Origin of the sequence: Actinocorallia sp. B10E7, assembly GCF_039871655.1 — a bacterium.
Classification (GTDB): Bacteria; Actinomycetota; Actinomycetes; order Streptosporangiales; family Streptosporangiaceae; genus Actinocorallia.
This window is the reverse complement of record NZ_JBDPLZ010000007.1, coordinates 109,396-165,965: the sequence shown is the minus strand read 5'-3', so window position 1 is coordinate 165,965 and position 56,570 is coordinate 109,396. Positions and strand designations below refer to the sequence as shown.

Here is a 56,570-nt window from a genome sequence, read left to right as displayed (position 1 = left end):
AAGGCCGGACCGCTCTGGCCGGTCATCGAGGGCCTGCTGGACAAGAACCCCGAAACCCGGCTGACCGCCCTGGAGGCGGGCCGCATGCTGGACGAGATCGCGCAGAACGGCACCGTCACACTGCCCGCCTCCAGCACCCGCACCCTGGTCGAGCCGCGCCCCGAGGAGGTCTCCGAACTCCCGCAGACCGGCCAGGTCGCGCGGCCGGAGCGGACCGGGGAGTCCGGGAAGCCGGAGAAGAAGGACGGCGGGCTCGGCCTGTTCGACGCGCAGACCACCCAGGCGGGCGCGGGCAACCGGGGCGGGCGCGCCACCGCGATGGTCGTCGCCGCCATCACGCTGGTGACCGCGCTGATCGTCGGAGGGCTGATCTGGGCGCAGAGCGACAACGGCGGAGCCGAGGAGAAGAAGGACCCCGCCACGACGCCGACGAGTCAGAGCACCTCCCAGGGGACGTCCACGCCCACTCAGACGGCGAGCGCGACCCCGACGGTCTCCGGGCCGCCCAAGGGCTTCCACCAGTACACCGACCCGAGCGGCTACTCGCTGTGGATCCCGGACGGCTTCACCGGCCCCGAGTACCAGGACCCTCAGAACCACTTCTTCCGCGAATCGGGCACCGGCGTCGTGATCCAGATCGGCCAGACCGACAAGCCGGGAGACAACGCGCTGGCGGACTGGCAGCAGCAGTCGCAGTCCACCGGATTCAAGAACTACAAGACGGTCGAGATAAGGCCGACCGGGAACAACCCTCCCGTGCCCGACACCGGGGACGGCTCGAAGTCCGCGGACTGGGAGTTCACCTTCACCGGTGACAGCGGCGGCAGGATGCACGCGCTGAACCGGGGTTTCGTGACGGACAACGACATGGGATACGCCATCCTCATCATGGCGCCGGAGAGCTCGTGGGCCGAGACCTGGGAGAGGCTCCAGCCCGTCCTGAGGGGTTTCCAGGGCCGAAGCTGATCATCTTTATGGTTCCGTGAACAACTCTCGATAGGGTCCGCCCATGACACAGGGGGAGGAGCGGCTGCTGGGAGGCCGCTACCGGCTTGACAGGATGCTCGGCCGCGGGGGCATGGGGACCGTCTGGCACGCCGTCGACGAGGTGCTGAGCAGGTCCGTCGCGGTCAAGGAGGTGACCACTCCACCAGGGCTGGACGACGAGGCCCGCGCGGTCATGCACGAGCGCATGCTGCGCGAGGCGCGGGCCGCGGCCCGGCTGACCCACCCGGGCATCGTCACCGTCCACGACGTGGTGGAGGAGGACGGGGTCCCGTGGATCGTCATGGAGTTCGTGCAGGCGCGCACGCTCCAGGACGTCATCGACGCCGAGGGGCCGCTGCCGGCCGCCAGGACCGCCGAGATCGGACGCCAGCTGCTGGGGGCGCTGCGGGCCGCGCACACGGCCGGGATCCTGCACCGCGACGTCAAGCCGGCGAACGTCATGCTCAGCGAGGACCGCGCCGTCCTCACCGACTTCGGCATCGCCCAGATGGAGGGCGACGTCTCCCTCACCCAGACGGGCATCGTCATGGGCTCGCCCGCCTACATGTCGCCGGAGCGGGCGCAGGGCCTCAAGCCGGGCCCGCCGGCGGACCTGTGGGCGCTGGGCGCGACGCTGTTCACCGCGACCGAGGGGTACGCGGCGTTCGAGCGGCCCGAGGTGCTCTCGACGCTGGCCGCGGTGATGATGGAGCCGGTGCCGCCGATGCAGCGCAGCGGTCCGCTGAGCCAGGTGATCCTGGGCCTGCTGGAGAAGGACCCCGACGTCCGGCTCAACGCGGCGGCGGCCGCCGAGCTGCTGCACCGGGCCGACGCGGGGGCCGCGGCCCCGCTGCTGTCCACCGCGCCCGACCGCTCCCACCAGGAGTTCATGGCCACGGCGGCGATCGCGGAGGAGCGCCGGCCCGTCGGCGAGGTGTTCGACTCCCTGTACCGGCAGCCGCCGCCTCCCGCCCGTCCGTCCTGGCAGGAGGCGGCGACGTTCCACACCTCGTCGCTCCCGCCCGTCAGGGAGGTGCCCCCGCCCGCGCAGCCGGTCTCCTACGAGCCGCCTCCGCCGGTCTACGACCCTCCCCCGCCGGTCTACGATCCGCCTCCGCCGGTCTCCTATGAGCCGCCCGCGCGGCACCAGGCTCCCGCGTCCCGGCACATGGCGTCGCCTCCGCCGGCGCACCAGTCCCACCCGGCCCATCCGGTCCAGGCGCCTCACCGGTCCTCCGACGAGCAGTGGATCCAGGACCTCGACAGGGGACGCCCGCCCAGGTCCCGCGCGAGCGGGCGGGGACTGGGGTTCTCCGCGCTGGTCGGCTCGTTGGCGGGGATCCTGGCGATCATCGCGCTGGTCTTCGTGCTGAAGCCCCAGGTCTTGTTCGGAGAGTTCGATGAGGACTCCGGGGAGGGCTTCAGCATCGAGGTCCCCCGGGAGTGGAACAAGCGGACGGACGGCAACTCCACTTACTGGAACGACCCGGACTCCGAGGCCTATGTCCAGGTCGACAGCACGGACTGGAGCGTCGACGGCAGTGCCCAGCAGTCACTCAGAGTGCTGAAGACGTTGAAGGGGTTCGAGCAGGTCGAGTTGAAGAGGCTCGGTCCGCTCCACGGGCAGCCCGCGGCGGAGATGGAGTACCGGTTCCTCAGTAAGGGCGGGGAGCCCCGGCACGGGATCAACCGCCGACTGAAACTCGACGGCCAGACGTGGGCGGTGAACGTGGTCTTCCCCGAGGACGATTGGTCTGAGAACGAGGAGGACGCCCTGCGTATTCTCGATTCATTCGGGCCATGAGATGCTTTGAGCCTGCGGGGGGACTCACGCGTCCCCTCTAGGACCAGCGGGACCGAGACATAGGGGAGTTCCGGTCCCGACGAGTTCTCCACAGTTCGGGGGAGAAACCGGATCATGGGACAGTCGGCTGGGCGTCCGCTCGGTGGCCGCTACCGGTTGCGGACCGAGATCGGACGCGGCGGGATGGGCGCGGTGTGGAGCGCCCTGGACACCATGCTCGACCGCGAGGTGGCGGTCAAGGAGGTGACGTTCGGGCCCGGCCTGAGCGCCCGCGAGAAGGACGTCCTCAAGCAGCGCACCCTCCGCGAGGCGCGGGCCTCCGCCCGGCTCAACCACCCCAACGTGGTGACCGTCCACGACGTGGTCGAGGAGGAGGGCCGCCCGTGGATCGTCATGGAGCTGGTCAAGGCCCGCTCCCTGCAGCAGATCCTCGACGCCGAGCGCACGATCCAGCCGTGGCGCGCCGCCGACATCGGGCGGCAGGTGCTGGACGCGCTGCGCGCCGCCCACTCGCGCGGCATCCTGCACCGCGACGTCAAGCCCAGCAACATCCTGATCACCGAGGACGAGCCGGCCCGGGTGGTGCTCACCGACTTCGGCATCGCCCAGATGGAGGGCGACGTCACCCTCACCCAGACCGGTCTGGTGATGGGCTCGCCCGCCTACATCCCGCCGGAGCGGGTGCAGGGCGAGAAGGCGACGGCCGCCTCGGACCTGTGGTCGCTGGGCGCGACGCTCTTCGCCGCGGTCGAGGGGTACGCCCCCTACGAGCGGCAGGACGCGATGGCGGCGCTTTCGGCGGCGCTTTCGGAGCCGGTGCCCCGGCCGCGGAACGCCGGGCAGCTCACCCGGGTGCTGGAGGGGCTGCTGTCGCGGGAGCCCGCCACCCGGATGACGGGCGAGCAGGCGATGCCGCTGCTGGCGGACGTCGCGTCGTCCCGGCCCAACCCGATCCTGGCCGCGGCCACCCAGTTCGACGAGACGGTCCTGGACCGGCCCCGCGAGGACCCGATGGAGACCGTCCTGGACCCGGACCGGCTCGGCCAGGTGTCGCGGCAGATCCAGCGGCAGCCGCCCGTCTCGCAGCCTCCGCCGGTGGAGCCGGAGGCCAAGACCCTGCTGGAGCCCCAGATCTGGTCTTCCGGCGGGGACTACCAGGGCTATCAGCAGCAACTGCCCTACCAGTACGACTACGGGCAGCAGCACTACCAGCAGCAGCCTCCGCCGGTCCAGAGCGGCCAGGGCGGTGCGGGCGGCTCGACCGACCGGACCATGATGATCACCGTCCTGTCGGTGGTGATCGCGGTGATCGCTCTGGTGCTGCTGGTGTCGCTGCTGTGGTGACAGCCTCCCGGCCGCGCCCCGGAGGGGGGCGGCCGATGGCGGTCACTCCCGTACCCTGTGTCACACGGGTCCGGGCAGGCGGGACGGGCCGTCGGCGCGTCGGGGCGCCGGTCTGTGTGTATTGAGACCTCTCCTTGGCCGTCTTCTCCCTATGAATGCGGGAGAATCATGGACAAATACCAGGAGGTGTCCCTTGAGCGGCGATGTACGGATCACCGTCACGCGCACTCTGAGCAAGGAGCAGCAGGCGCGGCGGGCACGGTTGGTCCAGGCCGCGAGGGAACTCGCGAGCGAGGGCGGCTACGCCGCGGTGACCATGCACGACGTGGCCGACCGTGCGGGGGTGGCGAGGGCGACGGTGTACCGCTACTTCTCGTCCAAGGACCATCTGCTCACCGAGGTCGCCGCCGACTGGGCCCAGCTGATCGCCGACGTGACGGTGCCGGAGGCGGACCCGGCCGAGCGGCTGGGCGTGCTGCTGGAGGCGCTGATCGACCTGGCCGCCGACAATCTCCCGCTTACCTCGGCGATCGTCCAGGCGACGACCTCCCAGGACGCGGGGGTGGACGAGCCGCGCAACGAGCTGTTCCGCTACGTCCGCGACCGGTTCAGCGGCGCGATCGACCCGGACGGGACGCTCGGCTCGGTGGCCGGGGTCTGTCTGGAGGACGTGGAGGCGGTCGTGGGGCAGCTGGTGCTGTCCGCGCTGATCAGCCTGACCGCGCTGGCCCTTCCCCGGGAGGAGGTCCGCTCCCTGATGCGCACCGCGTCGCGCCTGATCGTCGGCGCACGTTGAGTTGTTATCACGTTCGTAACAAATAAACCGGTGCTTTTGTCGTCCTCCTAGAAGCACCGGTATGAACGTGCGGGTAACTTGCGAGTTCCACGCAGTATCGATCCAGGGAGGTCAGCCATGTCCGTCGCTTTGGACGGCTCCTCGGCTCGGGCCTTCCCTCAGCTGCCCGGCGAGTGGACCGGTTTCCTTGAGTCCTTCCTGACCAGCGTGGCCGACGAGATGATCGCCGAGATCCAGGCCAAGGTCCCCGAGTACTCCCGGCTCGACCCGACGTACGAGGCGAACATCCGCGCCGCGGTCGAGGGCGCGCTGCAGCACTTCCTCGAGCTGGTCGCCGACCCCGAGGCCTCTTTGGAGAAGCTCACCGAGGTCTACCGGTTCATCGGCTGGGGTGAGGCCCGCGAGGGCCGCAGTCTGGACAACCTGCAGATCGCCATGCGGCTGGGGGCGCGGGTCGCGCTCCGCCGCATCACCGCCGAGTCCGAGCGCTACGACCTGCCGCGCTCGGCGCTGGGCGAGATGGCCGAGGCGATCCTGCTCTTCCTCGACGAGCTGGCCGCCGCCGCTGCCGCCGGGTACCACGCCGCCAGCGAGCAGGTCGCCGGCGAGCAGAGCAGGCGCCGCCGCAGGCTGCTCGACCTGCTGCTGGCCGAGCCCCCGGCCTCCGCCGTCGCCGTCGCCGAGGCCGCGCGCAGCGCCGAGTGGCGCGTCCCCCGGTCGGTGGCGGCCGTGGCGCTGCGGGAGCGGCGGGCCGAGGAGTTCCTGCAGCCCGCGCTGCCCCCGGACGTCCTGATGGACCTCAACCGGCACGAGCCGTGCCTGATCGTGCCGGACCCGGACGGGCCGGGCCGCAGGCAGATGCTGGAGGGCGCGCTGCGGGACTGGACGGCGGCGATCGGGCCGACGGTCGACACCGCTGAGCTGGGCCGGTCGCTGCGCTGGGCCAGGGACGTGCTGGCGCTGGCCGAGCGGGGCGTGGTGCCCGACGAGGGGCTGATCCGCTGCGTCGACCACATGCCGAGCCTGGTGGTCTTCCAGGATGAGGAGCTGGTCTGGACGGTCGCCAAGACGAGGCTGGCGCCGCTGCTGGGCATCCGCGCCCGGCACCGCGACCGGCTGGCGCGCACCCTGCTGGCCTGCCTGCAGAGCGGCTTCAACGCCACCGAGGTCGCCAACCGGCTGCACGTCCACCCGCAGACCGTCAGGTACCGGCTGCACCAGCTGGAGGAGCTGTTCGGCGACCAGCTCTACGACCCCGAGGCGCGGATGGCGTTCGAGATGTCGCTGCGGGTCTGGCTGACGCTGGTCGCCGAGGGCCGCGAGGTCTGAGGGCCTCGGCGGGTCAGGGGACCTCGACGACCCGCAGGTCGTCGTCGAGGAAGACCAGATCGGCACGCGCGCCCGGAGTGAGCGTGCCGCGGTCGGTGAGGCCGAGCACCCGGGCGGGGACGGCGGAGGCGTAGCGGGAGGCCGTCTCGATCGGCATTCCGACGTTCTTGACGGCGCGGCGCACGGCGGCGTCCATGGTCAGCGTGCTTCCCGCCAGGGAGCCGTTCTCGATGAGGCGGGCCTGGCCGTCCTCGACGCGTACGCGCATCGCGCCCAGCAGGTAGTCGCCGTCGCCGATGCCGGTGGCGTCGATGGCGTCGGTGATGAGGGCGAGCCTGCGGGGCGCCAGCCGGTCGAGCATGCGGACGACGGCGTCGTCCAGGTGCACGCCGTCGTTGATGACCTCCAGCACGACCTCGGGGTGCTCGGCGGCGGCGAGGAGGGGCCCGGGCTCGCGGTGGTGGAGGCCGCGCATCCCGTTGAAGACGTGCGTGACGAGGCGGGCTCCGGCCTCGATGCCCGCTCGCGCCTGCTCGTACGTGGCGTCGGTGTGGCCGATGGCGGCGATGACGCCGCGTGCCGTCAGGTCGCGGATCAGGTCGAGGCCGGTGTCGCCGTTGTCGTTGACCAGCTCGGGGGCGACGGTGACCTGGCGGATCGTGCCGCGCCCGGCGTCCAGGAGCCGCCGGAGCTGCGCGCGGTCGGGGGCTTGGAGCGCGTCCGGGTCCTGCGCGCCGCACCGGGGGCGGGCCAGGAACGGGCCTTCGAGGTGGCCGCCGAGGACCAGGCCCTCCTCGGCCAGGTCGGCGATCCACCCGGCGGCCTCGGCCATCCGCTCCAGCGGGGCGGTGACCAGGCTGACCAGCGTCGAGGTGGTGCCGTGGGAGCGGTGGAAGGCGACGGCCTCGCGGATCGCGTCCCGGGAGCGCATGGCCGAGTGGCCGCCGCCTCCGTGGACGTGCAGGTCGATGAAGCCGGGCAGCACCCAGGCGCCGCCCAGGTCGCGGCCTTCGCCGGGCCCTTCGCCCAGAGCGTCGACGCGGCCGTCGGCGACGCGCAGCCAGCCGTTCTCGATGACCCCCGACGGGGTGACGAGCCGGGCGTTCGTGTAGGTCGTGGAATCGGCCATCGGTCAGGTGAGGACGATCGAGCGGGTGAGGTTGCGGGGCTCGTCGGGGTTCAGGCCCTTGCGTTCGGCGAGGGCCACGGCCAGCCGCTGGGCGCGGATGAGGTCGGCCACCGGGTCGAGGCCGGAGACCGAGACGACGGCTCCGGTCGCGGCCGCCTCGTCCGCCAGCCCTTCGGGAGGGGCGCCGAAGAACCACGTGACGCTGCGTTCGTCCGTCACGCTGATGGGGCCGTGCCGGTATTCCATGGCCGGGTACGACTCGGTCCAGGAACCGGACGCCTCCCGTACCTTCAACGCGGCCTCGTGCGCGAGGCCGTTCGTCCAGCCCGCGCCCAGGAACGTGAACTGCGTACGTTCGACCGCGCCTTCGGGAAGCGGCGCGTCCACCGCCTCGGCGGCCTGCGCGATGAGGTCCGCGGGCAGCAGGGACGGCTCGGAGAGCGCCAGGTGTGCGCGGAGCAGGGTGAGCGCGGTGGTGGCGAAGCGCGTCTGGACGACCGACTTCTCGTCTGCGAACTCCAGGGGGATCACGGCGTCGGCCGCCCGCACGATGGGCGTGTCCGGGTCGCCGATGACGGCGACGCTGGGCGCCCCGGTACGGCCCAGGAGCTCCAGGACTTCCGTCGTCGTGCCGGATCGGCAGATCGCCACCACGCGGTCGTATGTACGCGCGTACGGGAACTCGGAGGCGGGGAAGGCGTCCGTCTCGCCGAGCCCGGCGGACTCGCGGAGAGCCGCGTACGCCTGCGCGATGAACAGCGATGTCCCGCAGCCGACGACCGCCGTCCGCTCGCCCGTCGCGGGCAGCCCTTCGACGTCCGCCGCCAGGGTGACGGCCCGTTGCCAGCACTCCGGCTGGCTGCCTATCTCTTCGGCTACGAACGTCAACGCGACCCCCGGTTGCTCAAAGTCGTTCTGATCTCTTGCTGAACGTACAAGAACCGGATGAACATCGCGCCCGAGCCCACCGTCCTCGTCACCGGCTCCGCCGCCGGGCGGGAGCCGCTCGCGCCCATCCGGGGGGAGGGTCTGGAGATCGTGCTGGCCTGACCTCGGCTGGTCCGATATAGCCCGATAAAAGGCGCATTTTCTCTGGTTACCTGTGCTGACTTGCTGTGTTAATGGGGAAATCGGAGGCGGCTGAGGCACGATGGGGCGGGGCGGGCGCGTATCGGGTGGGGGAGGTGTCGAATATCCGTGACGAAAGTACGGATCGTTGAGGGCGATCCGGTGCTCCGGCTGGGGGTGGAGGCGCTGCTGCGGGAAGCCGGAGGCTTCTCCGTCGTTGGCGGGGACGCCGAGGCGCTGGTCTTCGGGCTGGCCGACGCCGGAGGCGTCCGGGAGATCGAACGGCTGGCCCGGCAGGCCCCGGTGGTGGTGCTGACCTCGCTGGAGAGCCCTTCCGTGCTGGTCGGGGCGCTGGCGGCGGGCGCCTACGGGATGTTGCGCCACGGCTGCTTCGACGTCGCGGACCTGGCGGGGGCGATCAGGGCGGCGACGCGGGGCCGCGCCTTCCTCTCGCCCCCGGTGGCGACGGCGCTGGTGGAGTGGCTGCACTTCCGGGCGCCGGCCGGACCGGGGCGGCTGCGGTCGCTGGAGCACGAGCTCACTCCCCGCGAGGCGGAGATCATGGAGCTCATCGCCCAGGGCCAGGACAACCGGAGCATCGCCGCCCGGCTCTTCATCTCCGAGAAAACGGTGAAGAACCACGTCCACCATATTTACCGGAGGCTCAAAGCCGACAATCGACAGCACGCCGTGGCTCGATGGCGCGCTATTAGTACTTTTTAGCTGGCATATCCGTTTTTCTTGTGGCCTGGTGGGCCGGTCCTAGGACCGGCCCATTCTTTGGTTTGAACCTGCGTTTACCACTCCATGACCTCCGTGATACCGGACCCTACAGAGGGCAACCAGTCGATCACAGGGAGAGTCGTAGTGAAAGGTCCGATACGCAGGACCCTGTCGGTGCTCGCGCTCACGGCGGGTCTCGTGGCCCCGCCCCAGGCCGCGCACGCGGCGGGCCCGAGAATCGATCTCAAGGTCCTCGTCGTCAGCGACGGAGGCCCGTCCGTCCGGGCCGTGGTCGAGCAGCTCGCGTCCGAAGGCGTCCCCCACAGGGTCGTGAACCTGGACGACGGCTCACGCCCCGTCATCGACACCGCCTTCCTGCAGGACACGGTGGGCGGCGCGCCCCGCGCGAAGTTCCAGGCCGTCGTCCTGCCCAACAGCGACCCGTTCGAGAACAAGGCCGAAATGGAGGCGCTCGTCGCCTTCGAACAGCAGTTCGGCATCCGCCAGCTCAGCGCGTACGTCTACCCGAACGCCGGCGTCGGACTCAACCCGCCGAGCCAGGCGGGCCCGCTGGACGGCTCCTCCACGGAACTGACGCCCGCCGCCAAGGCCGGCGCCTTCCGCTACCTCAAGGGCCCCGTGCCCTTCGAGGACATCGCGCCGGACGTCACGGAGACCTACGGCTACCCGTCCACCCCGCTCCCGGACGGGGAAGGCACCCGCTTCGAGCCCTACCTGACCAAGGACGGGGCCACGCTCGCCGGCGTCTACACGCACGACGACCGCAGCGAGATGGTGCTGACGTTCAGCGCCAACACCCACCAGACGCAGTTCCGCACCCTCGCCCACGGCCTCGTCACCTGGCTGACCAAGGGCGTCCACCTGGGCCTCAACCGGCAGTACTTCAGCGTGCACGTGGACGACGTGTTCGCCTCCGACTCCCGCTGGAGCACCGCCGAGAACTGCACACCCGGCGAGGACTGCGGCGACCCGTCCGTCACGACGCAGCCCATCCGGATGACGCCCGCCGACGTGACGTACGCGGTCGGCTGGCAGAACCAGCGCGACTTCAAGCTCGACATGTACTTCAACGGAGGCGGCAGCAAGGACGTCGTCCAGCAGAACGGCTCGGACCCGTTGCTGAAGGCCTTCCAGCAGAACAAGTCGCAGTTCCGCTTCTCCAACCACACCCTGGACCACACGTACCTGGGCTGCGAGCAGGACTACACGGTCAGGCCGTGGGTCTGCAAGAAGAACGCACAGGGCGAGACGGTGTGGGCGACCCGCTCCTACATCCGCTCCCAGTTCGCCGACAACCGCAACTGGGCGCTGCTGAAGGGCTTCTCCTCCCAGTGGGACGAGGTCGTCACCGGCGAGCACTCCGGACTGAAACTGCTGCCGCAGCAGCCCCAGGACAACCCCAACCTCAGCGGCGCGGTGGCCGACACCGGAGTCAAGTGGCTGGGCTCCGACGCCTCCCGCGACTTCGACCAGCGCCCCGTCGGCCAGGCGCTCACCGTCCCCCGGTACCCGATGGCCAACTACTTCAACGTCGGCACCGCCGCCGAGATGGTCGACGAGTACAACTGGATCTACAACAGCCGCGCGGACGGCGGCAGCGGCGTCTGCGAGGACAACCCGCAGACCGTCACCTGCATCGAGCCCCTCGACCCCGCCACCGGGTACGAGCAGCACATCGTTCCCCTGGACGCGCGGATCACCCTCACGCACATCCTGCGCAACGACCCCCGCCCGCACTACGTGCACCAGTCGAACCTCGCCGAAGGGCGGATCCTGTACCCGCTGCTGGACAGGGTCCTGAACGACTACCGGACGGTGTTCGCCGCCAACAGCCCCCTGATCGGCCAGCGGATGCGTGACAACGGCGCCGAACTCAAGCGCCGTGCGGCCTGGAACGGCGTGAAGAACGACGTCACCGCCTACTGGCAGGACGGCAAGGTCCACATCTCCGGCGGAGGCGGCAACCCGGTGCCGATCACGATGCCCGAAGGCACCAAGGACAGCTCCGGCGGACTGCTCGGAGGAATCCTGACCGGGCTGCTCGGCACCGACACGTTCGGCGCCCAGTACGGCGGTGAGAGGTCGGACTACAAGACCGGAATCATCACTTTGACGGTCGGTGCGACGACGGTATGAACATCACTCTGGTCACCGAAGGCACCTATCCCCACGGGCATGGTGGAGTGAGCGTCTGGTGCGACCAGCTCGTCCGGGGCATGCCCGAGCACACGTTCCAGGTGGTGGCGTTGACCGCGACCGGCACCGAACCGCTCGTGTGGGACCCGCCTCCGTACGCCGCGGTGGACACCGTCCCGCTGTGGGGCGCCCTTCCCGCCGGGCGCCTCCCGGCGGGAGCAGCGGCCCGGGAGTTCACCTGGCTCTGCCGGGCGCTGTTCGAACTCGTCCTGGACGGCGGGCCCTCCCGGTTGTTCTCCGCCGTACTGCGCTCCCTCCACGAGTTCGCGCAACGAGAGTCGCTGCCGGCCGCGCTCAACGGCGAAGAACCGGTGGACACACTGCTCAAGGCATGGGAGGAACGGCCGCTGCCGGAAGGCGTGGCACCGACCGTGCACGACGCCCTGACCGCGGTCTCGCTCCTGGAACACGCGCTGCGCCCGCTGAGCCGTCCAGCGGTGAAAGGAGACGTGACGCACGCCGTCTCCAACGGGATGGCGGTGCTTCCCGCGCTGGCGGCCAAATGGACGTACGGGACTCCGTTCTGTCTCACCGAACACGGCATCTACCTGCGCGAACGTTATCTCGGCTACGGAAAGGACTACCCCTGGCCGGTCAAGGCGTTCATCCTCGGGTTCTTCCGGATGCTGTGCGAGGCCGGATACCGGGCCGCCGACCTGGTGACCCCGGGAAACCGCTACAACCACCGCTGGGAGACGCGCTGCGGGGCCCGTCCCGAGACGATCAGGACGGTCTACAACGGCGTCGACCCCGAAGGGTTCCCGCCCGCGGGAGAGGAACCGGCCCGCCCCACCCTGAGCTGGGCCGGCCGAGTGGACCCGATCAAGGACCTGGAGACCCTGATCCGGGCGTTCGCGATCGTCCGGGAACACCTGCCGGAGACGCGGTTGCGCCTCTTCGGCGGGGGAGACACCGGCTACCGCAAGCGGTGCGAACGGCTGGCCGCCGACCTGGGCGTCGCGGAACACGTCACCTTCGAAGGGCGAGTCGCGAACATCCGCGACGCGTACGTGGCGGGGAGCGTCGTGATGCTTTCGAGCATCTCCGAAGGTTTCCCGTACACGCTCATCGAGGCCATGGCGTGCGGACGGCCCACCGTCTCGACCGACGTGGGCGGGGTCGGCGAGGCCGTGGCGGCCGCACCGGGACGGCAGACGCAGGAGTGCGGGCTGGTCGTTCCACCGCGAGACCCGCAGGCGATGGCCGCGGCGGCCCTACGGCTGCTGCACGACCCGGAACTGCGCCGACGGATGGGAGAAGCCGCCCGCCACAAGGCGTTGGAGTTCTTCACCGTCGACCAGGCGGTCTCCTCCTTCCGCGGCATCTACCGCGAACTGGCAGGGGCGGGAACGCCATGACCGGGGTGCTGGTCCGGCCATTCCCGAGGGCGGAGCACGACTTCACGGAGCTCGCCGACGAGATGAAGGAACTGCTCGCCGGAGCCGTGGACGCACTGGAAGTGGCCGCGGGGCTGGAAGCCAAAGGCATAGGCGACAAGGCAGCCCGCCGTTACGGGCATCCGGACGTCTTCGCGCTCGCCGCCCGTCTCTATGAACACACGGTACGCCGCCCCGCCCTCACCGGGCACGCGGCCAACCCCTGGCTTCCCGACGGGCCCGCGTGGCGGAGAGGCGGACGTCATGCGCTGCGCGGACTGCTGTTCGGACTGCCCGGGATGGGTTACGTGGCGGCCTCTCCGCTGCTCGGCGGACCGGCGACGGGCCTGGTGCTCACCCTGGCGCTGGTGTCGTGCTGGCCGCTCGGCCAGGGCCTGGCCGCCGTGGCCTGCTCCCGTACGTCCCCCGCGGCGGCCCGCCGGGTGCTCCGCCGCGGAGTCCTGGCAGGGACCGCGGCGATGGTCCCGGTCTGCGCGGCCCTGGGGGCGCTCCTCGGGGCGGGCCCTGCTGTGGTGGCGGTGGCCTGCGCGCAGAGCCTCTACCTGCTGGCCGCGACCGCCGCACTGGTGACGGGCGGGGAGGCCTGGCTGCTGCTGATCCTCCTGCCGGGCCTGTCGGTCTCGTTCGCCGGACCGCCCTGGCAGCTCGTCGTCGCCGGCTGGGCCGTCACCGGAATGGGCGTCACGGCACTCGCCTACGAACGTACGCGCGGCGGTACGGCCACCGGGATCTCGTGGTCGAGCCTGCGCATGGCATTGCCGTACGCGCTGTTCGGGCTGCTCGCAGCCGGGCTTCTCACCTTCACGCTCGTCGCGGCGTACACGGGATACGGAGCTCCGCCAGAGGCCACCAGCGCCGCGATGGTGGCCTTGTCGACGGCGATGGGGCCCGCCGAGTGGGTGCTCTACGACTTCCGGGCACGCGGCCACGAACTGCTGCGGGAGACCCGCAGCCTGCGGGAGTTCGCGATGCACGTCCGGGTGACCCTGCTCGAACTGGTCGCCCGCTTCCTGGCCGTCCTGGCCGTCCTGCTGGGACTGGCGTTCCTGGCCGCGGAGACGTCACCGGGACTCGTCCGGACGGCGGTCTGCTCCCTGCTGCTCGGCGGAGCGCTGTTCGTCGCGCTGATGCTGCAGTCCTGCGGGTGTACCACGGCCCCCCTGGTCTGCTGCGGCGCCGCGCTCGCCGCGGAGACGGCCGTCCTGGTAGCGGCCGCGCCCCCGCCCGCGGAGGTGCAGCTCTACGGGTCCGCCGCACTGTTCACCGTTCTGCTCGCCTACGCCGTGGTCGCACTGGGCCGTGCCACGGCACACCGTTGAAAGAAGGAGACACATGAGTGAGACCACCCACCTGGCGGCGGTCACGGGAGCCGACGGGTTCATCGGCTCCCACCTCGTGGAACTGCTCGTCACACGAGGCCACCGGGTGCGCGCGCTCGCGCAGTACAACTCGTTCGGATCGTGGGGATGGCTCGACACGCTGCCGCCGGACGTCCTGGCACAGGTGGAGGTCCACCTGGGGGACGTGCGCGACGCGGGCTCCGTCAACGCCCTCGTGAAAGGCGCCGAGACGGTCTACCACCTGGCGGCGCTGATCGCGATCCCGTACTCCTACCACGCGCCGCGTTCTTACGTGGAGACGAACGTCATCGGGACGATGAACGTGCTGGAAGCCGTCCGGGCCCACGGCGTACGCCGCATGGTGCACACCTCCACCAGCGAGACGTACGGGACGGCGCAGAGCGTCCCGATCAACGAATCGCACCCGTTGCAGGCGCAGTCCCCGTACGCGGCGTCCAAAGCGGCGGCGGACAAGCTCGCCGAAAGCTACTACGCGAGCTTCGAGACGCCGGTGATCACGCTCCGCCCGTTCAACACCTTCGGGCCGCGCCAGTCCGCCCGGGCGTTCATCCCCACGATCATCTCGCAGCTCGCGGCGGGCGCCACCGCCATCAAAGTCGGCTCGCTCACGCCGACCCGCGACTTCACCTACGTGAAGGACACCGCCGCCGCGTTCGTCGCCGCGGCCACCGCCCCAGGCCTGGAAGGACACCTGTTCAACGCGGGCACCGGACACGAGGTGTCCATGGGGGACCTCGCACGGACGATCGCCGTGCTGATGGGCCGCCCCGACGCGCGGTTCGTCACCGAGGCCACCCGGCGCCGCCCCGACAGGTCCGAGGTGATGAGGCTCGTCTGCGACAGTTCCCGGCTCCGCGCGGCCACCGGATGGGCCCCCCGCCACAGCCTCGAAGAGGGGCTCGCCGAGACCGTCCGCTGGCTCACCGGCAACCTCGACCGCTACCGGCCCGGCGTCTACGCCGTCTGAAGGAGGACTCCGATGCACGCAGTGATCCTGGCGGGCGGCAAAGGCGTCCGGCTCCGCCCCTACACCAGCACCCTGCCCAAACCACTGGTGCCGATCGGCGACCGGTACTCGATCCTGGAGATCGTGCTGCGCCAGCTCGCCTCCCAGGGGTTCGGCTCCGTCACCTTGGCCATCGGCCACCTGGGGCACCTCATCCGCTCCTACGTCGGCGACGGCGAACGCTGGGGGCTCGAGGTGAGCTACACCGACGAGGAGTCGCCGCTGGGCACCGTCGGGCCGCTGCTGGGGCTGCGGGAGCTGCCGGCGGAGTTCCTGGTCATGAACGGGGACATCCTCACCGACCTGTCCTTCGCCGGGCTGCTGAAGGCACACCGCGAGGCCGGCGCGCGGCTCACCGTCGCCACCTACCGCCGCCAGGTGAAGATCGACTTCGGGGTGCTGACCGCGTCGGACGGCCGGATCACCCGGTTCGCCGAGAAGCCGGTCTTCGACTACCGGGTGAGCATGGGCGTCTACGGGCTCAGCCGCGAAGTCCTCGAGCGCTACACGCCCGGGCTGCCCCTGGGGTTCGACGAACTGGTACTGGACCTCCTGGCGGAGGGCTACAGCCCGCTGGACCACTCCTTCGACGGCTACTGGCTCGACATCGGCCGTCCGGACGACTACGACCGCGCGAACGCGGAGTTCAGTACGCTGCGGCCGACGCTTCTGGGCGGTGCGGAATGAGGCTGCTGCTGCTCGGCGCGACGGGCTTCCTCGGCCGTCACGTCGCGGCGAGGGCCGCCGGACACGACGTGGTGACCGCGTCGCGGCGGCCCGGCGCGGCGGACCTCTGGCTGGACCCGGGTTCGGAGCCGGCCGGCCTGGCGGAGGCGCTGCGCGCAGTCCGTCCCGAAGCCGTGGTGAACTGCGGCGGCGCCGTCGACGGCACGCCCGCCGAACTCGTGGACGGCAACGTCACGGCGGTCTCCCGCCTGGTGGAGGCCGTCCGCGACCGGGGTTGCCGCCTCGTGCACGTGGGTTCGGCCGCCGAGTACGGGACGGTGTCCGTCGGCGTTCCCGTCGCCGAGACCGCTCGTCCACAGCCTGTGGGCGCCTACGGAGTGACGAAACTGGCGGGCACCTCGCTGGTCCTGACCCTCCAGGATTCCGTGGTCCTGAGGGTCTTCAACCCGATAGGCCCCGGCGCGCCGCCTTCCTCCCTGCTCGGGAGGGTCGTCGCCCAGGTGGCCCGAGGCTCCTCCGAAATCCGCACAGGCCCCCTGGACGCCACCCGCGACTACGTGGACGTCCGCGACGTCGCCGACGCGATCCTCGCCGCCGCGGCCTCCGACGCCCGGGGCGTCCTCAACGCGGGCAGCGGCACCCCCACCCTCTCCCGCGACCTCGTCCACGCCCTCCTCGCCCTGACACCCGGCCGCGTCCTGGCCGAAGAGGGCGGCGGCTCCTCCCACTCCCCGGCGGTCCCGTGGCAGCAGGCCGACCTGACGGCCGCCACCGTGGCCCTCGCCTGGAAACCCGCCTTCCCCCTGCGGACGTCCCTGCTGGACCTCCTCCAGGAGGCGGGGTGTTGAGCCGCAGGAAAATCCTTCAGATCATGTCGACCGCCGCCGTGGTCCCCGCCGCCGCGGCCCGCCCCCGTCCCGTCCCCGACAGCGCCTTGGTCCCCGCCTATTTCCACCCGGAGGTCGCCCCCGAGGACTGGCGGCGCCTGGCCGACCCCCGGCTCTACGCCGTCGTCCTGAACATCGACAGCGGCCCCGGCCGCGCCCCCGACCCGGCCTTCCGGAGCGTCGTCCGCCGCATCGAGGAGAACGGCGGGACGGTGGCCGCCTACGTGGACGTCGGCTATGCCCGCAGGGACCCCGCCCTGGTCGTCGAGGACCTCCGCCGCTACCGCGACTGGTACGAGATCGCCGACGTCTTCTTCGACCAGGCCCCCGCCGCCCCCGACGCCCTGCCCTACATGCGCGCCGTCACCGCCACGGCCCGCGCCCAGGGCGCCGACCTGGTCGTCCTCAACCACGGCGTCTACCCCGACCCCGCCTACGCGGCCCTGGCCGACGTCCTCGTCACCTTCGAGGGCCCCGCCGAGACCTACCTGACCCTCACCCCTCCGTCCTGGCCCCGCTCCCACCCCCGCCACGGCTTCTGCCACCTGGTCCACACCTGCCCGCCCGACCTGCTCGACCAGGTCCTCGCCCTCGCCCGCCGCCACCACACCGGCCTCGTCTACGCCACCGACCGCTCCACGCCCAACCCCTACGACCGCCTCCCGCCCTACCACCCCCGCCTCCTCACCCTCGCCTCCCCCTGACCCGCGGGCGCCCTACCGGGAGCGGGCGCGAAGCGAAAACCGCGGCGGCGCCCGGCACGCCGACTCACGGAACGCTGACGGAAACAGTGAGGCCCGGGCGGAAGTGAAGGAACGCGGGTGGAGGCGGTCAGGTGCGGGTGGAGGCGGTGAAAGCTCAGGTGTAAGTGACGAACGCGGGCAGAGGCAGCGGAATACGGGCAGAGACGGTGAAGCGTGTGCGGAGGCGCGGGGCGGTGGTCGTCGAGGGTCAGCGGAGGGAGACGGGGAGGCGGTCGGGGCTGCGGAGCATGGTGCCGGGGGAGCGGTAGACGGGAGGGCCGGCGGCGCGCAGGGCCGGGAATCGGCGGAGGAGGCCAGGGAAGAGGACCTCTGCCTGGAGGCGGGCCAGGGGGGCTCCCAGGCAGTAGTGGGGGCCGGCGCCGAAGGCGAGAGCGGGGACCGGCGGGCGGGTGATGTCGAAACGGTCGGGGGAGGAAACCGCCTCGGGGTCGCGGTTGGCGGAGGCCAGGAGGCCGAAGACGACTCCGCCTCGGGGGACGGGGACGCCCGCCAGTTCGGTGTCCTCATGAGCGGTGCGGACGACCAGTTGGACGGGGGGATCATGGCGGAGGAGCTCCTCGGCGGCGGAAGAGGCCAGGGAAGGGGTGGCGCGCAGCAGATCGGCCTGGTCGGGGTGCTCCAGGAGAAGGCGGGTGCCCAGGCCGACCAGGCTGGCGGGGGAGTCGGCGCCGGCGATGAGCAGCATGGCGGCGGTGCCCAGGGCGGCCCGCTCGGCCTCGCGGGGATCGCCGGGGAAGGGATGACGGGCCAGCCGGGAGAGGAGGTCGTCGCGGGGCTCGCGGCGGCGGTCGGCCAGCAGCCCGCCCAGAAGGTCGAGGACCCGGCCGCCGGACTCGTGCTGGACGGCGCGCTGGGCGGCGGTGGCCAGGGGCTCGAAGACGGCTCCGGCGAAGCGGAGCAGCGGGGCCAGCTCCAGGGCCCGGGCGTCCGGGACGCCCAGGACGCGGCTGATGGCCAGGACCCCGAACGGCAGGGCGAGGGACTCCATCAGGTCGACCTCGTCGTCGCCCCGCTCCAGGGCGTCCAGGAGCTCTTCGACGAGCCCGGTGATCATCGCACGGTGGGAGAGGACGGCGCGGCCGCCGAAGTCGGCGTTGACCAGGCCGCGGCTCGCACGGTGGGCGGAACCGTGCTGGAAGGCCATCGCCTGGTACAGGCAGGAGGTGAACGGATGCCTCCTCCAGCCGGGCGACAGCCCGTCCAGGTGGATCTGGGACAGCGGGCCGAACGCGCGGTGGCGCAGCAGCCGCGTCACCGAGGCGTGGGAGACGGCGGTCCAGGCCGTGCCCAGGCCGGGCAACCGGACGGTGTGGAGGGGCGCGAGCCCGCGCAGCCGCCGGTACTGCGGGTACGGGTCGGCGAGCGGGCGGGGGCGGACCAGCCGCAGGAAGATCCGTGTCGCCTCCGCGACCGAGGCGGGCTCCAGGGCGAGGGAGGTCACCGGCAGACCTCCTGCGACTTCTCCAGCAGGCCGAGCATCGTCATGACCGTGGCCTCGGGCCGCTCCGTGACGGGGCTGTGCGCGGTCCCGGGAAGCATGACCTCGGTGGCGCCGAGCCGCATCGCCATGTCGTGGTAGGTCTCGCGGGTCCACAGCCTCCGGTCGCGGGAGCCGTACAGGACCAGCACCGGAACTCCGCTCCGCGCCAGCTCCCCGGTGAGGTCGGGGGTGACGCGCATGGAGTCGGCGGTGCCCTGCACGTAGGCGTGGTTCATCGTCTGGAGCTTGTGCCGCCAGAAGCCGATGATCGCCTCGTCGTCTTCGGGGAGCAGGCGCCGGATGGTCGGCCACACGCCCATCAGCCCGCTGGCCGCCAGCATGGCGTCCAGCCCGGTCCACATGGCCCGGTGCCGCATGTCGTGCAGGTGCGGGCCGCAGCACATCAGCGTCAGGCTCCGCGCCAGGGCCGGCCGGTCGAGCACGGCGCGGCGCGCGACCAGCCCGCCCATGCAGTGCCCCAGGTAGTGCACGCGCCGGTTCCCGACGAGTTCGACGAGGTCGGCGGCGAGCAGTTCCAGGGTGTAGTCGTTGTAGGAGTCCAGGCCGGTCGCGCTGAACTGGTCGGTGTAGTCGTAGGCCCAGCAGTCGTATCCGGCGGCGGCCAGCAGCGGCATGACCAGGCGGAAGTCCTCCTTGGAGCCGAAGTGGCCGGGGACCATCACCACCGTCTCCTCCCGGACCGCCGCCGGGGCGGTCGGTGAGGCCGGGTGGCGGATCGCCTCGACGGTTCCGCGCCGTAGGCGCAGGACATGCCTTTCGAAGCCCTCGGGGAGCGGCAGGATCACAACTTCACCATCGTTTCCGGTGATTCGGGGAATTCGGGCATGCCGGGCAGGGTGTGCTGGACGGGGCCGGTGGACAGGCCGAGCAGCCGCAGCGCCTCGCCCGTGCCGTCCTCGGACCGCACCCGCCGTCCCAGCTCCTCGGCCCGGTAGATCAGCTCCAGGTCGTGCAGCGCGAGGTCGAGGGCGGGCGCCAGCCCGCGCACCGACAGGTCGCGCAGCCGCGGCGAGGGCGGAGCCACGCCCAGCCGCCGCGTCCGCCGGGCCCAGAACGGCTGGTCGAACCCGATCGGGCAGACGATCTGCGGGACTCCCGCCGTGATGGCGGTGCCCGTCGTGCCGGCCCCGCCGTGGTGCACCACCGCGGCGCACCGGGGGAACAGCCAGTCGTGCGGGACGTGCCGGATCACGTGCACGCGGTCGGAGTTGGTGACCCCGCGCAGCCCCCGGTAGCCGCCCGCGACGATGACCCGGCCGCCGACCTGCTCCACGGCCTCGACGACGATCCGGGCGATCCGCTGGGGATCGCCCAGCGGAAGGCTGCCGAACCCCACGTACACCGGAGGGTCGTCCTCGGCGAGGAACTCCCGCAGCCGCCGTCCGGGGGCGAAGGGGAGTTCGGGCAGCCGCCAGTAGCCGGTGAGGTGCGCGGCGGCGGGCCAGTCGGACGGCCGGGGCAGCACCTGCGGGCTGAGCGCGTGCAGCACCGTCGCCTCCTCGCCGTCCGGCCGCACCAAAGGGTCGCGCCAGCCGGGGCGCCGGCGCAGGCCCAGCGTGTGGTGTCGCCAGTGGTCGAGCTCCCGCTTCCAGGGCCGGAGCATCATCCGGCGGGCGGCGGCGTAGGAGGCGCGGGGGAAGGGGGAGCGCACCCCCCACATCGGTGAGGTGAACGCGCGGGTCGGCTGGAGTATCGGGGTGGGCGCCGCGGCCACCGACCGCGCCCCCGCCCAGTCGGCGAGGTGGTGGCCAAGGGGCACCATCGGGTGGTGGACGACGAGGTCGAAGTCGCCTTCGGCGGCCCGCACCACGCTCTCCAGCGCCTCGGGCGTCGACTCGCCCAGCGCCCGGGCGAACCGGAGGAACTGCCGCAGACCGTGGGTCTCGGCCAGGGCGTCGGAGACCCGCAGCATGTCGAGGTCCAGCGGGGCGAACGGGAGCCGGTGGGCGTCGGCCAGGCCCTGGAACAGCCGGGGGGCGACGAGCAGGGGCTGGTGGCCCTCCCGGTGCAGCCGGTGGGCCAGCGCGACGAAGGGCAGGACGTCCCCCTGCGACCCGATGGTCAGCAACAGCGCTCTCATGTCACTCGATCCCCCCTGGAGTGTCACCGAAAGTAACCATAGGGGATCTGATCAGAGAAGACGCGCCGTTGCGGGAACGCCTGTGGAAGAAGTGTCAGCCGCCGGTCCGGCGCCGCGGCGGCAGCGGGATCCGGTCCAGGTCGCGGGCGAGCACCGCGCCGGGGAAGTCCGCCTGCTCCAGGAAGAGCGGCTCGTCGGCCTCGGCGTACCGCTCGGAGATGTGGGTGAGCACCAGCGTGCGCACCCCGCACTCGCGGGCGACCCGGCCGGCCTGGCGCGCGGTGAGATGCCCGTGCTCGGCGGCCTGGCGTTCCTCGGAGTCGAGGAACGTCGACTCGATGACCAGCAGGTCCGCTCCTTCGGCGAGAGCGAAGACGTTGTCGCAAAGCCGCGTGTCCATGACGAAGGCCATTTTCTGCCCAGGCCGCGCCACACTGCACTCCTCGAGCAGCGGGCCGCTGAGCCGTGCGATCTCCGGGCCCCGGATGCCGTGCTCGCGTAGTTTCTCCGGCAGCATCGTCCGCCCGTCGGGTTCGGCCAGCCGGTACCCGTACGCCTCGATCCCGTGGTCGAGGCGCAGTGCGGTGAGAGTGAAACCCTCCCCCCGCAACTCCGCGCCGCCGTCTTCGACGGGGTGCTCGGTGATGTCGGCGGTGTCGTAGAAGGACGCGGCGTGACGCAGGCGCCGCCAGTACGTCTCACCGCTCGCGGGGTAGACGGCGTGCACCGGATGGGTGACGCCGTCCCTGGAGATCCGCTGGACGATGCCCGGCACGCCCAGGCAGTGGTCGCCGTGGAAGTGCGTGACGCACAGCCAGTTCAGGTCGTTCGCGGCCAGCCCGGCGTGGGACATCTGCCGCTGGGTGCCCTCGCCCGGGTCGAAGAGCAGACCTTGCCCGTCCCAACGCAGCAGGTAGCCGTTGTGGTTGCGGTGCCGGGTGGGCACGGCGCTGGCGGTGCCGAGCACGAACAGCTCCCTGTTGGACATCCCTTCATCCTCGCGCATGACCCGTACCGGGATGGTCCAGGCGGGTATCGTCACGTTCGTGCCCCCCGAAAAGATCATCGCGGACCGCTACCTGCTGGTCGAGCTGCTCGGACGGGGCGGGATGGGCGCCGTCTGGCGCGCCCACGACCGGCTCCTGGGCCGGGAGGTGGCGCTCAAGGAGGTCAGCCCGCCGCCCGGAGTGAACCCCGCGCCGCTGTACGCGCGGATCATCCGAGAGGCCAGAGCGGCGGCCAGGCTCGACCACCCCGGCATCGTGACCGTCCACGACGTCGTGGAGGAGGAGGGCCGGCCCTGGATCGTCATGCGTTACGTGCGGGCCGACTCGCTGGACAGGGTCCTGGCGGAGCGAGGCCCCCTCTCCCCGGAGGAGGCGGCCTCGCTCGGACTGCAGCTGCTCGACGCGCTGCGGGCCGCACACGCCGCCGGGGTGGTGCACCGCGACGTCAAGCCCGCCAACGTCCTGATGGAGGGCGGCCGCGCGGTGCTGACCGACTTCGGGATCGCCAGCCTCGCCGGAGACCCCGAGCTCACCCGGGCCGGGGCGCTCCTCGGCTCTCCGGCGTACCTGTCGCCGGAGCAGGCCAGACGGCGGCCCGCCACCCCCATGTCGGACCTGTGGTCGCTCGGCGCCACCCTCTACACCGCGGTGGAGGGCCGCCCGCCGTTCGACCGCGACGACCTCGTCGGCGTCCTGTCCGCCCTGCTGACGGAGGAGCCCGACCCGCCGCGCCGCGCCGGACCGCTCGCTCCCGTCCTCGCCGGTCTGCTGCGCAAGGACGCCGACACGCGCATGCGCGCGGACGACGCCGCGCACCTGCTGGCGGCGGTGGCCGGATCACCGAACCCGGTCCGGTCGGCGGACACCGATCCGGGTGTGCTCCCGCAGAACGGCTCCACGCGCCGGGGCGGCCGAGACCGGCGTCCTGTCATGATCGCCGCCGGTGCCGCGCTGGTCCTGGTCGTCGGCGTGGCCGTCGCGCTCTCGCCCTGGAAGGACGGGAAGCCCCTTACCCCCACGTCCACGTCATCGGTCTCCGCCCCGATTTCCGTGCCCACGCCGGGACCGGACGAGCGGGAGTACAAGGGCCCTCTCTACACGGTCATCGTCCCCGCCGACTGGACCGACGACGGCAAGGGCACGTTCCTCGCCCCGGCGGCGAAGGACGGCGGGAGGATCGGCATCGTCGTCGACTCCCCGAGCACGAGCGTCGGCCTGAAACAGGAGTTGGAGGCCGCCGCAGCGATGCTCGACTACCCCGACTACAAGCGGGTGGGCGACATCATGAGCGTCTCCTACCGTGGCCAGACCGCCTACGAACTGGAGTTCACGTTCACGCAGAACGGCCGTCCGGCCCACGCGAAGACGCGGATCTTCGAGTTCCTCGGGGAGAACCTCCAGGTGATCCTGCTGGCCGATCAGGAACGCTGGGAGGAGGGACTACCCGCCTACGCGCGTTTCCTGGAGACGATCCGGCCGAGCTGACGGCCGCCGCACCGCGCATGTGCCGCGACACGCGAGGCGGTGCCGCTAACCGGCCGGGACGAGGGCGAGCCGCGGGGCGACGACGGTGCCGTCCGTCAGGGGGACGATCCACTGGTCCCGGTAGAGGGTGAGGAGGGCCAGATGGAGGTCGTCCAGGCCGGCGAATCGGCACACGTGGCTCTCGTGCACGAAGCTCGCCTCCCGGTCGGCGGTCTCCAGGCCCTGGAAGTCGAGCGCGGCCGCCTCGAGTACGGCGAGATCGGCCGGGATGAAGTCGCCATACCGGGTGACGACCGTCTCGCAGTAGCGTTCGCCCTCCTCCCAGCCGGACATCCAGTCCGACACCCAGGGCAGGTCGAGGAACTCCGCGCGCCCCCAGATCAGCCCGGTGGCGGGCAGCCACGCAGGCGAACCGGCGGGGTCCACGGCGGCGGCCAGTTGTGCCAGGGTCAGCGGAGGCTCGGCGGGCACCAGCCGGTACAGGTCCGGATCGTAGGGGTCGTCCGGGGCAAAGGGGCGGGAGACGTTGGCCGTGCAGCGCCAACGGACGTGGCGGACCTGACGCCCGGCCCGGGATCGGACCATCGCAACCCTCCGTACTCTCGCGAGCCGTTCAGGACGCTGCGATCCTAGACAGGACGAACCGATCACGCCTCCCCTGTCCAGCTGTTAAGACGAACCGGCACCTTACCTTTACCGAAATCCCGAGCCTCCCGAAGGCCTCGTCGGACCCGCCCCGGTGACCCGTCCCTGAAGGATCCATTGCCCGGATCGGAGTTTCGCGCGTGAACCGGAGGGCCAGACTCGAGATCATGGTCGAAGCTGCGAGCAGACTGCTCAGAGACATCGCGTGCTGGTACCTGGGGGAGGCGGGCCGGGAAAGGCTGAAGCCCCTTCCCGACCAGGAGAAGATCCGGGAGTGGGAGAGCCTCTGCGATTTCGTCCTGCTGGAGCGCGAGCTACTGGACGTGGCGCGCCCCGACGAGCTGGAGCGCATCATCGCGCACTACGGCGGGGTGCTGTCCCGGCTGATCGAGGAGTACCGCGCCGACCGCCGCTGAGCGGGTCAGCGCGTCCACGGGCCCAGCGCCCAGGCGGGGCAGCCGAGCAGCGGCAGCAGCAGCCCGCGGCACTCTGCGGTGTCCCGGGGGGCGGGCGCGGGCTCCGGTTCGGGCGTGGGGTACGTCCGGTGCCCCTCGGCCGGAGGAGCCGCGGATGAGGGTTCCGCGGCCGCGGCGGCGCGGGTCTCGGAGGGGGCGGGGTGTCCCGTGCTCTGCGGTCTCGTACCGCGTTCGGAGGACGGAGGGCGCGCCGCGGTGTCCGTCGCGGCCGAGGGCCCCGCGGTGGAGGACGGCCGGGGCGTCTTGTCGGTCTCCTCGCCCTTCTGCGCGCCCGGCCCGGAGGGCGCGGGGGGCGACGGCGCCGTCCACGCCGGGACGGGACGTGATGTGGCCGCCGGCGTCCAGTGGGGCGCGGGAGCGCGGTCGGAGGCCTGGACGTCCGATGTCCCCCGGGGGGCGGGCATCGGGTTCCACGGCGACCGGGTGGCCGACTGGGCGATCTCCTCGGGCGGTTGCGGGCGGGGCCCGGCGTTCTCGGCGCCGGTGACGTCTCCCCGGAACGGCGCGGACACGGGCGGCTGGTGCAGCAGCCCGGCGAACGCCCAGGAGAGGACGGCCAGCACGGGCAGCCCCGCGGCCGTGAACCTCCTGATCCGGTGCTCGCTGCGAGCGGCGTGCAACGCTGGGTATCTGCTCACGTTCGGGACCGTTGCACACCGTGGCGGGCGGCACCTGGAGTTATTCGGTTTTCGTTATCGATCATTTGGTGATCGCGTGGTGACCGGCCGTGGTGGGATCCGGTCGAACCGGAAAAAGATCAGAAAGCCCCGCCGCGGCAAGCCGCGGCGGGGCCCGTTCTCGGCGCGGATCAGCCGCCGATCTCGGCCAGCAGCTTGGCGCGCTGCTGCTCGCCGAGGCCGCCGACCCGGCGGTTCTCGTCGATGCCCAGCTTCTCGATGAGCGCGGCCACCTTGGCCGGCCCATAGCCCGGCAGGGCCTTCAGCACCTGGGTGACCTTGGTCTTCTTGGCCACGGCGTCCTCACGGGAAAGCACGTCGCCCAGGCTGAGCGTCCCGGCCTTGAGGGCGGCCAGCAGCTCGCTGCGCGCCTTGCGGGCCTCCTGGGCCTTGGCGAGAGCTTCGGCCCGCTGCTCGGGGGTCAGCGTCGGCAGAGCCATCGTTTCTCCTCGTCGTCGTCGAACCGCCCATGCGATCAGCCTGGGCGTTACGACCCATCATGGCGAACCGCATGGCCCAACGCCCACTTGAGCAGCGGATTAGTTCGATTCGACGTGGTCCGGTGACCGAACGTGATCACGCTCGGCCCGCTGTTCGAGCCGCGCGGCGACCGCGAGGGCCCGCAGGGACCGGGATCGGATGGGGGAATCAGTCGTTTGTTCGCTCCGTCGGATGACGGTGTCCAAAAACTCCTCCTGCATGGCTTGTAGGGGATTGAGTAGTACACCGAGTACAACAAGAAGAACTGGTTGTTATTCCCGTGAAATAAGGGGAATCAGCGCAATCCGAGCAGCTGCCGGGCCTGCTGGTAGTCCTTCTTGCTCTCGGATGAGTACAGCCAGGCCAGCGCCAGGTCCTTCGAGGGGTGCGCCATCGACAGGTGGTGGCGCGCCATCGTGAGGTCCCGCAGGTGGTAGAAGGCGGCGCCGAAGTACTGGTGGGCCTCCTGGGCCTTCGGGTGGTTCTGCGGCGCGGCCAGGAACTTCGCCGACGCGGCGGCCAGTCGTCCGTGGATGTCGGGACGGCTCAGGTGGAGACGGGCCTCGGCGTCGGAGGCCACGGCGGTCTCCAGGCAGACGGCGGCCACGATGGCGTTCAGCGGATGGCCGGGCGGGGCCCGGTGGAAGGTCTCGTCGGCGAACTCAAGGCTCTCGGCGTCCGAGCCCTGCCACTTGGCGGCCAGGACCTGGGCGCGGCTCTCGTACGCCCCGTACAGGTACGGGTCGCGCCGCGTGATCTCGGCCCAGTAACGGTCGAGTTCCGGGCGGGGGAGCTGCATGCCGAGCCCGTAGAACTGCAGGGTGTCCCACGGGGTGGGGTCGTCGGGCAGGAGGGCCGCCGCGCGCAGCAGCGCGTCGCCCGCCTGGGAGAGCACCAGCCAGAACCGCTGGAACTGATCCTGAGCCACGTACTCGGCCCGCGAATCGCTGCGGATGCGCCAGGCCTCCTTGATGCGCACGGAACCGGCCCACAGCAGCAGGTCGGGGTCGTCGGGCCGGGCGGCGCGCAGAGGGGCGAGACCGAAGAGCGTGCAGGAATCGGAGAGGTGGGCCAGACGGCGGTCCCGCAGCTCGTGGTAACCCCGGCTGGCCGCGAGCACCTCAAGGCCGGCCTCGGGCCGGCCCGCCCGCACCGCGGTGAGAGCCTCGGTGAGCTGCGGATCGGGATCGTCCTGGCGCCTGCGCTTGAACAGGCTCCGGCGCTCCTGCTCCAGAGGAGGAGCTTCCAGCGACAGCGGCGGCCCTCCGTCCTGGGGCTGGGGGACGTTCTCACGCGGCGGCATCCGGACGAAGACGTCGGGCCGGACGGACCGGTCGATGGCGTGGATGAGCGGGGCGGCGTCCCGGAACAGCCCCGGCTCGACCCGGACGGCGATGCCGTCGGGCGAGAAGAGCTGCCGCGCGCCGTCCGGCCAGGCCAGGACCGCGGTGCACTCGGCGTACCGGATGGTGGCCATGGACCTCCCGGTCACCTTGCTCAGCCCGGCGGGGGCGGCGATCAGGTGGCTGGGACCGCTCCAGGGGTGCAGGACGTGCCCTTCCAGCGCGTACGACGAGTCGCCGGGCGCGGGCCGGTAACGCCGGTCGGAGGGCTCCACTTCCGGTGGGAGCGCGAGCAGCGCCGAGTCCCGCGCCTGGACGCCGGTCCGCAGGACGTCCTGCGGCGTCACCTCCAGCAGCCGGTCGAGTTGCTCGCGGGGAGTGCGGATGGCGGCGCCCATCAGCTCGTCCCAGGCGATGGACATGACCCACGCCGTGGCGGCGTCCCGGTGCTCGAGGTCCTCCCGCGCCTGTTTCTTGGCCTCCTCCAGCTCCGCCTCGTCGACGGGGTGCGAGGCCAGGTCGTCGAACACCTCCAGGAAGGCGGAGGTGAGCTCGCCGGAGACCGACTGGAGGCCGTCGGCGAAGGCGACGATCTCCGCGGTGCGCGCCTCGTCGGGCCGGTACTCGACCGAGGTGGTGTAGCTCAGCGCGCGTTCGCGGCGCAGCACGTCGTGCAGCCTGCGCTGCAGGACGCGCCGGTAGAGGGAGGAGGCGGGACTGCGCTCGACCTCGGCGTGCAGCATGACGCCGTCCAGCTGCATCGGGAAGTGGGCGGGGAAGTAGGGGAGGACCGGCGCGGACGGCGCGCAGGGGCGGCGCGGACCGTCGGGGAGGTCGAGCACGAGGTCCTCGGGCGGCGGGCCGCCGGTGAAGGCGAGCACCGCGTTCCCCCGGGTGAACCAGTACCTCGTCCAGGACGTGATCAGCTCGGGGGAGATCTCGGGCAGTCCGAGTTCGGGGTAGCCCAGCAGGCCGCGCCCCCGGGAGCCGTACCGCCACAGCAGCAGGTCGCCGAGGGCGCGTCCGCCCTGGCCGGCCTCCTCGGTGCGCAGGACCTGCTTTTCGGCCTCCAAGCGCTCCATGGGCGGGCGGGCCAGCCCGGCGCAGACGCCCTTGAAGTAACGGGCGACCTCCTCGGGGGAACCCTGCTTGACGAACGTGGTGGTGCGGGCGTCGACCACGCCGTTGAAGTGCCGTTCGGCGCCGCCGAGCTCATGCAGGGCCAGGTGCTCGATGAGATGGGTGATCCCGCTGCGGGCCAGCGTCTCGTCGGACCGTCCCACCCGGAATATGAGCGCCGCCTGATACTCGGGTCCGTCCGTCCAGTAGGCGGGGACGCCGCCGACGATGGTGCGTGTGATCTCCACCGGTCCTCCACGTTCGCGGATGGGAGATCATAAAGGGAAACCGGATGTCGTTATATGCCTAGAAGACGGAAGTCGGCGGGTGGACGGCCGAGACCTGGATCGGGCCGGGGCACGGGCTCCAGGCCTTGGCGAGCTTCACCGGGGCGCTCCCCGCGTCCCCGGGGGCGAGGAAGGCCAGTCCGGCCGCCTCGGGACAGGACTTCCCCGAGGCGCTGTTGTCGTTGATCACCACATAGAGGACGGCCTTGCCGCCCTTCTCCAGGGTGACCTTCCCCGGAGATCCGCCGATGGATCCGAAGTCGGAGGGGACGGACGTGGTCTTGAACCCCTTCATCCGGTTCCCCGCGGCGTCGTAGGGGTAGACCTCGGGCCTCCCCTCGAGGGTGCACAGCCCCCCGCCGTTGGTGATCTCCAGCCGCTGGATGTGGGTGCCCGCGCCGCCCTGCCCTCCGGCGGGCGCCAGCGCCAGCTGGGCGTTCCCGCACCCCGGTGTGCCCTTCGGGGCCGGCGGGGCGGTGGTCGCGGCGGGCGTCGGCCTGGTCTCGGCCTCCTGCGGCGCGGTGGGAGCGGCCTGCTCGGAGCGTTCGGGAGCGCTCTGGGAGGCGGCGTTCTCGTCCCCTCCGCCCCCGCAGGCGGTCAGCGTCAGTCCGGCGAACGCGGCGACGGCGGTGAGGATGAGGGGGGATCGTCCTGAACGCATGTGTCTCCTCGGGGAGCCCTGGAACGGGGAACGTGTTGGAGTCTGCCCCAAATGCCGCGATAGGTGGGAAAGGAAGGGGGAAAGGGGAAGGCGAAGAAGCCCGCGGAAAGACGAAAGGCCTCGTAGGTGATCACCTACGAGGCCTTTCGTTCGATGCGCTCCCGGCAGGATTCGAACCTGCGCTTTTGCCTCCGGAGGGCAACGCTCTATCCCCTGAGCTACGGGAGCCCGCAACGAGAAGAAGATTACCAGGCTTCTGGAGGAGGCGCGCACGGGTTTCCGCGCCGCGACTCCGTCGCGCCGACCCCGTCCGTTTCCGTGCGGAGGGGCGGGAGGAGGGTTAGCCTCGGCGGATGGCTGAGAGTCTCGGGCGGGTGCTGGTCGTCGACGACGACGAGGTGATTCGGCAGCTGATCGCGGTCAACCTGCAGCTCGAGGGGTTCGAGGTGCACACCGCGGTGGACGGGCGGGACTGCCTGGACCGGGTGCGGCAGGTCGCCCCCGACGTGATCACGCTCGACGTGATGATGCCGCGGCTGGACGGGTGGGTGACCGCCGTCCGGCTGCGGGAGGATCCGGAGACGGCGGGCATCGGGGTGGTGATGATCACCGCGCGGGCGCAGGAGCGGGACGTCGAGCGGGGGCTGGGGATCGGGGTCGACGCCTATGTGACCAAGCCCTTCGATCCGGCGGAGCTGATCAGGACGGTCCGGGCGCTGGCCGCCCGCGCGTCCGGCCCGGCGGGGCGGCGGGAGTCCGGGTCGTGCTCCGGCGGGCGAAACGGGGCGTGAAACCTGTCGTTTGTCCAGATGGTGGTCGGCTACCCTCGGTGCCGTGACTCCCGGGGACGCGAACGAGGCGGTGCTGGCCGCGGTGGACGCCGTGTACGGCGTCCGGCCGACCGACGCGTCGATCACCTGGGAGGACACCTACGTCTCGCCGGTCGCCCCGCGGCACCGGCTGGAGGCGGCGCCGCTCGCGGAACGGCTGGCGCTGCACCCGGACATCTCACATGTCGAGACGCGGGGGGCGGGGCTGCTGGCGCTGCATCTGGCCGTGCCGGGCCGGATCGCCGCCGCCGTCGCGGGGGACGAGGGCTACGGCCGGGGTGAGATGATCGAAGGGGCCTGGGCCGACTTCCCCAGGACGTTCGAGAACCCCGGATTCCGCGTGCGTTTCGCCTACGAGAGGGCCTGCGCGGTGGAGCGCCGGGCCCGTGATCTCCAGGTGCCGCCGGGAGACCCGGCGGCGTTGACCGCGCCCGCGGAGCTCAGGCTGCTCGGGTTGCTGGCGGGGTTCGACGGACACCGAAAACCGGTGCTCCAGCTGGAACGGATCGCGGACGCCTACCACGACGTCTACGAGAGTTCCCGCGAGGAGCCCACCCCGCAGCACGGCGCCCGCGTGATCCTCGCCGGGGCCGTGCGCGTCACCTTGAGCAACGGGCTGCGCAGGCTCGGCGAGACGGCGAGAGAGAGATTGTGAGCAGAGTTCATCCCGCGGGCGACAGGCATGCCGACGTCCTGCCCGAGGACCACCCGATGCCGCCCCCGGCGGACCTGAACGACCTGGTGCCGCTGGTCTGGCCGCGCACCGCCCGCCGCGTGGAGGGCGCCCTGCAGGTCGGCGGGGTCGACGTCCGCGACCTCGCGCGGGACTTCGGCACCCCGCTCTACGTCCTGGACGAGGAGGACGTGCGACAGCGCGCCCGCGAGTACGTCGGCGCCTTCGCGGACGGCAGCGTGCACTACGCGGGCAAGGCGTTCCTGTGCGGCGCGCTCGTGCGCTGGCTGGCCGAGGAGGGCCTGGGCCTGGACGTGTGCTCCGGCGGCGAGCTGGCGCTGGCCCTGGCCGCCGGCTTCCCGGCCGAGAAGATCACCCTGCACGGCAACAACAAGTCCGAGGACGAGCTGGTCACGGCGCTGGAGGCCGGCGTCGGCCACATCGTCGTCGACTCCTTCGAGGAGATCGTCCGGCTGGCCTACCACGCCGAGCGGCTCGGGGTGCGGCCCAAGGTCATGATCCGGGTGACCACCGGCGTCGAGGCGCACACCCACGAGTTCATCGCGACGGCCCACGACGACCAGAAGTTCGGGTTCTCCCGCAACTCCGGCGCGGCGCTGGAGGCGGCCCGGAGGGTCCTGGCGCTGCCCCAGCTGGAGCTGGTCGGCCTGCACTCCCACATCGGCTCGCAGATCTTCGAGACCGACGGGTTCGAGGTCGCCGCGCACCGGGTCGCCGAGCTGCTGGTGGCGATCAGGGACGAGCACGGCGTGGTGCTGCCCGAGCTCGACCTCGGCGGCGGGTTCGGCATCGCCTACCTGGCGGGGGACGACCCGATCGACGCCAAGCTGATCGCCGACAACATGCGCCGGATCGTGGCCAAGGAGTGCGGCTCCTACGGGCTTCCGGTGCCGAAGCTGACGGTCGAGCCGGGCCGGGCGATCATCGGCCCGGGCGGCGTCACGCTCTACGAGGTCGGCACGATCAAGGACGTCGAGGGCATCCGCACCTACGTGAGCGTCGACGGGGGGATGAGCGACAACCTCCGCACCGCCCTGTACGGCGCGGAGTACACCGCGAGCCTCGTCAGCCGCGAGTCCGAGGCGGGGCCCATGCTCAGCAGACTTGTCGGAAAGCACTGCGAAAGTGGGGACATCGTGGTGCGTGACCTATGGTTGCCCGAAGATATTGCGCCAAGGGACCTGGTGGCGGTGGCCGCCACCGGTGCGTACTGTCGGTCGATGGCGAGCAACTACAACTACGTGACCAAGCCGGCCGTGGTGGCGGTCCGGGACGGCGAGGCGCGTGTCATCGTCCGCAGGGAGACCGTGGACGACCTGTTGAGGCTTGATGCGGAGGTTGGAGAGTCGTGAAACCGGTGCGGGTGGCGTTGCTCGGGTGTGGTGTGGTCGGCACCGAGATCGTCCGGCTGCTGCGCGAGCAGTCCGATGATCTGGCGGCCCGGGTGGGCGCGCCGGTCGAACTGGCGGGCATCGCGGTCCGCCGGCCCGACCGGGTGCGTCCCGGGGTGCCGGAGGAGTTGCTGACCACGGACGCCATGGGCCTGGCCACCCGCGAGGACGTCGACCTGGTGGTCGAGGTGATCGGCGGGATCGAGCCCGCCCGCTCCCTGATCCTGGGCGCGCTGAAGACCGGCAAGTCGGTGGTGTCGGCGAACAAGGCGCTGCTGGCCGAGGACGGCGAGACGCTCTTCGCCGCGGCCCGCGAGTTCGGCGCCGACCTGTACTACGAGGCCTCGGTGGCGGGGGCGATCCCGCTGCTGCGCCCGCTGCGCGAGTCCCTGGTCGGCGACCGGATCCACCGGGTGCTGGGCATCGTCAACGGCACCACCAACTACATCCTCGACCAGATGGACACCCACGGCGCCGGCTTCGCCGAGGCGCTGGAGGAGGCCCAGGCGCTGGGCTACGCCGAGGCCGACCCCACCGCGGACGTGGAGGCCTTCGACGCCGCCGCCAAGGCGGCGATCCTGGCCAGGCTCGCCTTCCACACCCCCGTGACGGCCGCCGACGTGTACCGGGAGGGCATCACCGAGGTCACCGCGCAGGACGTGGCGGGCGCCAAGTCCATGGACTGCGTGGTCAAGCTCCTGGCCATCTGCGAGCGCGCAGGGGACAGGGGCGTCTCCGTCCGGGTCTACCCGGCCATGATCCCCCGCTCCCACCCGCTCGGCTCCGTCCACGGGGCCTTCAACGCCGTCTTCGTGGAGGCGGAGTCCGCGGGCAGCCTGATGTTCTACGGCGCGGGCGCCGGCGGCGCCCCCACGGCCTCGGCCGTCCTGGGCGACATCGTGGCCGTCTCCCGCAACCTGGTGAGCGGCGCCAGCGGCCCCGCCGAGACCAGCTACGCGGCCCTGCCCGTGCTGCCCATGGGCGAGACGGTCACCCGCTACTACGTCCAGCTCGACGTGGCCGACCAGGCGGGCGTCCTGGCCCAGGTGGCCGAGGAGTTCGCCAAGCACGAGGTCTCCATCCAGGCGGTCCGCCAGGAGGGCCACGGCGAGGACGCCCAGCTCGTCATCGTCACCCACACGGCACCCGACCGGGCCCTCGCGGCCACGGTGGAGTCGCTCCGCACCCACTCCTCGGTACGGGAGGTCGCCTCGGTGATGCGGGTGGAGGGTGACTTCTAGCGGTCCACATGCTGGACCGTGCCCTAGAGGCACTCCTCCCATCAGCTAATAGACTCAACGCGACCGGCGGGGATCGAAGGCGGTCCCCGCGCCGGTCTCAAGGGAACGCTCGCCGCGGTCGGCGCCAAGTGCCGGCCGCCGCCGCGACGCAAGAGCGGCGATCGAACTGGAGGAACCGTGAGAGCTTGGCGCGGGCTGATAGAGGAATACCGTGACCGGCTCCCGGTCACCGACAGCACTCCCGTGGTCACGCTGCTCGAGGGGAACACGCCGCTCGTTCCGGCCTACCGGGTCTCGGAGCGGACGGGGTGCGAGGTCTTCCTGAAGGTGGAGGGGCTGAATCCGACCGGTTCGTTCAAGGACCGGGGGATGACCATGGCGATCTCCAAGGCGGCCGAGGAGGGCGCCCAGGCCGTCATCTGCGCCTCCACCGGCAACACCTCCGCCTCGGCGGCGGCGTACGCGGTGCGGGCGGGCATGACGTGCGCGGTGCTGGTGCCGCGCGGCAAGATCGCCATGGGCAAGCTGGCCCAGGCGCTGGTGCACGGCTCCAAGCTGCTGCAGGTGGACGGGAACTTCGACGACTGCCTGGAGCTGGCCCGGAAGCTGGCGGTGGACTACCCGGTGGCGCTGGTCAACTCGGTGAACCCGTTCCGCCTGCAGGGGCAGAAGACCGCGGCCTTCGAGATCGTCGACGCGCTCGGCGACGCGCCGGACGTGCACTGCCTGCCGGTCGGCAACGCCGGCAACATCTCGGCCTACTGGATGGGCTACAAGGAGTACGAGGCGGACGGGATCGCCTCGAAGCGGCCCCGGATGATGGGTTTCCAGGCGAGCGGCGCGGCCCCGTTCGTGGCGGGCGGCCCGGTCGCCAACCCGCAGACGATCGCGACGGCGATCCGGATCGGCAACCCGGCCTCGTGGGAGCTGGCGAGCAACGCCAGGGACGAGTCGGGCGGCGCGATCGGCGCGGTCACCGACCGGCAGATCCTCGCGGCCTACCGGATGCTCGCCCGCGAGGAGGGCGTGTTCGTGGAGCCGGCCTCGGCGGCCTCGGTGGCGGGCCTGCTGCAGGCTCGCGAGCAGGGCCTGGTGGGCTCGGGTCTGCGGGTGGTCTGCACGGTCACCGGCAACGGTCTGAAGGACCCGGACTGGGCGATCTCGGGCGCGCCCGCGCCGACCACCGTCCAGGTGGACGCGCACGCGGCGGCTTCGGCGCTCGGGCTGGCATGACGGACGGGTTCGGCGTGACCGGAGTGACGGTCGAGGTCCCGGCCACCAGCGCCAACCTGGGGCCGGGGTTCGACTCGCTGGGCCTGGCGCTCTCGCTCTTCGACGAGGTGCGGGTGGAGCTGGCCGAATCGGGCCTGGAGATCGAGATCCGGGGCGAGGGCGAGGAGCTGGCGGAGCTCGGCGAGCAGCATCTGATCGTCAAGGTGTTCCGCCAGGCCTGGGAGCGCATCGGCGGCGTTCCGCAGCCGGCGGGGCTGCGTCTGGGCTGCGTGAACCGCATTCCGCACAGCCGCGGCCTGGGCTCGTCGTCGGCGGCGATCGTGGCGGGGATCACCGCGGCCCGCGCGCTGCATCCGGCGGGGGAGTCCTTCTCGGATGAGGACGCGCTGCGGCTGGCCACACAGATCGAGGGCCATCCCGACAACGTGGCGCCCTGCCTGGCGGGCGGCCTGACGGTCGCCTGGAGCGGGCAGGACGGCCCGCGCCTGGTCCGGCTGGACCTGGAGAGGGAGGTCACGGTCTTCGTCCCGGACCAGCGGCTGGCGACGGAACAGGCGCGCGGCCTTCTACCGGAAACCGTGTCACATCACGACGCCGCGGCGAATTCTGGGCGCGCGGCCTTGCTCATCGCGGCTCTGACCAGCAAACTGGGCTACGACGTGCTGTTGGACGCGACCGAAGACCGGTTGCACCAGTCCTACCGGGCGCCCGCGATGCCGGGCTCGGCGGCGCTGGTGGAGCGACTCCGGCAGGCGGGAGTTCCGGCGGTCATCTCCGGTGCCGGACCTACCGTTCTGGCGTTCGGATGGCCGTCCTCCGGTTGGCCGGGGGTCGATACGGGTAATGGCTGGCATATACGCCAGCTGAACGTCAGCCCTTTCGGCGCTCGCGTTCAGCCACGCGATTCGCGGACACGCTGACCTCAAGGAATCCAAGTGCACCCTGGTGGTGTTAGGCTGGAAGCCGCACCAGATGCCCCGCTCGGGGCCATAGGCCCATCGGCAGTGCCGATGCGCCCGTGCACCAGACTCTGCACTTCTGATTCCCTCGGGGCAGGGGACGAGTACGCGATCATCTGGCTGTATTCAGAAATTCTCTCCGGCGGTCTGGAAAACGATCGCCGCATTCGGCGCCCCCGCCGAAGCGAACCATCGGGTAGATCGGCCTCATCCGGCCCACACCCGCTCCCTGGGAAGGACCCTTTGTGAGCGAATCCAGCGAACTGCTGAACGAAGCGACGGGCGAAAAGCCCGCGCCGAAGCGCGCCCGTCGGGGCACCGGACTGTCGGCCATGGTGCTCCCCGAGCTGAAGACCCTCGCCTCCCAGCTGGGCATCAGCGGCACCACGGGGATGCGCAAGAGCCAGCTCATCGCTGCCATTCAGGAGAAGCAGGGCGGCTCGGCCGCGGGCGCGCAGGGGGCCGCCGCCAAGACCGAGACCAAGCCTGAGGGCAGGACGGAGAGCAGGACCGAGACCAAGCCCGAGCAGCCGGTCGAGAAGGCGGAGAAGCCCGCGGAGCAGCCTGCCGCCGAGCAGGCGGCACGGCCCGAGCGGGCCGAGAGGCCCGAGCGCACCCGGCGCGGCCGCGCCGCGCAGCGCGAGGAGGCCGCCGAGGAGCAGCCCGGTGCCGAGAGCAGGGCCGCGGCGGAGAAGCCGGCCGAGGAGCAGCAGGGCGAGGGCGGCGGCCAGCAGCGTGAGGGCCGCCAGCGCAGCCGCAGCGGCCGTGAGCGTGGCGACCGCCAGCGGGACCGGGGTGAGCGCGGCGACCGCCAGGAGCGCGGAGACCGCCAGGACCGCGGTGGCCAGCAGGAGCGCGGTGGCCAGCAGGAGCGCGGCGACCGTCAGGACCGTGGCGACCGTCAGGACCGTGGCGGTCAGCAGGAGCGCGGCGACCGTCAGGACCGCGGCGGTCAGCAGGGCGGCGACCACGACGAGGACCGCGGCGGCCGCCGGGGCCGCCGGTTCCGCGAGCGCAACCGGGGCCGTGGCGCCGGGCGCGAGCGTTACGAGGCCGAGCCGGTCGTCTCCGAGGACGACGTGCTGATCCCGGTCGCCGGCATCCTCGACATCCTCGACAACTACGCGTTCGTGCGGACCACCGGCTACCTGCCCGGCCCCAACGACGTGTACGTCTCCCTGGCCCAGGTCCGCAAGAACGGCCTGCGCAAGGGCGACGTGATCACCGGTGCGGTGCGCCAGGCCCGCGAGGGCGAGCGGCGCGAGAAGTTCAACGCGCTGGTCCGCCTCGACACGGTCAACGGCATGGAGCCCGACCAGGCCAGGGGCCGGGTGGAGTTCTCCAAGCTCACCCCGCTGTACCCCCAGGAGCGGCTGCGCCTGGAGACCGACCCGGGCATCCTGACCACCCGGATCATCGACCTGGTCAGCCCCATCGGCAAGGGCCAGCGCGGCCTGATCGTCTCGCCGCCCAAGGCCGGCAAGACGATGGTGATGCAGGCGATCGCCAACGCGATCACCAAGAACAACCCCGAGTGCCACCTCATGGTCGTCCTGGTGGACGAGCGCCCCGAGGAAGTGACCGACATGCAGCGGTCGGTGAAGGGCGAGGTCATCCACTCGACCTTCGACCGCCCGGCCGAGGACCACACCACGGTCGCCGAGCTGGCCATCGAGCGGGCCAAGCGGCTGGTGGAGCTGGGCCACGACGTGGTCGTGCTGCTGGACTCCATCACCCGTCTGGGCCGCGCCTACAACCTGGCGGCCCCGGCCTCCGGGCGCATCCTGTCCGGTGGTGTGGACTCCACCGCGCTCTACCCGCCCAAGCGGTTCTTCGGCGCGGCCCGCAACATCGAGAACGGCGGCTCGCTGACCATCCTCGCCACCGCGCTGGTCGAGACCGGCTCCCGGATGGACGAGGTGATCTTCGAGGAGTTCAAGGGCACCGGCAACATGGAGCTCAAGCTCAGCCGTCAGCTCGCGGACAAGCGCATCTTCCCCGCGGTGGACGTGGACGCCTCCAGCACCCGCAAGGAGGAGATCCTCATGGCTCCCGAGGAGCTGCGGGTGGTCTGGCAGCTGCGCCGGGTGCTGCACGCCCTCGACACCCAGCAGGCCCTCGAACTCCTGCTGGAGAAGATGAAGGAGACCAAGTCGAACGCTGAGTTCCTGCTCCAGGTCCAGAAGACGACCGTCGCGCACGACTGATCATCCGCTTTACGAGGCCAGGCCCGCACGGACGTCCGTGCGGGCCTGGCCCGTCTCCGGAGCCTCCGCAGGGGGGGCTGCCCCCACCCCGAAGACGGTGGGACGCTCCATGGCCCCTGCGACGCCGATCGGGGAGCCTTGAGGGGGCCGAGGAGAGAGGACCCCCATGACAGAGCCGGCAGAGCCGACCGGGCCGACCGGGCCGAAGGAACCGGCGGGGACGGCGTTCGCGGTGCCGTCGCTCCCGCGCCTGGTCAAGGACCCGACGTTGTGGAAGGCGGCCGTCTACTTCCCGCTCAGCGGGGCGCTGGGCCTGGGCTGGTTCATCGCCCTGTGCGCGGGGGTGCCGCTGGCCGCCGCGACCACGATCATCTGGGTCGGCCTGCTGCTCTGGGCACTGTTGCTGCTCCTGCTGCGCGGCGGGTCGATGCTCGACCGGCGGCTGACGAAGCTGGTGTTCGGGGTGGAGATCCCCAGCCCCTACCGCAGAGCGCCGTCGGGTGACCTGTTCCAGCAGGCGAAGACGATCCTCGGGGATCCGGCCACCTGGAAGGACCTGGCGTTCCAGATCGTGCGGATCCCGCTGTCCTTCGGCTACTTCACGGGCTCGGTGATCGGCTGGGCGTTCACCGTGTCGCTGATCCTCTCTCCGGCGGTCGCACCCTTCAACCCGGAATTCGTGCCGGATGTCTTCCGGGACGGCGACGATGTGGACACGGTCCTCGAGGCGATCCCGCTCATGCTCATCGGCCTGGTGCTGCTGCCGCTCCTCGTGTACGCGGTCAAGGCCGCGAGCGTCCTGCACGTGTTCCTCTCCCGGGTGCTGCTGGGCCCGAGCGAGAAGCAGGCGCTGCGGGCGCGGGCGACGGAGCTGCAGGCCAGCCGGGCCAGGGGAGTGGACGCCGCCGAGTCCGAGCGGCGGCGGATCGAGCGGGACCTGCACGACGGCGCCCAACAGCGGCTGCTGGCCGTGGCGATGGACATCGGGCGGGCCCGCGGCAAGCTCGACGACGACCCCGAGGGGGCGCGCCGGCTGATCGACCAGGCGCACACCGGGGCCCGGGCGGCGATCAGCGAGCTCCGGCAGCTGGCCCGGGGCATCTACCCGGCGATCCTCACCGACAGGGGGCTGGACGCCGCCCTGTCCGCGCTGGCGGCGCGCTCGCCCGTCCCGGTGCGGATCAGCGTGCGGCTGCGGGAGCGGCCTCCGGCGGCGGTCGAGTCGATCGCCTACTTCACCGTGGCCGAGGCGCTGACGAACGTCGGCAAGTATGCGCGGGCGTCCGGGGCGGAGGTGGAGGTGTCCCGAGAACAGGACAAGGTGATCGTCGAGGTGCGCGACGACGGCGTCGGCGGAGCCGTCATCCAGCCCGGAGGCGGGCTGGCCGGGCTGGCTGACCGGGCCGCGACCATCGACGGGACGCTGACGGTGAACAGCCCGCAGGGCGGTCCTACGACCGTGCGGACGGTTCTTCCCTGTAGCTGGTGAGCGCGGCGGTTGGTGGAATGGACCCATGCGAGTCGTGATCGCGGAGGATTCCGTGCTGCTGCGCGAGGGCCTGGTGAGGCTGCTCGCCGACGAAGGGGTCGAGACGGTGGGAACCGCGGGGGACGGGGAGGGGCTGGTGGCGCTGGTCGCCGAGCACCGGCCCGACCTGGCGATCGCCGACGTGCGGATGCCGCCGACCTTCACCGACGAGGGGTTGCGCGCGGCGCTGGCCGTCCGGCCCGTGCCCGTCCTGGTGCTCTCCCAGTACGTCGAGGAACAGTACGCCGCCGAGCTGCTCGGCGGGGGTGCGCGCGGGGTCGGCTACCTGCTCAAGGAGCGGGTGGCGGAGGTGGCGGAGTTCACCGACGCGGTCCGGCGGGTCGCCGCGGGCGGCACGGTGATCGACCCGGAGGTGATCGCGCAGTTGCTCGGACGCAACCCCCTGGACGACCTGACCCCGCGGGAACGGGAGGTCCTGGCCCTGATGGCCGAGGGCCTGTCGAACGCCGGGCTGGCCCGGCGGCTGGTGATCGGCGAGGGCGCCGTGGAGAAGCACATCTCCCGGATCTTCCTCAAGCTCGGGCTGGAGAGCTCCCAGGACGCCCACCGCCGGGTCCGGGCGGTGCTGGCCTACCTCAGGAGAACGGAATAGCGTCCGGTCCCGGCACGTTCTGGTATCCGGCATACTTGAAAGGCCAAGGCCCCGGTTCCCAGCCCCGGCACCTCGTGGTTGACCCGGCGCCGTCTCGAAGGAGATCTCCCATGAAGCCTGACATCCACCCGAACTACGTGGTCACCGAGGTGACCTGTACGTGCGGCGCGACGTTCAAGACCCGCAGCACCGTGGAGAGCGGCGTCATCCGCTCTGACGTGTGCTCCCAGTGCCACCCGTTCTACACGGGCAAGCAGAAGCTCCTCGACACCGGCGGCCGCGTGGCCCGCTTCGAGGCTCGCTTCGGCAAGAAGAAGGCCGCGGGCAAGTAGGCGGACACCGGGCCCGGCCGCGGGCTGCGAAGGCAGCCGTGCGGCCGGGCTCCGCTTCTGTCCACCCCCCTCCACTGATAGACGCACGCCTGGCGGCGAGCTGTCCGTGGCCGAACGCACGCCGGTGCGCTGAATGATCCACGGTCCGTCGCCTGAAGAGAGCAGACAGTGAATTTCGACCTCGACGACTTCCTGCGCGAGTACGCCGACATCGAGCAGGCGCTCGGTGATCCGGCCGTTCACGCCGACCAGAGGAAGGCGCGTGAGCTGGGCAAGCGCTATGCCCACCTGCGCCCGATCGTCGAGGCGTACAAGGAGCTGGAGTCGGCCGAGGACGACCTGGCCACCGCCAGGGAGCTGGCCTCGGAGGACAGCGCGTTCGCCGAGGAGGCGACCGTCCTGGAGGGGCGGATCGAGGAGCTGAACGAACGCCTCAAGCGCCTGCTGGTCCCGCGCGACCCCAACGACGACAAGGACGTGATCCTGGAGATCAAGGCGGGTGAGGGCGGCGAGGAGTCGGCCCTGTTCGCCGGCGACCTCCTGCGGATGTACACCCGCTACTCCGAGCGGATCGGCTGGAAGACCGAGATCATCGACTCCCAGCTGTCGGACCTGGGCGGCTACAAGAGCGTCACCATGGCGGTGAAGGCCAAGGAGGGCGCCTGGTCGAGGCTCAAGTGGGAGGGCGGCGTGCACCGGGTGCAGCGGGTGCCGGTCACCGAGTCCCAGGGCCGGATCCACACCTCGGCGGCCGGGGTGCTGGTCACCCCCGAGGCCGAGGACATCGACATCCAGATCGACCCGAACGACCTGCGCGTCGACGTGTTCCGCTCCGGCGGCCCCGGCGGGCAGTCGGTCAACACCACCGACTCGGCCGTGCGGATCACCCACCTCCCCACCGGCACGGTCGTGCAGTGCCAGAACGAGAAGAGCCAGCTGCAGAACAAGGAGTCGGCGCTGCGCGTCCTGCGCTCCCGGCTGCTGGCCGCCGCGCAGGAGGAGGCCGACGCCGCGGCCTCGGCCGAGCGCAAGGCCCAGGTGCGCACGGTCGACCGTTCCGAGCGCATCCGCACCTACAACTTTCCGGAGAACCGCATCTCCGACCACCGGGTCGGCTTCAAGGCGTATAACCTCGACCAGGTGATGGACGGAGACCTGCAAGCGGTGATCCAGGCGCTGGTCGACGCCGACATGGAACGCAGGCTGGACGAAATTCAGCAATAATGAACTTGCTTCTCGACGAGATCGCGCGGGCTACGACACGGCTGGCAGAAGCCGGTGTCGCCTCGCCCCGTGCCGACGCCGAGGAGCTGGCCGCCGCCGTGCACGGAGTGAGCCGCGGCGAGCTGCACACCCTTCCCGACAGCGCCTTCGACGCCCGCTTCTGGGAGGGCATCGCCCGCCGTGAGGCCGGAGAGCCGCTGCAGCACATCACCGGGCGCGCTTTCTTCCGCTATCTGGAGCTGTCCGTCGGCCCCGGGGTGTTCGTGCCCCGTCCGGAGACCGAGGTGGTCGCCGGCTGGGCCATCGACACCCTGCGGGAGATGGACGTGGCCGACCCGGTCGTGGTCGACCTGGGCACGGGTTCCGGCGCGATCGCGCTGTCGATCGCCCAGGAGGTGCCGCAGGCCCGCGTCCACGCCGTCGAACTCGACGCCGACGCCCACCGGTGGGCGTCCCGCAACATCGAGAACCTGGACGAGCGCGGCCAGGTCACCCTGCACCACACGGATTTCGCCCAGGCTTTGCCCGAGCTCAACGGTCTGGTCGACCTGGTGGTCAGCAACCCGCCCTACATTCCGATGAGCGAGTGGGAGTACGTGCCGCGCGACGTCCGCGACCACGATCCCGCCGCGGCCCTGTGGGGCGGCGGGGACGACGGGCTGGACGCCGTCCGGGTGGTCGAGCGCACCGCGCGCAGGCTGCTGCGGCCCGGCGGCTTCGTCGCGGTCGAGCACAGCGACCTGCAGGGAGCACCCGTCTACTGGATCTTCGCCGAGGAAAACGGCTGGCGCGACCAGCGCAACCGTCGTGATCTCACCGACCGGGACCGGTTCGTCACGGCCCGCCTGACCACGGAGTAGCACCCGCATGAGCCGGCACTACGACTGTTCGGACCCCCTCGAGCGCACCCGGGGGATCGCGGACGCGGCCTCCTGCCTGCGCAGGGGAGAGGTCGTCGTCCTTCCCACCGACACCGTCTACGGCATAGCCGCCGACGCGTTCACCCCCTCGGCGGTGCAGAAGCTGCTGGACACCAAGCGGCGCGGCAGGGAGATGCCGCCGCCGGTGCTGGTCGGCTCGGTGCGCGCGGCGACCGCGCTCATCGAGGATCTCGGCCCCTACGGGCAGGATCTGATCGACGAGTTCTGGCCGGGCGCGCTGACCATCATCTGCCGGGCCAACCCGAGCCTGTCGTGGAACCTGGGGGAGACCAAGGGCACGGTGGCGGTGCGGATGCCGCTGCACGACCTGGCTTTGGAACTGCTCAAGGAGACCGGTCCGCTGGCGGTCTCCAGCGCCAACCTGAGCGGCGCCCCGGCGGCCCGCACCGCGGCCGAGGCCGAGACGATGCTGGGCGAGGGAGTCTCGGTCTACCTCGACGGGGGGCCCGCCGGAGACGGCAGGGCCTCCTCGATCGTGGACCTCACCGGTTCGCTGCCCAAGCTGATGCGGCGGGGCGCGATCCGCGAGGACAAGATCCGCGCGGTCTGCGGGGTGCTGCTGCGCGACGAGGAGCTCGGCGACGACGAGGACGAGGACGCCCAGTGGGCGGAGGCCTACAAGGACGACGGGTACGGGGCCGCCGAGGCCGTCGGCTTGGAGAAGTCCGCGGGGTCCGGCGCGAAGGAGGGGTCCGCCGAGATCCCGGCCGAGCCGTGGTGGGAGAAGGAAGACCGGGACTAACCCCGGCGCAGTGTGGGCGGGCGGGCGGCCAGGGCGCCCAGGAGCAGCAGGCCGAGCCCGCCCAGCAACGGGTCGCCCACCGCGATCCGGCCGAGCCCGCCGGGCACCGTCTCGACCAGCAGGTCCCACAGCACCGTGCAGGTCCCGAGCCCGAGCAGGGTTCGGCGTAGCCACACGGGGGTGCGGTAGCGGGCCACCAGGGCCACCGGGAGGGCCAGCAGCAGCGCCGTCCAGCCCCAGGGCGTGAAGGCCGTGTGCGGAGGCGCGTAGCGGGGCTCCGCGGGGTCGAGGACGCCTTCGGGGAACGCGGCGCGGATCTTCACGCCCTCGTGGGGCCGTAGATCGCTCTGGTGGAATTCCACGGCGGCGGGGCCCGCCTGTCTCCGGGCGCAGGGGGTGACCTGGTCGGAGGCCCCGGCCAGGCAGCCCGCGGCGAACGCGGCTGGTCCCTCGATCCGCACGGCGGCCTCCACCACCGGCACGGGCCAGCCGGGGTCCAGCAGCTCCCACACGAACTCGTCGCGTCCGGGGACCGGGGTGAAGACGTCCAGCAGGTCGTAGTCGAGGACGTAGGTGTGACGGCCGGAGGCGGTCCTGCCCTCGCCGATGACGATGTGGAGGTCGTGCAGGAACTCCTCCACCTGCACGTCGACGGGGGCGTTCGTGGTGCTCGTGACGGTGAGGCCGCGCATGCGGTAGACGCGGTCGCCGTCGCGCTCCCGGACGCCGCGGACCAGGCCGTGGGTCTGGGGCCGGGCGTAGTCGAAGGTGAAGGCCTCGCGGACGTGCACGGTGCCGTCGGGCCGCACGGTCAGCACCACGTCGTAGGCGGGGACGGAGCCTTCGGGGGTGTTCCGGCCGCCCAGAAGGAACGGCAGGAGCGCGAGCAGGAGCAGCGCGCAGAGGGTCATGCCGCTGAGGGGAGCGGGGCGCCGGTTTCTCATCACTGAGTGCAGTCTCTCCTGAACTCAGCGGTATGCCCAGCCTTCCTTTCGGCATGCTCCGGGTTCTCCACGGAAAAGTGATGAAGGGCACATGCAACCTCGGGTGCCGGTGTGTCGAGGTGATGCCTCTCCGTATCGCCACAGGTGGGCCCGGGTACGAGGGGGCGCGGTTCTCGCGCTCCGGCGGCCGTGCATCCCCTGTTGGACGGTGCGGATCGTTGTTTGGTTCTCGTGCGGGCCGAATTTCTACCCCGACGAATCCCCCCGTATGTGGGCAATAAAGATGATCTTCGTCTAACCGATACAGTCCCTGACCGGTAGCACGAACTCTCAGGGAGTGATCAATATGCGGCGTACTGCTGTGGTCACCATGACCGCCGTCGTTCTCGGCGCCGGCGTGGGTCTGACCGCGGTCCCCGCCAACGCCGCCCCGACGCAGAAGAGGGTGACCAAGAAGTGGTCCACCTTCGACGGCAAGAAGGGGTCCATTTGGCGGACGATCAAGGGCGACGGAACCTACACCCGCAACGGTGACAAGATCACCATCAGCGGCTGGATCCGCGACACCAAGAAGAACGGGTGGTCGCCGACCATCCAGTTCCGCGTCTGGCGGGGCGGCAAGTGGCACCACTCGGTCCACAGGGGCGTCGAGTACGTGAGCACGAAACTTCCCGCCGACCAGAAGTTCAACTACAAGGTCAACCGGTTCTGGTCCACGACGGGAACCCACCTGCAGGTGCGCGAGGGAGCCAGTAAGTCGACCTCTTCGAAGGTCGTCAGGGTCGGCCCCTGGAAGAAGCTCTTCTAACGGTTTGCGGGGCTCGTCGGCGGACGGGCCGCGTGCGTGAAGGCCCGGACGGTCATCCGTCCGGGCCTCTCCGTGCTCTCGGAGTGGGGTTTCGGTAGCGCGATTCATCGCTATTCGGATGCATTCCGCGCCATTGTTCTAGGTTATCCATGGCCAAAACACTAAAATCCGGTTAGCGACGGAAAAGGCACGGGGAGTGACCGCATGAAACGTATCGCCACGGTGGGTCTCGCCGCGGGCTCGCTGCTCCTGGGCATGGGAGTCCATGCCGTCCCCGCCCAGGCGGACGAGGCGGAGAACGCGTCGTCCTCCCGGGCGAAGCCCCTGGCGAAGGGGAAGTTCAAGACGAAGAACGGCAGGGCCAAGGCCTTCGGGAACATCGAGTCCACCGGGACCTACGAGGTGACCCAGGACAAGATCACCGTCAGGTTCAAGGTGCGCGACAAGAAGCGGGACGGCTGGACGCCCGCCGTCCAGTTCGCCGCGCTGGAGGCCTGGGACGGCGAGGGCACGGGCCTGTACTTCCCGCTCGCCAAGAACCTGCGAAACGGGCGAGGCGCCCCCGACCCCAACCAGAGCGGCAGCATCGACGGCCCGCCGATCAACAACACCGTCGAGCCCAAGGGGTCGGGCCGGCCCGAGTGCCGGACCTGCAGCAGCGTCAAACCCAAGCCGAAGCCCAAGCCGAAGACCGGGCCCGCCGACGGAAAGTACACCTTCAAGTTCAAGAAGTCCTTCACCTCGAAGTACACCGAATATCTCGCGGTGCGTGAAGTGCTCCTTCGCAAGAAGGGCAAGAAATACCAGTACAAGGTCGGCCCGACGACGATCATCTACGCGGCCTCCGAGGGGCCGCAGTACGCGCTCACCCCCTCGCCCGACGCCCGGGCCGCCCGGCCGGACGGCGTCTCCGTCCAGCGGAGCGTCATCAGGGACGGCCGCTACCGGGAGGCGCTGCGCAAGGGCCTGACGAGCGCACGGCGGGCCGTCCCCAAGGGCTGGACGCACTTCACCAACAAGAAGCTGCCGGGCCAGCTCGACGCCAGCACCGAGACCTGGGGCTACTTCACCGGCTACAAGGACGACGCCGGGGAGGCCAACGCCCGGCTGACCCTCCGGATCCGCGACAACAAGAAGGACGGGCGGTACGCCGGCACGATCGTCGCCTTCACCAACGCGGACGCCTCCGTCGCGGAGGAGTGGGCGCTGTCCAACCTCCAGGACCTCAAGGGCCGCTGGACCAGCAGGGTGGTGCACTCGCGGTACAGCGACCACCTGCTCTACCGGTCCTGCGTGGGCGTCTACGACGAGGTCGACGGCAAGGTGGTCTTCGTGCCCACCACCTGCGGTGAAGCCCAGATTCTTTACTGATCTCGGGACGATTCCGATGTTTTCCGCTGCGTAGGGAACACCCGGCCCCCTGAGGGGCGTAAGGTGTGCTGATCGTTGAGACGGTCGCCGGCAACCTTCGGGGGTCGGCGGCCGTCTTACAGTTCAGACGGTGATGGCGGTCCGGAGACGGGGGTGCGGGACATGCGGGAATACCTGCTCGTCATCCTCACCGGGATCACCGTCACCTACCTGCTGGTCACCCCGGTCAAGAGCCTCGCGCTCCTCATCGGGGCGCAGTCCCCGGTCCGGGACCGGGACGTGCACTCCGTCCCCACGCCCCGGGTGGGCGGCCTGGCCATGTTCGGCGGGCTGCTGGGCGCGCTGGTGATGGCCAAGGGCCTGCCGCACATGCAGAAGGTCTTCGAGGAGACCAAGACCGCCGAGGCGGTGATCCTGTCCGGCGCGCTGATCGTGCTGCTGGGCATCGCCGACGACCTGTGGGACATCGACGCCCTCACCAAGCTCTCGGGGCAGGTGGCCGCGTCCGGCATCCTGATCATGAACGGGGTCAGGCTCACCACCATCCCCATGCCCGACGGCGCTTCGCTGGCCCTGCCCCCCCAGTACGGGGTGCCGCTGACCGTCTTCGTGGTGGTCGCGACGATCAACGCGGTGAACTTCATCGACGGCCTGGACGGCCTCGCCGCCGGCGTCGTGGGAATAGCCGCGTTCGCCCTGTTCCTGCTGTCCTACCGGCTCGCCGATGTGATCGACATCCCGTTGCTCATCGGCCCCACGATGGTCGCGGGCGTGCTGGTCGGCATCTGCGTCGGCTTCCTCGCGCACAACTTCCACCCGGCCCGGATCTTCATGGGCGACACCGGATCGATGCTCATCGGGCTGCTGCTGTCGGCGGCCACGATCCAGCTGATCGAACTGTTCGACACCGCGCTGGCCGAGGAGTACTCGATCTTCCCGCTGTGGCTGCCGCTGCTGCTGGTCCCGATGGTCGTCGTGGTGCCCTACGCGGACATGCTGCTGGCGGTCTGGCGCCGCACCAACCAGGGGCTGTCGCCCTTCGCCCCGGACAAGCACCACCTGCACCACCGGCTGCTGCGCCTGGGCCACTCCCACCGCCGGTCCGTGCTGATCATGTACGGCTGGGTCAGCCTGGTGGGCTCCTGCATGGTCGCCATCTCGTTCGTCCCGCCGGACCGCTCGGACCTGCTGGCCCCCGTGGTGGGAATCACTTTCCTCGTCGCCGCGCTGGGCGCGGCCCTCATGGTCGGCGTGCCGCGGATCATGGCCAGAAAGGCCGCCGCGTCGGCGGCCGAGGCCCTCTCGGACGACACCGACTCCTTCACCAGACAGCCGGTTTAAGCAGGTGTTCGCCCTACCGTTACCCAGGGGGTAATTGCTGGGCTTCCGGGAGCTTGTGATAGCTTTCACTAAGTAGAGACGAACACGTTACGTGACCAACCGGAGCCTTCATGGAGACAACCGACGCCCGGATCCTCCGCGGCGCGGCCATCCCCACCCTGCTGGCGGGGGCCGTCGCGCTCGCCGCCGGCGGGCTCCTGGCCGGCGCCCAAGGCGCCGTCGGGGCGGCTCTGGGCACGGTGGTCGTCCTCCTCTTCTTCGGGATCAGCATCCTGGCGGTCTCCTACTCCGCGCGGGTGAGTCCCCAGCTGCTGATGCCCGTGGCGATGTTCACCTACCTGGTGAAGGTCTTCGCCATGCTCGGCCTGATCGCGCTGCTGCGCGACGCCTCCTGGATGCACGGCAGGACCTTCGGGTTCACCGTCCTGGGCTGCACGGCCGTCTGGCTCGCCTTCGAGATCCGGGTCTTCGTCAAGACCAAGATGCTCTATGTCGAACCGGTCTCCGGTGCGGACAAGGGCTCGCGATGACCCGGTTCTCTTCAAAGGACTATGCCAATGTGACCATAGCTCCGATGGCCTGCTATCGTCCGAGTCGCCATGGACAAGGACACTCGGCCGGAAGCCGGCTCAGGGGGTTCCAACCCGGGCGTGACCATTACCAGCCTTCTCCTGTCGGGAATGCTCTTCTACGGGGGATTGGGCTGGCTGGTCGATCGCTGGGTGGGAACCGAGCGGGTCTTCCTGCCCATAGGGATAGTCCTGGGTCTGGTAGCGGCCCTGTATCTGGTCTATGTCCGTTTCGGCCGGGATCAGTAGCAGATTCCGCCGAGCAAGGTTTTTCTCGTGATTCGCGGGTAGCCCCGCGCCGAAACGTCGAGGGTGTTGACAACATGCTGCACGCCGAAGGAGCCCGCTGTGAGCGCTGACGTGGTTCTCGCCAGCGAGGGCGGCGGATGCCACCTGTTTAGCGGCTGTGGTTTCCCCGCCCCCGGAGCCGAAATCTTCATCTTCGACCCGATGTTCCACATCGGTCCGTTCGAAGTGACCAAGCCCGCACTGGTCGCGGCCGCCACCGCGGCCATCGTCATCGCCTTCTTCTGGGCGGCGTTCAGCAACGCCAAGCTGGTCCCCAGCCGGATCCAGGGCCTCGGCGAAATGGGATACCTCTTCGTCCGCGACCAGATCGCGCGGCCGATGATCGGTAAGGAAGGGGACAGGTTCGTCCCCTACTTCATGACGCTGTTCTTCTTCATCTGGATGCTGAACTTCATGGCGTTCATACCGCTGATTCAGCTCCCGGTGACGTCGCGTGTCGCTTTCCCGGCGCTGTTCGCCATCGTTTCCTGGGCCATCTACATGACCCTGACCTTCAAGCGGAACGGGCTCGTCGGAGGCTTCCGCAACCTGGCCGTGCCCTCGGGGCTGCCGGGCTGGGTCTACATTCTGCTGACGCCGATCGAGCTTCTCTCGAACGTCATCATCAGGCCCTTCACGCTGACCATCCGACTCTTCGCGAACATGTTCGCCGGTCACATGCTGATCGCGGTGTTCTCCATCGGCGCCTGGTACCTGGTCAGCCCGTCGATCATCGGCATGGCCTCGGCCACCGCCTCGTTCACGATGGCCATCGTGATGTCGGCCTTCGAACTCATCATCCAGTTCCTGCAGGCGTACATCTTCACGATGCTCGTCGCCAGCTACATCGGCCAGGCTCTCGAAGAAGCGCACTAGCCGACACCCGAAAGTTCCCGACCGGTGTGAACAGCTCACCGGCCGAGTCAAGGAGAAGAAACACACATGAGCGCCATTCTCGCTGCGACCGACTCCGTGTCCGGCTCCCTGGGTGCCGTCGGTTACGGCCTCGCCGCGATCGGCCCCGGCATCGGCGTGGGCCTGATCTTCGGTAACGGCGTGCAGGCCATGGCCCGCCAGCCCGAGATGACCAACGTCATCCGGACCAACATGTTCATCGGCTTCGCCCTGACCGAGGCGCTCGCGCTGCTCGGTTTCGTCGTGCCGTTCGTCTTCCCGTAAGCCGCCACGACAATCCCGGAGGGGGGCACTCATATGTTCCTGGCAGAAACGGCCGAGCACGAGCCGAACATCTTTCTGCCGCATGGTGCCGAGCTGGTCGTCGGCCCCATCGCCTTCGCGATCATCTTCGGCATCTTCGCGTGGAAGCTCCTGCCCAAGATCAAGGCCATGCTCGACGAGCGTGCCGACCTGATCGAGGGCGGGCTGAAGCGCGCTGAGGACGCTCAGGCCGAGGCCAAGCAGACCCTCGACGCTTACAAGGCCCAGCTCTCGGACGCCCGCCAAGAGGCGGCCCGTCTGAGGGAGGAGGCCCGCGAGCAGGGCGCTCAGATCATCGCCGAGATGAAGGAGCAGGCCCAGGTCGAGGCCCGCCGGATCGTGGAGAACGCACAGGCTCAGATCGAGCAGGAGCGCACCCAGGCCCTCGCCGCGCTGCGGGCCGAGGTCGGCGCCCTGTCCGTCGAGCTGGCCGGCCGTGTGGTCGGCGAATCCCTCGAGGACGAGGCGCGCCAGCGCCGTATCGTCGACCGCTTCCTCGAGGAGCTCGAGTCCGCCAACGCGAGCAAGGCCCTGTGATGGCGGGAGCCGTCAGCAGGGCCTCGCTGGCCGAGGTCAACGAGAAGTTCGACGAGCTCGTCGCCACCACCGACGCGTCGGTGCTCGCCGCCGAGCTGTTCACGGTCCTGCACCTGCTGGACCGCGAGCACGGGCTGCGCCGCACGCTGGCCGACCCCTCGACCTTCGGTCAGGCCAAGGCGCAGCTCGTGCGCTCGCTGCTCGAAGGCAAGATCGGCGAAGCCGCGGTCGAGCTCACGGCCGAGGTCGTGAGCCGCAGGTGGAGCCTGTCGGTGGAGATGACCGACGCCATCGAGCGGCTCGCGGTGGGCGCCCAGGCGGTCGCCGCCGAGCGGACCGGTCAGCTCGACCAGCTCGAGGACGACCTGTTCCGCTTCACCCGGGTGGTCTCGGGCGAGCCGGAACTGCGCGCCGCCCTCTCGGGCACGCGGGTCCCGGCGGAGCGGAAGGCGGAGCTGGTCAAGGCTCTGCTGGAGGGCAAGGCGGCCTCGGCCTCCGTGTCCCTCATCACCGAGGCCGTCACGCACCCGCGGGGACGTAGCCTGGAAGGCGAGCTCGACGGATACGGCAAGGTCGTCGCCGAGCGGCGCAACCGGCTGATCGCGCTCGTCCGCACCGCGGTTCCCCTCACCGGGGAGCAGCAGACCCGGCTCGCGGCGGCGCTCGGCGCCTCCTACGGCCGTGACGTACACCTGAACATCGAACTCGACCCGACAGTGCTCGGCGGCATCGCCGTGCAGATCGGGGACGAGGCAATCGACGGCACGATCGCCGGACGCCTTGACGGCGTACGCCGGCGGATCGCCTGAAGGCAAGGAAGGAATCATGGCGGAGCTGACGATCCGTCCGGATGAGATCCGGAACGCGCTGGAGCGTTTCGTCCAGTCGTACGAGCCCGACGCGGCCGCGCGCGAGGAGGTCGGCACTGTCACCGAGTCCGGCGACGGTATCGCTCGCGTCTCGGGCCTCCCCTCGGCGATGGCCAACGAGATCCTGGAGTTCGAGGACGGCACCCGTGGTCTGGCGCTGAACCTCGACGTCCGTGAGATCGGCGCGGTCGTGCTGGGTGACTTCAGCAAGATCGAGGAAGGCCAGCCGGTGCGCCGCACCGGTGAGGTCCTCTCGACCCCGGTCGGCGACGACTTCCTGGGCCGCGTCGTTGACGCCCTGGGCAACCCGATCGACGGCAAGGGCCCGATCGCCTCGACCGAGCGCCGCGCGCTGGAGCTGCAGGCTCCGACCGTCGTGCAGCGCCAGTCGGTCAGCGAGCCGCTGCAGACCGGCATCAAGGCCATCGACGCGATGACCCCGATCGGCCGCGGCCAGCGCCAGCTGATCATCGGTGACCGTCAGACCGGCAAGACCACGGTCGCGGTCGACACGATCATCAACCAGAAGGAGAACTGGCTCTCCGGCGACCCGGACAAGCAGGTCCGCTGCATCTACGTCGCCATCGGCCAGAAGGGCTCCACCATCGCCTCCGTGCGCGGCACGCTGGAGGAGGCCGGCGCGATGGAGTACACCACCATCGTGGCCGCCCCGGCGTCCGACCCGGCCGGCTACAAGTACATCGCCCCCTACACCGGGTCCGCGATCGGCCAGCACTGGATGTACCAGGGCAAGCACGTCCTGATCGTCTTCGACGACCTGTCCAAGCAGGCCGAGGCCTACCGCGCGGTGTCCCTGCTGCTGCGCCGCCCGCCGGGCCGTGAGGCCTACCCGGGTGACGTCTTCTACCTGCACTCGCGTCTGCTCGAGCGCTGCGCCAAGCTCTCGGACGACATGGGCGCCGGCTCGATGACCGGTCTGCCGATCATCGAGACCAAGGGCAACGACGTGTCGGCGTTCATCCCGACCAACGTCATCTCCATCACCGACGGGCAGTGCTTCCTGGAGACCGACCTGTTCAACCAGGGTGTCCGCCCGGCGATCAACGTCGGTGTCTCGGTCTCCCGGGTCGGCGGCTCCGCGCAGATCAAGGCGATGCGCAGCGTCGCCGGCACCCTGCGCCTGTCCCTGTCCCAGTACCGCGACCTGGAGGCGTTCGCCGCCTTCGCGTCCGACCTGGACGCGGCGTCCAAGGCCCAGCTGGAGCGCGGCGCCCGCCTGGTCGAGCTGCTCAAGCAGCCGCAGTACAACCCGTTCCCGGTCGAGAAGCAGGTCGTCTCGGTGTGGTCGGGTACCTCCGGCGAGCTGGACGACGTGCCGGTGGAGGACATCCGCCGCTTCGAGGCCGGCTTCCTCGAGCACGTCGAGAGCAACAACAAGGGTCTGCTGAGCGGCATCCGGGAGACCGGCAAGCTGTCCGACGACGCGCTGACCACCCTGAAGGACTCCATCACGGAGTTCAAGAAGGGCTTCACCACCAGCGCGGGTGTTCTGCTGGGCGCCGAGGAGCCGGTCGAGCCGCTGGCTTCCGAAGAGGTCGAGCAGGAGACCATCAAGCGCGTCAAGAAGGCCTGATCCATGGGAGCTCAGCTTCGTCTCCTGCGGCGCAAGATCAAGTCGGCCCAGTCGACCGCCAAGATCACGCGCGCGCAGGAGCTGATCGCCACCTCGCGGATCTCCAAGGCCCAGGAACGCGTCGCGGCCTCCAAGCCGTACGCGGAGAAGATCACGGCGGCCCTGTCGTCGCTGATCAGCCACCGGCCGGGCGTCGACCACCCGCTGCTGCGCGAGCAGCCGGAGGACAAGCGTTCCGCGGTGCTGATCATCACGTCGGACCGCGGCTTCTGCGGCGGTTACAACGCCAACGTGATCCGCGAGGCCGAGTCCCTGATGGCGCTGCTGCGCGAGCAGGGCCGCGAGCCCGTTCCGTACGTGGTCGGCACCAAGGGCGTCACCTGGTACAAGTTCCGGGACCGGGAGATCGCCGGGGAGTGGACGGGCTTCAGTGACCGCCCGGACTTCCCCAACGCCGAGCGCATCGGCCGCAAGCTGGTCGAGGACTTCCTCAAGACCGACGCGGAGGGCGGCGTGGGCGAGATCCACGTCGTCTACACCGAGTTCGTCTCGATGCTGACGCAGGAGGTCCAGGTCAAGCGGCTGCTTCCGCTGCAGATCGAGGACGTGGAGAAGCCCGACGGGCCGCTGCCGTCCTACGACTTCGAGCCGACCGCGGCCGACACGCTGGACCTGCTGCTGCCGAACTACATCGAGAGCCGCATCTTCCACATGCTGCTCCAGGGTGCGGCCTCCGAGCACGCGGCCCGGCGCCGGGCGATGAAGTCCGCCACGGACAACGCCAACGATTTGATCGGCATCTACTCGCGCCAGGCCAACCAGGCGCGGCAGGCCGAGATCACCCAGGAAATCAGCGAGATCGTCGGTGGCGCGAACGCGTTGGCCGACGCCAGCGCGGGGAGTGAATAGGAACATGTCTGCAACTGCGGTAGCGATCGGCACCGGCCGCGTCGTCCGGGTCATCGGCCCGGTCGTCGACGTGGAGTTCCCCGCCGACGCCATGCCGATGATCAACAACGCCCTCCACGTCGAGGTCACCCTCGGCACCGAGGTCAAGACGCTGACCCTCGAGGTCGCCCAGCACCTGGGCGACAACATGATCCGGGCCATCTCCATGCAGCCCACCGACGGCCTGGTCCGCGGCGCGGCGGTGTCCGACACCGGCGCGGCCATCTCGGTGCCGGTCGGCGACATCACCAAGGGCCACGTGTGGAACGCCCTCGGCGAGTGCCTGGACGCCCCCGGCCTGGAGGTCAACGAGCGCTGGGGCATCCACCGCAGCGCTCCGGCCTTCGACACGCTGGAGTCCAAGACCGAGATGCTGGAGACCGGCATCAAGGTCATCGACCTCCTCACCCCGTACGTCAAGGGTGGGAAGATCGGTCTGTTCGGCGGTGCCGGTGTGGGCAAGACGGTGCTCATCCAGGAGATGATCACCCGTGTCGCCCGTAACTTCGGTGGCACCTCGGTGTTCGCCGGCGTCGGCGAGCGCACCCGTGAGGGCAACGACCTCTGGGTGGAGATGGAAGAGGCCAACGTCCTCAAGGACACCGCCCTGGTGTTCGGCCAGATGGACGAGCCGCCGGGCACCCGTCTGCGGGTCGCCCTGTCCGCCCTGACGATGGCGGAGTACTTCCGCGACGTTCAGAAGCAGGACGTGCTGCTGTTCATCGACAACATCTTCCGGTTCACCCAGGCCGGCTCGGAGGTCTCCACCCTGCTCGGCCGCATGCCGTCCGCGGTGGGCTACCAGCCGACCCTGGCCGACGAGATGGGCCAGCTGCAGGAGCGGATCACCTCGACCCGCGGTCACTCGATCACCTCGATGCAGGCGATCTACGTCCCCGCGGACGACATCACCGACCCGGCTCCGCACACCACCTTCGCCCACCTCGACGCGAGGACCGTGCTCTCGCGGGCCATCACCGAGAAGGGCATCTACCCGGCGGTGGACCCGCTGGACTCCAGCTCGCGGATCATGGACCCTGCCATCATCGGCAAGGAGCACTACGACGTCGCGCAGGAAGTCATCCGTATCCTGCAGAAGTACAAGGAGCTCCAGGACATCATCGCGATCCTCGGTATCGACGAGCTGTCCGAGGAGGACAAGGTCACCGTTCAGCGCGCCCGTCGCATCGAGCGGTTCCTGTCCCACCCGATGTACGTCGCCGAGCAGTTCACCGGCCAGCCCGGTGTCACCGTTCCGCTCGACGAGACCATCGCCTCCTTCAAGGCGCTGTGCGAGGGCAAGTACGACCACATCCCCGAGCAGGCGTTCTTCATGTGCGGTGGCGTCGACGACGTCGAGAAGAAGGCGAAGGAACTCGCCAAGTAAGGCGTGTTCCTCCGGCGGCCGGTCTCCGGCCGCCGGGCCCCTTCTGAGGAGGAGTTAGATATGGCGCTCAAAGTCGCCCTTGTCTCGCCCGAGCGTGAAGTGTGGGCGGGCGAGGCCGAGATGGTGGTCGCGCAGACCATCGAAGGCGAGATCGGTATCCGTACCGGTCACGCCCCCGTGCTGGGCGTGCTCGTCGACGGCAGCCTGGTGCGGATCCACCCGGCCGCGGGCGACGTGATCGTCGCAGCGGTGGGCAGCGGCTTCTTCTCGGTCGCCGACAACGAGGTGTCCGTCCTGGCCGAGCAGGCCGAACTGGGCACCGAGATCGACCTGGCCCAGGCCAGGGAGGCGCTGGAACTGGCCCAGTCCGGCGGTGACGGCGACAACCCGCAGGCGGTCGCCGAGCGCCGTGCCCGTGCGCGTCTGCGCGCGGCCGGGGCCGAGTCCTAAGAGAGAACCGGTACCACGTGGGCGAGCACCTGGCACGAGACATCGGCTGGGTGCTCGCCGCCGTCGTTGCGCTGGCCGTCGTGCTGTTCGGTCTGATGTCGCTGCGCCGCTGGCTGCTGGAGCTGGGCGGCGGCACCGTCGAGTGCAGCCTGCGCGATCTGCAGGACGCCGGCGTGTGGCGGCTGGGCATCGGCCGCTACCAGGGCGACGAGCTGCAATGGCACAGTGTCTTCGGCTTCAGACGCAGACCCCGGAAGGTGATCCACCGCCGGGGTCTCGTCGTGGTCAACCGCCGGGACCCCGAGGGCGAGGAGATCGCCGCCCTCACCGCCGCCGCCTCCATCATCGAGGTGAAGAACGGGGACCTGTCCGTCGAGCTGGCGATGTCACCGGCCGCGCTGACCGGCTTCCTGGCCTGGCTGGAGTCCTCGCCGCCGGGCTGGCCCATCGATCTGCCGGGCGGCCCCTGACCGTTAGGGTGGGGGCCATGAGTCGCAATGACAAACCGGTCGTGCTGTCCAAGATCTACACCCGGACCGGTGACGACGGGACGACGGCGCTCGGAGACGCCAGCCGGACCGCCAAGACCGACCCCCGAATCGCCGCCTACGCCGATGTGGAGGAGGCCAACGCCGCGATCGGCGTGGCGTTGTCGGTCGGCTCGCTGCCGGAGGCCGTCGCCGCGGTCCTGAGGCAGATCCAGAACGACCTCTTCGATGTGGGAGCGGACCTGTGCACCCCCGTCGGCCCGGACCTCGGTTACGAGCCCCTGCGCGTCACCGACGAGTACGTGGAGCGGCTGGAGGGCTGGTGCGACAGGTTCAACGAGCCGCTGTCCCCGCTGCGCAGCTTCATCCTTCCGGGCGGGGCGCCGGGCACCGCCTACCTGCATGTGGCGCGCACCGTCGCCCGCAGGGCGGAGCGGACGATCTGGACGGCGCTGGAGGCGCACGGCGAGACGGTGAACGTGCTCACCGCCCGTTACGTGAACCGGCTGTCGGACCTGCTGTTCATCTTCTGCCGGGTGGTGGCGGCGGGCGACGACGTCCTG

At 70.6% G+C, this 56,570-nt stretch carries 55 protein-coding genes and 1 tRNA gene (2 of these 56 only partly in view); 43 read left to right on the top strand and 13 right to left on the bottom strand.

Annotated elements, in window-relative coordinates; translation table 11 throughout:
- The 5 genes from ABGB12_RS24620 to ABGB12_RS24600 form a co-directional block, all read left to right on the top strand.
- Positions 1-966: the 3' portion of a protein kinase gene (locus tag ABGB12_RS24620; RefSeq protein WP_347681804.1), read on the top strand. Its footprint begins 717 nt before the window's first position; only the last 966 of its 1,683 coding nucleotides appear in the window; its start codon lies off the left edge, out of view; it ends in the stop codon at positions 964-966.
- Between the two features lie 43 nt (positions 967-1,009).
- Positions 1,010-2,791, top strand: coding sequence for a protein kinase (locus tag ABGB12_RS24615; protein WP_347681803.1), 1,782 nt, complete (start codon positions 1,010-1,012; stop codon positions 2,789-2,791).
- Positions 2,792-2,905: 114 nt separating this feature from the next.
- The gene (locus tag ABGB12_RS24610) at positions 2,906-4,135 is read left to right on the top strand and encodes a serine/threonine-protein kinase (protein WP_347681802.1); all 1,230 of its coding nucleotides are present in this window, start codon (positions 2,906-2,908) and stop codon (positions 4,133-4,135) included.
- A gap of 193 nt (positions 4,136-4,328) precedes the next feature.
- Positions 4,329-4,931 (top strand): helix-turn-helix domain-containing protein, encoded by a 603-nt coding sequence (locus ABGB12_RS24605; protein ID WP_347681801.1) that lies wholly within the window; start codon positions 4,329-4,331, stop codon positions 4,929-4,931.
- A gap of 117 nt (positions 4,932-5,048) precedes the next feature.
- Entirely contained in the window at positions 5,049-6,260 is a 1,212-nt protein-coding gene (locus tag ABGB12_RS24600; protein ID WP_347681800.1) for a helix-turn-helix domain-containing protein, read from the top strand.
- Positions 6,261-6,273: 13 nt separating this feature from the next.
- On the opposite strand, the gene nagA is transcribed toward ABGB12_RS24600, so the two are convergent.
- Both nagA and ABGB12_RS24590 read right to left on the bottom strand, forming a co-directional pair.
- Positions 6,274-7,389, bottom strand: a complete 1,116-nt coding sequence (nagA, locus tag ABGB12_RS24595) for an N-acetylglucosamine-6-phosphate deacetylase (RefSeq protein WP_347681799.1) — start codon at positions 7,387-7,389, stop codon at positions 6,274-6,276.
- Positions 7,390-7,392: 3 nt separating this feature from the next.
- Entirely contained in the window at positions 7,393-8,277 is an 885-nt protein-coding gene (locus tag ABGB12_RS24590; protein WP_347681798.1) for a sugar isomerase, read from the bottom strand.
- Positions 8,278-8,586: 309 nt separating this feature from the next.
- Here ABGB12_RS24590 and ABGB12_RS24585 point away from each other — a divergent pair, with 309 nt between their 5' ends.
- The 8 genes from ABGB12_RS24585 to ABGB12_RS24550 all read left to right on the top strand — a co-directional run bounded on the left by ABGB12_RS24585 (position 8,587) and on the right by ABGB12_RS24550 (position 17,439).
- Positions 8,587-9,180 carry a response regulator transcription factor gene (locus ABGB12_RS24585; RefSeq protein ID WP_347681797.1) on the top strand — a complete coding sequence of 198 codons (594 nt, stop codon included), beginning with the start codon at positions 8,587-8,589 and terminating at the stop codon, positions 9,178-9,180.
- Positions 9,181-9,324: 144 nt separating this feature from the next.
- The gene (locus ABGB12_RS24580; protein WP_347681796.1) at positions 9,325-11,337 is read left to right on the top strand and encodes a hypothetical protein; all 2,013 of its coding nucleotides are present in this window, start codon (positions 9,325-9,327) and stop codon (positions 11,335-11,337) included.
- Positions 11,334-12,755, top strand: coding sequence for a GT4 family glycosyltransferase PelF (gene pelF, locus ABGB12_RS24575; RefSeq protein ID WP_347681795.1), 1,422 nt, complete (start codon positions 11,334-11,336; stop codon positions 12,753-12,755). The genes ABGB12_RS24580 and pelF overlap by 4 nt, the downstream gene beginning before the upstream one ends.
- Positions 12,752-14,113: a hypothetical protein gene (locus ABGB12_RS24570; protein ID WP_347681794.1), complete on the top strand. Its 1,362-nt coding sequence runs from the start codon at positions 12,752-12,754 to the stop codon at positions 14,111-14,113. The genes pelF and ABGB12_RS24570 overlap by 4 nt, the downstream gene beginning before the upstream one ends.
- Positions 14,114-14,126: 13 nt before the next feature.
- Positions 14,127-15,122 carry a GDP-mannose 4,6-dehydratase gene (locus ABGB12_RS24565; RefSeq protein ID WP_347681793.1) on the top strand — a complete coding sequence of 332 codons (996 nt, stop codon included), beginning with the start codon at positions 14,127-14,129 and terminating at the stop codon, positions 15,120-15,122.
- A gap of 12 nt (positions 15,123-15,134) precedes the next feature.
- Positions 15,135-15,848 carry a sugar phosphate nucleotidyltransferase gene (locus ABGB12_RS24560; RefSeq protein WP_347681792.1) on the top strand — a complete coding sequence of 238 codons (714 nt, stop codon included), beginning with the start codon at positions 15,135-15,137 and terminating at the stop codon, positions 15,846-15,848.
- Positions 15,845-16,696 (top strand): NAD-dependent epimerase/dehydratase family protein, encoded by an 852-nt coding sequence (locus ABGB12_RS24555; RefSeq protein ID WP_347681791.1) that lies wholly within the window; start codon positions 15,845-15,847, stop codon positions 16,694-16,696. The genes ABGB12_RS24560 and ABGB12_RS24555 overlap by 4 nt, the downstream gene beginning before the upstream one ends.
- A gap of 23 nt (positions 16,697-16,719) precedes the next feature.
- Positions 16,720-17,439 carry a spherulation-specific family 4 protein gene (locus tag ABGB12_RS24550; protein ID WP_347681790.1) on the top strand — a complete coding sequence of 240 codons (720 nt, stop codon included), beginning with the start codon at positions 16,720-16,722 and terminating at the stop codon, positions 17,437-17,439.
- 247 nt (positions 17,440-17,686) lie between these two features.
- Here ABGB12_RS24550 and ABGB12_RS24545 read toward each other — a convergent pair whose 3' ends face one another.
- The 4 genes from ABGB12_RS24545 to ABGB12_RS24530 all read right to left on the bottom strand — a co-directional run bounded on the left by ABGB12_RS24545 (position 17,687) and on the right by ABGB12_RS24530 (position 22,068).
- Entirely contained in the window at positions 17,687-18,940 is a 1,254-nt protein-coding gene (locus ABGB12_RS24545; RefSeq protein WP_347681789.1) for a cytochrome P450, read from the bottom strand.
- The gene (locus tag ABGB12_RS24540) at positions 18,937-19,785 is read right to left on the bottom strand and encodes an alpha/beta hydrolase (protein WP_347681788.1); all 849 of its coding nucleotides are present in this window, start codon (positions 19,783-19,785) and stop codon (positions 18,937-18,939) included. Before ABGB12_RS24540 ends, ABGB12_RS24545 begins: the two co-directional genes overlap by 4 nt.
- A complete protein-coding gene (locus ABGB12_RS24535; RefSeq protein ID WP_347681787.1) occupies positions 19,782-21,080 on the bottom strand; it encodes a glycosyltransferase in 1,299 nt (432 codons plus the stop codon). Before ABGB12_RS24535 ends, ABGB12_RS24540 begins: the two co-directional genes overlap by 4 nt.
- Before the next feature lie 94 nt (positions 21,081-21,174).
- Entirely contained in the window at positions 21,175-22,068 is an 894-nt protein-coding gene (locus ABGB12_RS24530) for a ribonuclease Z (protein ID WP_347681786.1), read from the bottom strand.
- A 16-nt stretch (positions 22,069-22,084) separates the two neighbouring features.
- Between ABGB12_RS24530 and ABGB12_RS24525 the strand changes: the two genes are divergently transcribed.
- A complete protein-coding gene (locus ABGB12_RS24525; RefSeq protein ID WP_347681785.1) occupies positions 22,085-23,572 on the top strand; it encodes a serine/threonine-protein kinase in 1,488 nt (495 codons plus the stop codon).
- 45 nt (positions 23,573-23,617) lie between these two features.
- Here the strand turns inward: ABGB12_RS24525 and ABGB12_RS24520 are convergent, their stop codons facing one another.
- The gene (locus ABGB12_RS24520) at positions 23,618-24,157 is read right to left on the bottom strand and encodes a hypothetical protein (protein WP_347681784.1); all 540 of its coding nucleotides are present in this window, start codon (positions 24,155-24,157) and stop codon (positions 23,618-23,620) included.
- A 227-nt stretch (positions 24,158-24,384) separates the two neighbouring features.
- Here ABGB12_RS24520 and ABGB12_RS24515 point away from each other — a divergent pair, with 227 nt between their 5' ends.
- Entirely contained in the window at positions 24,385-24,633 is a 249-nt protein-coding gene (locus ABGB12_RS24515) for a hypothetical protein (RefSeq protein ID WP_347681783.1), read from the top strand.
- A 5-nt stretch (positions 24,634-24,638) separates the two neighbouring features.
- Here ABGB12_RS24515 and ABGB12_RS24510 read toward each other — a convergent pair whose 3' ends face one another.
- The 5 genes from ABGB12_RS24510 to ABGB12_RS24490 form a co-directional block, all read right to left on the bottom strand.
- On the bottom strand, positions 24,639-25,331 hold the full coding sequence (locus ABGB12_RS24510; RefSeq protein WP_347681782.1) for a hypothetical protein: 693 nt from the start codon (positions 25,329-25,331) through the stop codon (positions 24,639-24,641).
- A gap of 170 nt (positions 25,332-25,501) precedes the next feature.
- The gene (mihF, locus tag ABGB12_RS24505; protein ID WP_347681781.1) at positions 25,502-25,810 is read right to left on the bottom strand and encodes an integration host factor, actinobacterial type; all 309 of its coding nucleotides are present in this window, start codon (positions 25,808-25,810) and stop codon (positions 25,502-25,504) included.
- 335 nt (positions 25,811-26,145) lie between these two features.
- A complete protein-coding gene (locus ABGB12_RS24500; protein ID WP_347681779.1) occupies positions 26,146-28,560 on the bottom strand; it encodes a hypothetical protein in 2,415 nt (804 codons plus the stop codon).
- Between the two features lie 58 nt (positions 28,561-28,618).
- Complete coding sequence (locus ABGB12_RS24495; protein ID WP_347681777.1) at positions 28,619-29,260, bottom strand: DUF4232 domain-containing protein; 642 nt, start codon at positions 29,258-29,260, stop codon at positions 28,619-28,621.
- A 156-nt stretch (positions 29,261-29,416) separates the two neighbouring features.
- A tRNA-Arg gene (locus ABGB12_RS24490) sits at positions 29,417-29,488 on the bottom strand.
- A 125-nt stretch (positions 29,489-29,613) separates the two neighbouring features.
- Between ABGB12_RS24490 and ABGB12_RS24485 the strand changes: the two genes are divergently transcribed.
- From ABGB12_RS24485 to ABGB12_RS24425, 13 genes are all read left to right on the top strand, one after another.
- Positions 29,614-30,051 carry a response regulator gene (locus ABGB12_RS24485; protein WP_347681775.1) on the top strand — a complete coding sequence of 146 codons (438 nt, stop codon included), beginning with the start codon at positions 29,614-29,616 and terminating at the stop codon, positions 30,049-30,051.
- Positions 30,052-30,094: 43 nt separating this feature from the next.
- Positions 30,095-30,745, top strand: coding sequence for an anticodon-binding protein (locus ABGB12_RS24480; protein WP_347681773.1), 651 nt, complete (start codon positions 30,095-30,097; stop codon positions 30,743-30,745).
- The gene (lysA, locus tag ABGB12_RS24475; RefSeq protein WP_347681771.1) at positions 30,742-32,136 is read left to right on the top strand and encodes a diaminopimelate decarboxylase; all 1,395 of its coding nucleotides are present in this window, start codon (positions 30,742-30,744) and stop codon (positions 32,134-32,136) included. The genes ABGB12_RS24480 and lysA overlap by 4 nt, the downstream gene beginning before the upstream one ends.
- On the top strand, positions 32,133-33,416 hold the full coding sequence (locus tag ABGB12_RS24470) for a homoserine dehydrogenase (RefSeq protein WP_347681769.1): 1,284 nt from the start codon (positions 32,133-32,135) through the stop codon (positions 33,414-33,416). Before lysA ends, ABGB12_RS24470 begins: the two co-directional genes overlap by 4 nt.
- 177 nt (positions 33,417-33,593) lie before the next feature.
- Positions 33,594-34,649, top strand: a complete 1,056-nt coding sequence (gene thrC, locus ABGB12_RS24465) for a threonine synthase (protein ID WP_347681767.1) — start codon at positions 33,594-33,596, stop codon at positions 34,647-34,649.
- Positions 34,650-34,663: 14 nt separating this feature from the next.
- Positions 34,664-35,569, top strand: coding sequence for a homoserine kinase (gene thrB / locus ABGB12_RS24460; RefSeq protein WP_347681765.1), 906 nt, complete (start codon positions 34,664-34,666; stop codon positions 35,567-35,569).
- Positions 35,570-35,853: 284 nt separating this feature from the next.
- Entirely contained in the window at positions 35,854-37,815 is a 1,962-nt protein-coding gene (gene rho, locus ABGB12_RS24455; RefSeq protein ID WP_347681763.1) for a transcription termination factor Rho, read from the top strand.
- A gap of 166 nt (positions 37,816-37,981) precedes the next feature.
- Entirely contained in the window at positions 37,982-39,304 is a 1,323-nt protein-coding gene (locus tag ABGB12_RS24450; protein WP_347681761.1) for a sensor domain-containing protein, read from the top strand.
- 25 nt (positions 39,305-39,329) lie between these two features.
- Positions 39,330-39,956, top strand: a complete 627-nt coding sequence (locus ABGB12_RS24445; protein ID WP_347681759.1) for a response regulator transcription factor — start codon at positions 39,330-39,332, stop codon at positions 39,954-39,956.
- Positions 39,957-40,066: 110 nt separating this feature from the next.
- Positions 40,067-40,288, top strand: coding sequence for a 50S ribosomal protein L31 (gene rpmE / locus ABGB12_RS24440; RefSeq protein WP_347681757.1), 222 nt, complete (start codon positions 40,067-40,069; stop codon positions 40,286-40,288).
- Between the two features lie 168 nt (positions 40,289-40,456).
- Positions 40,457-41,512, top strand: coding sequence for a peptide chain release factor 1 (prfA, locus tag ABGB12_RS24435; RefSeq protein ID WP_347681755.1), 1,056 nt, complete (start codon positions 40,457-40,459; stop codon positions 41,510-41,512).
- Positions 41,512-42,372, top strand: coding sequence for a peptide chain release factor N(5)-glutamine methyltransferase (prmC, locus tag ABGB12_RS24430; RefSeq protein ID WP_347681753.1), 861 nt, complete (start codon positions 41,512-41,514; stop codon positions 42,370-42,372). The genes prfA and prmC overlap by 1 nt, the downstream gene beginning before the upstream one ends.
- Before the next feature lie 7 nt (positions 42,373-42,379).
- Positions 42,380-43,195, top strand: coding sequence for an L-threonylcarbamoyladenylate synthase (locus ABGB12_RS24425; protein ID WP_347681751.1), 816 nt, complete (start codon positions 42,380-42,382; stop codon positions 43,193-43,195).
- Here the strand turns inward: ABGB12_RS24425 and ABGB12_RS24420 are convergent.
- The gene (locus ABGB12_RS24420) at positions 43,192-44,106 is read right to left on the bottom strand and encodes a DUF2207 domain-containing protein (RefSeq protein WP_347681749.1); all 915 of its coding nucleotides are present in this window, start codon (positions 44,104-44,106) and stop codon (positions 43,192-43,194) included. The two genes, ABGB12_RS24425 and ABGB12_RS24420, sit on opposite strands and share 4 nt — an antisense overlap.
- 379 nt (positions 44,107-44,485) lie before the next feature.
- Here ABGB12_RS24420 and ABGB12_RS24415 point away from each other — a divergent pair, with 379 nt between their 5' ends.
- The 15 genes from ABGB12_RS24415 to ABGB12_RS24345 all read left to right on the top strand — a co-directional run.
- Positions 44,486-44,947 (top strand): hypothetical protein, encoded by a 462-nt coding sequence (locus ABGB12_RS24415; RefSeq protein WP_347681747.1) that lies wholly within the window; start codon positions 44,486-44,488, stop codon positions 44,945-44,947.
- Between the two features lie 204 nt (positions 44,948-45,151).
- Positions 45,152-46,318 carry a hypothetical protein gene (locus ABGB12_RS24410; protein WP_347681746.1) on the top strand — a complete coding sequence of 389 codons (1,167 nt, stop codon included), beginning with the start codon at positions 45,152-45,154 and terminating at the stop codon, positions 46,316-46,318.
- A 162-nt stretch (positions 46,319-46,480) separates the two neighbouring features.
- Complete coding sequence (locus tag ABGB12_RS24405) at positions 46,481-47,659, top strand: MraY family glycosyltransferase (RefSeq protein WP_347681744.1); 1,179 nt, start codon at positions 46,481-46,483, stop codon at positions 47,657-47,659.
- A gap of 110 nt (positions 47,660-47,769) precedes the next feature.
- The gene (locus ABGB12_RS24400) at positions 47,770-48,189 is read left to right on the top strand and encodes a hypothetical protein (protein WP_347681742.1); all 420 of its coding nucleotides are present in this window, start codon (positions 47,770-47,772) and stop codon (positions 48,187-48,189) included.
- Between the two features lie 69 nt (positions 48,190-48,258).
- Positions 48,259-48,477 (top strand): AtpZ/AtpI family protein, encoded by a 219-nt coding sequence (locus tag ABGB12_RS24395; RefSeq protein ID WP_347681740.1) that lies wholly within the window; start codon positions 48,259-48,261, stop codon positions 48,475-48,477.
- 99 nt (positions 48,478-48,576) lie between these two features.
- Positions 48,577-49,392, top strand: a complete 816-nt coding sequence (gene atpB / locus ABGB12_RS24390; protein ID WP_347681738.1) for a F0F1 ATP synthase subunit A — start codon at positions 48,577-48,579, stop codon at positions 49,390-49,392.
- Between the two features lie 66 nt (positions 49,393-49,458).
- Positions 49,459-49,695 carry an ATP synthase F0 subunit C gene (atpE, locus tag ABGB12_RS24385; RefSeq protein ID WP_344449173.1) on the top strand — a complete coding sequence of 79 codons (237 nt, stop codon included), beginning with the start codon at positions 49,459-49,461 and terminating at the stop codon, positions 49,693-49,695.
- A gap of 33 nt (positions 49,696-49,728) precedes the next feature.
- Positions 49,729-50,271, top strand: a complete 543-nt coding sequence (locus ABGB12_RS24380) for a F0F1 ATP synthase subunit B (protein ID WP_347681736.1) — start codon at positions 49,729-49,731, stop codon at positions 50,269-50,271.
- Positions 50,271-51,080 carry a F0F1 ATP synthase subunit delta gene (locus ABGB12_RS24375; protein ID WP_347681734.1) on the top strand — a complete coding sequence of 270 codons (810 nt, stop codon included), beginning with the start codon at positions 50,271-50,273 and terminating at the stop codon, positions 51,078-51,080. The genes ABGB12_RS24380 and ABGB12_RS24375 overlap by 1 nt, the downstream gene beginning before the upstream one ends.
- Positions 51,081-51,096: 16 nt before the next feature.
- Positions 51,097-52,734, top strand: coding sequence for a F0F1 ATP synthase subunit alpha (gene atpA, locus ABGB12_RS24370; protein WP_347681732.1), 1,638 nt, complete (start codon positions 51,097-51,099; stop codon positions 52,732-52,734).
- A 3-nt stretch (positions 52,735-52,737) separates the two neighbouring features.
- Positions 52,738-53,643, top strand: coding sequence for a F0F1 ATP synthase subunit gamma (locus ABGB12_RS24365; protein WP_347681730.1), 906 nt, complete (start codon positions 52,738-52,740; stop codon positions 53,641-53,643).
- Positions 53,644-53,647: 4 nt separating this feature from the next.
- A complete protein-coding gene (gene atpD, locus ABGB12_RS24360; protein WP_347681728.1) occupies positions 53,648-55,069 on the top strand; it encodes a F0F1 ATP synthase subunit beta in 1,422 nt (473 codons plus the stop codon).
- Positions 55,070-55,129: 60 nt separating this feature from the next.
- Positions 55,130-55,519: a F0F1 ATP synthase subunit epsilon gene (locus ABGB12_RS24355; RefSeq protein WP_347681726.1), complete on the top strand. Its 390-nt coding sequence runs from the start codon at positions 55,130-55,132 to the stop codon at positions 55,517-55,519.
- Between the two features lie 17 nt (positions 55,520-55,536).
- Complete coding sequence (locus ABGB12_RS24350; protein WP_347681724.1) at positions 55,537-55,989, top strand: DUF2550 domain-containing protein; 453 nt, start codon at positions 55,537-55,539, stop codon at positions 55,987-55,989.
- A gap of 17 nt (positions 55,990-56,006) precedes the next feature.
- A protein-coding gene (locus ABGB12_RS24345; protein WP_347681722.1) for a cob(I)yrinic acid a,c-diamide adenosyltransferase crosses the window boundary here: on the top strand, positions 56,007-56,570 show its 5' portion. It continues 18 nt past the right edge of the window; 564 of the gene's 582 nt are visible here — the first part of the coding sequence; its start codon is at positions 56,007-56,009; its stop codon lies beyond the right edge, outside the window.

Excerpts from the sequence above, each read along its gene's own strand:
- ABGB12_RS24615 (WP_347681803.1), top strand. The coding sequence starts at position 1,010 with ATGACACAGGGGGAGGAGCGGCTGCTGGGAGGCCGCTACCGGCTTGAC.
- ABGB12_RS24610 (WP_347681802.1), top strand. The coding sequence starts at position 2,906 with ATGGGACAGTCGGCTGGGCGTCCGCTCGGTGGCCGCTACCGGTTGCGG.
- ABGB12_RS24600 (WP_347681800.1), top strand. The coding sequence starts at position 5,049 with ATGTCCGTCGCTTTGGACGGCTCCTCGGCTCGGGCCTTCCCTCAGCTG.
- nagA (WP_347681799.1), bottom strand. The coding sequence starts at position 7,389 with ATGGCCGATTCCACGACCTACACGAACGCCCGGCTCGTCACCCCGTCG.
- pelF (WP_347681795.1), top strand. The coding sequence starts at position 11,334 with ATGAACATCACTCTGGTCACCGAAGGCACCTATCCCCACGGGCATGGT.
- ABGB12_RS24570 (WP_347681794.1), top strand. The coding sequence starts at position 12,752 with ATGACCGGGGTGCTGGTCCGGCCATTCCCGAGGGCGGAGCACGACTTC.
- ABGB12_RS24565 (WP_347681793.1), top strand. The coding sequence starts at position 14,127 with ATGAGTGAGACCACCCACCTGGCGGCGGTCACGGGAGCCGACGGGTTC.
- ABGB12_RS24560 (WP_347681792.1), top strand. The coding sequence starts at position 15,135 with ATGCACGCAGTGATCCTGGCGGGCGGCAAAGGCGTCCGGCTCCGCCCC.
- ABGB12_RS24555 (WP_347681791.1), top strand. The coding sequence starts at position 15,845 with ATGAGGCTGCTGCTGCTCGGCGCGACGGGCTTCCTCGGCCGTCACGTC.
- ABGB12_RS24550 (WP_347681790.1), top strand. The coding sequence starts at position 16,720 with ATGTCGACCGCCGCCGTGGTCCCCGCCGCCGCGGCCCGCCCCCGTCCC.
- ABGB12_RS24535 (WP_347681787.1), bottom strand. The coding sequence starts at position 21,080 with ATGAGAGCGCTGTTGCTGACCATCGGGTCGCAGGGGGACGTCCTGCCC.
- ABGB12_RS24530 (WP_347681786.1), bottom strand. The coding sequence starts at position 22,068 with ATGTCCAACAGGGAGCTGTTCGTGCTCGGCACCGCCAGCGCCGTGCCC.
- ABGB12_RS24525 (WP_347681785.1), top strand. The coding sequence starts at position 22,085 with ATGACCCGTACCGGGATGGTCCAGGCGGGTATCGTCACGTTCGTGCCC.
- ABGB12_RS24520 (WP_347681784.1), bottom strand. The coding sequence starts at position 24,157 with ATGGTCCGATCCCGGGCCGGGCGTCAGGTCCGCCACGTCCGTTGGCGC.
- ABGB12_RS24515 (WP_347681783.1), top strand. The coding sequence starts at position 24,385 with ATGGTCGAAGCTGCGAGCAGACTGCTCAGAGACATCGCGTGCTGGTAC.
- mihF (WP_347681781.1), bottom strand. The coding sequence starts at position 25,810 with ATGGCTCTGCCGACGCTGACCCCCGAGCAGCGGGCCGAAGCTCTCGCC.
- ABGB12_RS24495 (WP_347681777.1), bottom strand. The coding sequence starts at position 29,260 with ATGCGTTCAGGACGATCCCCCCTCATCCTCACCGCCGTCGCCGCGTTC.
- ABGB12_RS24485 (WP_347681775.1), top strand. The coding sequence starts at position 29,614 with ATGGCTGAGAGTCTCGGGCGGGTGCTGGTCGTCGACGACGACGAGGTG.
- ABGB12_RS24450 (WP_347681761.1), top strand. The coding sequence starts at position 37,982 with ATGACAGAGCCGGCAGAGCCGACCGGGCCGACCGGGCCGAAGGAACCG.
- ABGB12_RS24445 (WP_347681759.1), top strand. The coding sequence starts at position 39,330 with ATGCGAGTCGTGATCGCGGAGGATTCCGTGCTGCTGCGCGAGGGCCTG.
- rpmE (WP_347681757.1), top strand. The coding sequence starts at position 40,067 with ATGAAGCCTGACATCCACCCGAACTACGTGGTCACCGAGGTGACCTGT.
- prmC (WP_347681753.1), top strand. The coding sequence starts at position 41,512 with ATGAACTTGCTTCTCGACGAGATCGCGCGGGCTACGACACGGCTGGCA.
- ABGB12_RS24425 (WP_347681751.1), top strand. The coding sequence starts at position 42,380 with ATGAGCCGGCACTACGACTGTTCGGACCCCCTCGAGCGCACCCGGGGG.
- ABGB12_RS24420 (WP_347681749.1), bottom strand. The coding sequence starts at position 44,106 with ATGACCCTCTGCGCGCTGCTCCTGCTCGCGCTCCTGCCGTTCCTTCTG.
- ABGB12_RS24415 (WP_347681747.1), top strand. The coding sequence starts at position 44,486 with ATGCGGCGTACTGCTGTGGTCACCATGACCGCCGTCGTTCTCGGCGCC.
- ABGB12_RS24410 (WP_347681746.1), top strand. The coding sequence starts at position 45,152 with ATGAAACGTATCGCCACGGTGGGTCTCGCCGCGGGCTCGCTGCTCCTG.
- ABGB12_RS24405 (WP_347681744.1), top strand. The coding sequence starts at position 46,481 with ATGCGGGAATACCTGCTCGTCATCCTCACCGGGATCACCGTCACCTAC.
- ABGB12_RS24400 (WP_347681742.1), top strand. The coding sequence starts at position 47,770 with ATGGAGACAACCGACGCCCGGATCCTCCGCGGCGCGGCCATCCCCACC.
- ABGB12_RS24395 (WP_347681740.1), top strand. The coding sequence starts at position 48,259 with ATGGACAAGGACACTCGGCCGGAAGCCGGCTCAGGGGGTTCCAACCCG.
- atpE (WP_344449173.1), top strand. The coding sequence starts at position 49,459 with ATGAGCGCCATTCTCGCTGCGACCGACTCCGTGTCCGGCTCCCTGGGT.
- ABGB12_RS24380 (WP_347681736.1), top strand. The coding sequence starts at position 49,729 with ATGTTCCTGGCAGAAACGGCCGAGCACGAGCCGAACATCTTTCTGCCG.
- ABGB12_RS24375 (WP_347681734.1), top strand. The coding sequence starts at position 50,271 with ATGGCGGGAGCCGTCAGCAGGGCCTCGCTGGCCGAGGTCAACGAGAAG.
- atpA (WP_347681732.1), top strand. The coding sequence starts at position 51,097 with ATGGCGGAGCTGACGATCCGTCCGGATGAGATCCGGAACGCGCTGGAG.
- ABGB12_RS24365 (WP_347681730.1), top strand. The coding sequence starts at position 52,738 with ATGGGAGCTCAGCTTCGTCTCCTGCGGCGCAAGATCAAGTCGGCCCAG.
- atpD (WP_347681728.1), top strand. The coding sequence starts at position 53,648 with ATGTCTGCAACTGCGGTAGCGATCGGCACCGGCCGCGTCGTCCGGGTC.
- ABGB12_RS24355 (WP_347681726.1), top strand. The coding sequence starts at position 55,130 with ATGGCGCTCAAAGTCGCCCTTGTCTCGCCCGAGCGTGAAGTGTGGGCG.